General features: G+C 64.8%; 50 protein-coding genes and 2 pseudogenes (1 of these 52 running past the window's edge). 28 read left to right on the top strand and 24 right to left on the bottom strand.

All coding sequences use genetic code 11. The annotated features are described in order from the left end of the window. Positions 1-57 precede the first annotated feature (57 nt). The 6 genes from AB4Z46_RS13265 to AB4Z46_RS13240 are packed head-to-tail and all read left to right on the top strand — an operon-like array spanning position 58 to position 7,223. Entirely contained in the window at positions 58-1,050 is a 993-nt protein-coding gene (locus AB4Z46_RS13265) for an ABC transporter ATP-binding protein (protein ID WP_442283956.1), read from the top strand. Between the two features lie 5 nt (positions 1,051-1,055). Further along, on the top strand, positions 1,056-1,892 hold the full coding sequence (locus AB4Z46_RS13260) for an ATP-binding cassette domain-containing protein (protein ID WP_442283955.1): 837 nt from the start codon (positions 1,056-1,058) through the stop codon (positions 1,890-1,892). A 30-nt stretch (positions 1,893-1,922) separates the two neighbouring features. Beyond that, positions 1,923-3,416, top strand: a complete 1,494-nt coding sequence (locus AB4Z46_RS13255) for an ABC transporter substrate-binding protein (protein ID WP_442283954.1) — start codon at positions 1,923-1,925, stop codon at positions 3,414-3,416. A gap of 4 nt (positions 3,417-3,420) precedes the next feature. Further along, positions 3,421-4,821 (top strand): amidase, encoded by a 1,401-nt coding sequence (locus tag AB4Z46_RS13250; protein WP_442283953.1) that lies wholly within the window; start codon positions 3,421-3,423, stop codon positions 4,819-4,821. Positions 4,822-4,876: 55 nt separating this feature from the next. Then, entirely contained in the window at positions 4,877-6,325 is a 1,449-nt protein-coding gene (locus AB4Z46_RS13245) for an aldehyde dehydrogenase family protein (RefSeq protein ID WP_442283952.1), read from the top strand. 7 nt (positions 6,326-6,332) lie between these two features. After that, on the top strand, positions 6,333-7,223 hold the full coding sequence (locus AB4Z46_RS13240) for an NAD(P)-dependent oxidoreductase (protein ID WP_442283951.1): 891 nt from the start codon (positions 6,333-6,335) through the stop codon (positions 7,221-7,223). An 8-nt stretch (positions 7,224-7,231) separates the two neighbouring features. On the opposite strand, the gene bluB is transcribed toward AB4Z46_RS13240, so the two are convergent. Both bluB and AB4Z46_RS13230 read right to left on the bottom strand, forming a co-directional pair. After that, a complete protein-coding gene (gene bluB / locus AB4Z46_RS13235; RefSeq protein WP_442283950.1) occupies positions 7,232-7,948 on the bottom strand; it encodes a 5,6-dimethylbenzimidazole synthase in 717 nt (238 codons plus the stop codon). 148 nt (positions 7,949-8,096) lie between these two features. After that, a pseudogene (locus tag AB4Z46_RS13230) lies at positions 8,097-8,192 on the bottom strand (IS3 family transposase); the annotation flags it as partial. Positions 8,193-8,923: 731 nt separating this feature from the next. On the opposite strand from AB4Z46_RS13230, the gene AB4Z46_RS13225 reads away from it, so the two are divergent. The 5 genes from AB4Z46_RS13225 to AB4Z46_RS13205 are packed head-to-tail and all read left to right on the top strand — an operon-like array spanning position 8,924 to position 15,458. Continuing rightward, positions 8,924-10,468, top strand: coding sequence for an NCS1 family nucleobase:cation symporter-1 (locus AB4Z46_RS13225; protein WP_442283965.1), 1,545 nt, complete (start codon positions 8,924-8,926; stop codon positions 10,466-10,468). A gap of 17 nt (positions 10,469-10,485) precedes the next feature. Further along, positions 10,486-12,609 (top strand): hydantoinase/oxoprolinase family protein, encoded by a 2,124-nt coding sequence (locus AB4Z46_RS13220; RefSeq protein WP_442283949.1) that lies wholly within the window; start codon positions 10,486-10,488, stop codon positions 12,607-12,609. A 7-nt stretch (positions 12,610-12,616) separates the two neighbouring features. Continuing rightward, a complete protein-coding gene (locus AB4Z46_RS13215) occupies positions 12,617-14,455 on the top strand; it encodes a hydantoinase B/oxoprolinase family protein (RefSeq protein ID WP_442283948.1) in 1,839 nt (612 codons plus the stop codon). Continuing rightward, positions 14,452-14,730 (top strand): acetone carboxylase subunit gamma, encoded by a 279-nt coding sequence (locus AB4Z46_RS13210; protein ID WP_442283947.1) that lies wholly within the window; start codon positions 14,452-14,454, stop codon positions 14,728-14,730. Before AB4Z46_RS13215 ends, AB4Z46_RS13210 begins: the two co-directional genes overlap by 4 nt. A 41-nt stretch (positions 14,731-14,771) precedes the next feature. Beyond that, complete coding sequence (locus AB4Z46_RS13205; protein ID WP_442283946.1) at positions 14,772-15,458, top strand: isochorismatase family protein; 687 nt, start codon at positions 14,772-14,774, stop codon at positions 15,456-15,458. Positions 15,459-15,484: 26 nt separating this feature from the next. On the opposite strand, the gene andR is transcribed toward AB4Z46_RS13205, so the two are convergent. From andR to AB4Z46_RS13165, 8 genes are read right to left on the bottom strand one after another with little or no spacing between them, the layout of a single operon-like run. Further along, entirely contained in the window at positions 15,485-16,474 is a 990-nt protein-coding gene (gene andR, locus AB4Z46_RS13200) for an anthranilate 1,2-dioxygenase regulatory protein AndR (protein WP_442283945.1), read from the bottom strand. A gap of 42 nt (positions 16,475-16,516) precedes the next feature. Beyond that, positions 16,517-18,034 (bottom strand): class I adenylate-forming enzyme family protein, encoded by a 1,518-nt coding sequence (locus tag AB4Z46_RS13195; RefSeq protein WP_442283944.1) that lies wholly within the window; start codon positions 18,032-18,034, stop codon positions 16,517-16,519. An 11-nt stretch (positions 18,035-18,045) separates the two neighbouring features. Further along, on the bottom strand, positions 18,046-18,867 hold the full coding sequence (locus AB4Z46_RS13190) for an enoyl-CoA hydratase/isomerase family protein (RefSeq protein ID WP_442283943.1): 822 nt from the start codon (positions 18,865-18,867) through the stop codon (positions 18,046-18,048). Between the two features lie 26 nt (positions 18,868-18,893). Next, the gene (locus tag AB4Z46_RS13185) at positions 18,894-19,613 is read right to left on the bottom strand and encodes an ABC transporter ATP-binding protein (protein WP_442283942.1); all 720 of its coding nucleotides are present in this window, start codon (positions 19,611-19,613) and stop codon (positions 18,894-18,896) included. Then, a complete protein-coding gene (locus AB4Z46_RS13180; RefSeq protein ID WP_442283941.1) occupies positions 19,610-20,341 on the bottom strand; it encodes an ABC transporter ATP-binding protein in 732 nt (243 codons plus the stop codon). Before AB4Z46_RS13180 ends, AB4Z46_RS13185 begins: the two co-directional genes overlap by 4 nt. Next, complete coding sequence (locus AB4Z46_RS13175) at positions 20,338-21,279, bottom strand: branched-chain amino acid ABC transporter permease (RefSeq protein ID WP_442283940.1); 942 nt, start codon at positions 21,277-21,279, stop codon at positions 20,338-20,340. Before AB4Z46_RS13175 ends, AB4Z46_RS13180 begins: the two co-directional genes overlap by 4 nt. 32 nt (positions 21,280-21,311) lie before the next feature. Further along, positions 21,312-22,190 carry a branched-chain amino acid ABC transporter permease gene (locus AB4Z46_RS13170; protein WP_442283939.1) on the bottom strand — a complete coding sequence of 293 codons (879 nt, stop codon included), beginning with the start codon at positions 22,188-22,190 and terminating at the stop codon, positions 21,312-21,314. Positions 22,191-22,233: 43 nt separating this feature from the next. Beyond that, entirely contained in the window at positions 22,234-23,481 is a 1,248-nt protein-coding gene (locus AB4Z46_RS13165; protein WP_442283938.1) for an amino acid ABC transporter substrate-binding protein, read from the bottom strand. 193 nt (positions 23,482-23,674) lie between these two features. Here AB4Z46_RS13165 and AB4Z46_RS13160 point away from each other — a divergent pair, with 193 nt between their 5' ends. The 8 genes and pseudogenes from AB4Z46_RS13160 to AB4Z46_RS13125 all read left to right on the top strand — a co-directional run. Continuing rightward, a complete protein-coding gene (locus tag AB4Z46_RS13160; RefSeq protein WP_442283937.1) occupies positions 23,675-24,361 on the top strand; it encodes a helix-turn-helix domain-containing protein in 687 nt (228 codons plus the stop codon). Then, positions 24,358-24,978: a helix-turn-helix domain-containing protein gene (locus AB4Z46_RS13155; protein ID WP_442283936.1), complete on the top strand. Its 621-nt coding sequence runs from the start codon at positions 24,358-24,360 to the stop codon at positions 24,976-24,978. The genes AB4Z46_RS13160 and AB4Z46_RS13155 overlap by 4 nt, the downstream gene beginning before the upstream one ends. A gap of 12 nt (positions 24,979-24,990) precedes the next feature. After that, positions 24,991-25,854, top strand: coding sequence for an FAD binding domain-containing protein (locus AB4Z46_RS13150; protein WP_442283935.1), 864 nt, complete (start codon positions 24,991-24,993; stop codon positions 25,852-25,854). Continuing rightward, the gene (locus AB4Z46_RS13145) at positions 25,851-26,318 is read left to right on the top strand and encodes a (2Fe-2S)-binding protein (RefSeq protein WP_442283934.1); all 468 of its coding nucleotides are present in this window, start codon (positions 25,851-25,853) and stop codon (positions 26,316-26,318) included. Before AB4Z46_RS13150 ends, AB4Z46_RS13145 begins: the two co-directional genes overlap by 4 nt. Further along, entirely contained in the window at positions 26,315-28,621 is a 2,307-nt protein-coding gene (locus tag AB4Z46_RS13140) for a xanthine dehydrogenase family protein molybdopterin-binding subunit (RefSeq protein ID WP_442283933.1), read from the top strand. The genes AB4Z46_RS13145 and AB4Z46_RS13140 overlap by 4 nt, the downstream gene beginning before the upstream one ends. 70 nt (positions 28,622-28,691) lie before the next feature. Next, positions 28,692-29,240, top strand: coding sequence for an SRPBCC family protein (locus AB4Z46_RS13135; RefSeq protein ID WP_442283932.1), 549 nt, complete (start codon positions 28,692-28,694; stop codon positions 29,238-29,240). 66 nt (positions 29,241-29,306) lie between these two features. Further along, positions 29,307-30,290 (top strand): acrylyl-CoA reductase (NADPH), encoded by a 984-nt coding sequence (gene acuI / locus AB4Z46_RS13130; RefSeq protein WP_442283931.1) that lies wholly within the window; start codon positions 29,307-29,309, stop codon positions 30,288-30,290. Between the two features lie 127 nt (positions 30,291-30,417). Further along, a pseudogene (locus AB4Z46_RS13125) lies at positions 30,418-30,727 on the top strand (VOC family protein); the annotation flags it as partial. Positions 30,728-30,753: 26 nt separating this feature from the next. Here the strand turns inward: AB4Z46_RS13125 and AB4Z46_RS13120 are convergent. Beyond that, entirely contained in the window at positions 30,754-31,527 is a 774-nt protein-coding gene (locus AB4Z46_RS13120) for an AraC family transcriptional regulator (protein WP_442283930.1), read from the bottom strand. A gap of 174 nt (positions 31,528-31,701) precedes the next feature. Here AB4Z46_RS13120 and AB4Z46_RS13115 point away from each other — a divergent pair, with 174 nt between their 5' ends. Beyond that, positions 31,702-33,114 carry an MFS transporter gene (locus tag AB4Z46_RS13115; protein WP_442283929.1) on the top strand — a complete coding sequence of 471 codons (1,413 nt, stop codon included), beginning with the start codon at positions 31,702-31,704 and terminating at the stop codon, positions 33,112-33,114. A gap of 20 nt (positions 33,115-33,134) precedes the next feature. Here the strand turns inward: AB4Z46_RS13115 and AB4Z46_RS13110 are convergent, their stop codons facing one another. The 3 genes from AB4Z46_RS13110 to AB4Z46_RS13100 all read right to left on the bottom strand — a co-directional run bounded on the left by AB4Z46_RS13110 (position 33,135) and on the right by AB4Z46_RS13100 (position 36,705). Next, positions 33,135-34,343, bottom strand: coding sequence for a benzoate/H(+) symporter BenE family transporter (locus AB4Z46_RS13110; protein ID WP_442283928.1), 1,209 nt, complete (start codon positions 34,341-34,343; stop codon positions 33,135-33,137). Between the two features lie 123 nt (positions 34,344-34,466). Next, positions 34,467-35,972 carry a MocR-like pyridoxine biosynthesis transcription factor PdxR gene (gene pdxR, locus AB4Z46_RS13105; RefSeq protein WP_442283927.1) on the bottom strand — a complete coding sequence of 502 codons (1,506 nt, stop codon included), beginning with the start codon at positions 35,970-35,972 and terminating at the stop codon, positions 34,467-34,469. A 70-nt stretch (positions 35,973-36,042) separates the two neighbouring features. Next, complete coding sequence (locus AB4Z46_RS13100) at positions 36,043-36,705, bottom strand: GNAT family N-acetyltransferase (RefSeq protein WP_442283926.1); 663 nt, start codon at positions 36,703-36,705, stop codon at positions 36,043-36,045. A 186-nt stretch (positions 36,706-36,891) separates the two neighbouring features. On the opposite strand from AB4Z46_RS13100, the gene AB4Z46_RS13095 reads away from it, so the two are divergent. The 4 genes from AB4Z46_RS13095 to AB4Z46_RS13080 all read left to right on the top strand — a co-directional run bounded on the left by AB4Z46_RS13095 (position 36,892) and on the right by AB4Z46_RS13080 (position 40,917). Continuing rightward, entirely contained in the window at positions 36,892-37,377 is a 486-nt protein-coding gene (locus tag AB4Z46_RS13095) for a cupin domain-containing protein (protein ID WP_442283925.1), read from the top strand. 121 nt (positions 37,378-37,498) lie between these two features. Further along, positions 37,499-38,872 carry an MFS transporter gene (locus AB4Z46_RS13090; protein WP_442283924.1) on the top strand — a complete coding sequence of 458 codons (1,374 nt, stop codon included), beginning with the start codon at positions 37,499-37,501 and terminating at the stop codon, positions 38,870-38,872. A gap of 204 nt (positions 38,873-39,076) precedes the next feature. After that, entirely contained in the window at positions 39,077-39,952 is an 876-nt protein-coding gene (locus AB4Z46_RS13085) for a dihydrodipicolinate synthase family protein (RefSeq protein WP_442283923.1), read from the top strand. Beyond that, positions 39,949-40,917 carry a Bug family tripartite tricarboxylate transporter substrate binding protein gene (locus tag AB4Z46_RS13080; RefSeq protein ID WP_442283922.1) on the top strand — a complete coding sequence of 323 codons (969 nt, stop codon included), beginning with the start codon at positions 39,949-39,951 and terminating at the stop codon, positions 40,915-40,917. The genes AB4Z46_RS13085 and AB4Z46_RS13080 overlap by 4 nt, the downstream gene beginning before the upstream one ends. Here AB4Z46_RS13080 and AB4Z46_RS13075 read toward each other — a convergent pair. From AB4Z46_RS13075 to AB4Z46_RS13065, 3 genes are all read right to left on the bottom strand, one after another. Then, positions 40,914-41,861: a LysR family transcriptional regulator gene (locus AB4Z46_RS13075; RefSeq protein WP_442283921.1), complete on the bottom strand. Its 948-nt coding sequence runs from the start codon at positions 41,859-41,861 to the stop codon at positions 40,914-40,916. The two genes, AB4Z46_RS13080 and AB4Z46_RS13075, sit on opposite strands and share 4 nt — an antisense overlap. An 18-nt stretch (positions 41,862-41,879) precedes the next feature. After that, on the bottom strand, positions 41,880-42,533 hold the full coding sequence (locus AB4Z46_RS13070; RefSeq protein WP_442283920.1) for a GntR family transcriptional regulator: 654 nt from the start codon (positions 42,531-42,533) through the stop codon (positions 41,880-41,882). Positions 42,534-42,879: 346 nt separating this feature from the next. Further along, positions 42,880-43,014, bottom strand: a complete 135-nt coding sequence (locus AB4Z46_RS13065) for a hypothetical protein (protein WP_442283919.1) — start codon at positions 43,012-43,014, stop codon at positions 42,880-42,882. A 318-nt stretch (positions 43,015-43,332) separates the two neighbouring features. Between AB4Z46_RS13065 and AB4Z46_RS13060 the strand changes: the two genes are divergently transcribed. Further along, a complete protein-coding gene (locus AB4Z46_RS13060; protein ID WP_442283966.1) occupies positions 43,333-43,662 on the top strand; it encodes a hypothetical protein in 330 nt (109 codons plus the stop codon). A 609-nt stretch (positions 43,663-44,271) separates the two neighbouring features. Here AB4Z46_RS13060 and AB4Z46_RS13055 read toward each other — a convergent pair. Next, the gene (locus tag AB4Z46_RS13055) at positions 44,272-45,534 is read right to left on the bottom strand and encodes a M14 family zinc carboxypeptidase (RefSeq protein WP_442283918.1); all 1,263 of its coding nucleotides are present in this window, start codon (positions 45,532-45,534) and stop codon (positions 44,272-44,274) included. Between the two features lie 199 nt (positions 45,535-45,733). Continuing rightward, positions 45,734-45,982: a LysR substrate-binding domain-containing protein gene (locus tag AB4Z46_RS13050; protein ID WP_442283917.1), complete on the bottom strand. Its 249-nt coding sequence runs from the start codon at positions 45,980-45,982 to the stop codon at positions 45,734-45,736. Between AB4Z46_RS13050 and AB4Z46_RS13045 the strand changes: the two genes are divergently transcribed. After that, positions 45,872-46,303 (top strand): aromatic-ring hydroxylase C-terminal domain-containing protein, encoded by a 432-nt coding sequence (locus AB4Z46_RS13045; RefSeq protein ID WP_442283916.1) that lies wholly within the window; start codon positions 45,872-45,874, stop codon positions 46,301-46,303. The two genes, AB4Z46_RS13050 and AB4Z46_RS13045, sit on opposite strands and share 111 nt — an antisense overlap. A gap of 93 nt (positions 46,304-46,396) precedes the next feature. Here the strand turns inward: AB4Z46_RS13045 and AB4Z46_RS13040 are convergent, their stop codons facing one another. Genes AB4Z46_RS13040 through AB4Z46_RS13030 form a run of 3 tightly spaced genes read right to left on the bottom strand, consistent with a single transcriptional unit; the run spans position 46,397 to position 49,982 of the window. Then, complete coding sequence (locus AB4Z46_RS13040; RefSeq protein WP_442283915.1) at positions 46,397-47,164, bottom strand: SDR family NAD(P)-dependent oxidoreductase; 768 nt, start codon at positions 47,162-47,164, stop codon at positions 46,397-46,399. After that, positions 47,161-48,438 carry an MFS transporter gene (locus AB4Z46_RS13035; RefSeq protein ID WP_442283914.1) on the bottom strand — a complete coding sequence of 426 codons (1,278 nt, stop codon included), beginning with the start codon at positions 48,436-48,438 and terminating at the stop codon, positions 47,161-47,163. The genes AB4Z46_RS13040 and AB4Z46_RS13035 overlap by 4 nt, the downstream gene beginning before the upstream one ends. Beyond that, on the bottom strand, positions 48,435-49,982 hold the full coding sequence (locus tag AB4Z46_RS13030) for a GMC oxidoreductase (protein WP_442283913.1): 1,548 nt from the start codon (positions 49,980-49,982) through the stop codon (positions 48,435-48,437). Before AB4Z46_RS13030 ends, AB4Z46_RS13035 begins: the two co-directional genes overlap by 4 nt. A 209-nt stretch (positions 49,983-50,191) precedes the next feature. Between AB4Z46_RS13030 and AB4Z46_RS13025 the strand changes: the two genes are divergently transcribed. Together AB4Z46_RS13025 and AB4Z46_RS13020 are read left to right on the top strand one after the other, a co-directional pair. Beyond that, the gene (locus AB4Z46_RS13025; protein WP_442283912.1) at positions 50,192-51,988 is read left to right on the top strand and encodes a glycoside hydrolase family 15 protein; all 1,797 of its coding nucleotides are present in this window, start codon (positions 50,192-50,194) and stop codon (positions 51,986-51,988) included. Next, complete coding sequence (locus AB4Z46_RS13020) at positions 51,985-52,917, top strand: aldose 1-epimerase family protein (protein WP_442283911.1); 933 nt, start codon at positions 51,985-51,987, stop codon at positions 52,915-52,917. Before AB4Z46_RS13025 ends, AB4Z46_RS13020 begins: the two co-directional genes overlap by 4 nt. A 4-nt stretch (positions 52,918-52,921) precedes the next feature. Here AB4Z46_RS13020 and AB4Z46_RS13015 read toward each other — a convergent pair whose 3' ends face one another. Continuing rightward, the gene (locus tag AB4Z46_RS13015; RefSeq protein ID WP_442283910.1) at positions 52,922-53,809 is read right to left on the bottom strand and encodes a LysR family transcriptional regulator; all 888 of its coding nucleotides are present in this window, start codon (positions 53,807-53,809) and stop codon (positions 52,922-52,924) included. An 18-nt stretch (positions 53,810-53,827) separates the two neighbouring features. Continuing rightward, positions 53,828-54,037, bottom strand: partial view of an Lrp/AsnC family transcriptional regulator gene (locus AB4Z46_RS13010; protein ID WP_442283909.1) — the 3' end only. 291 nt of this gene lie beyond the right edge of the window; only the last 210 of its 501 coding nucleotides appear in the window; the start codon falls outside the window, past its right edge; the stop codon is at positions 53,828-53,830.

The raw sequence follows: 54,037 nt of genomic DNA, 5'->3' as shown, positions 1-54,037 counted from the left end.
CGACGGACTGCGCGACCTGCTCGATCCGCGCCTCGCACGCGCCCGCTGAAGCCCGCCATGCCACTTCTCGAAGTCAACGATCTCCGTGTGCAGCTGCAGACCCAGCGCGGCCCGGCCGAGGCCGTGCGCGGCATCTCCTTTTCGCTCGAGCGCGGCGAGACGCTGGGCATCGTCGGCGAGTCGGGCTGCGGCAAGTCGATCACTGTCATGTCGCTCATGGGCCTGCTGCCCCGCAATGCCAAGGTGACAGGCAGCATCCGGCTCGACGGCCAGGAGCTCGTCGGGCTGCCGGAGAAGACGCTCTGCGGCATCCGCGGCAACCGCATCGGCATGATCTTCCAGGAGCCGATGACGGCGCTGAACCCGCTGCACACGATCGCGCGCCAGGTCGGCGAGCCGCTGCGGCTGCATCGCGGCCTGTCCAAGGCCGAGGCGCGCAAGGAGGCGCTGGGCCTGCTCGAACGGGTCGGCATTCCGGACGCGGCCTCGCGGCTCGACGCCTATCCGCACCAGTTCTCGGGCGGGCAGCGGCAGCGCATCGGCATCGCGATGGCGCTGGCCTGCGGGCCGGACCTGCTGATCGCCGACGAACCCACCACCGCGCTCGACGTGACCATCCAGAAGCAGGTGCTGGACCTGATCCAGGGCCTGGTCGCGGAAATGGGCATGGCGCTGATCCTGATCTCGCACGACCTCGGCGTGATCGCCAACAGCGTGCGGCGCATGCTCGTGATGTACGGCGGCAGCATGGTCGAGAGCGGCCCGACCGCCGCGGTCTTCGCCGAGCGCGCCCATCCCTACACCCGCGGCCTGTTCGCGGCGCGGCCCGCGATCGGCGCGCCGCGCGGCGAGCGGCTGGCCACCATCCGCGGCAGCGTGCCCGAACTGGTGGACCTGCCGCCGGGCTGCCCCTTCGCCGGCCGCTGCGGCTTCACCGTGGACGCCTGCCAGACCCACCCGCCGCCGCTGACCGTGCAGCCCAGCGGCCATGCGGTGCGCTGCCTTCGGCTCGACGAGGTGGCGGCGCACGGCGCTGCGGCCTGCGCGTGACTGCCATGAACTCCACACTTCCAACCACGGCCCGATCCGGTTCGGCAGACGGCGCAGCGCTGCTGCAGGTGACCGACCTCGTGCGCCACTACGCGCTGCCGCGCGAGACGCTCTTTGCGCCGCCGCCGCTGGTCAAGGCGCTCAACGGCGTCAGCTTCAGCGTCCAGGCCGGGCGCAGCCTCGGCATCGTCGGCGAATCGGGCTCGGGCAAGTCGACCATCGCGCGGCTGGTGATGGCGCTCGATGCGCCTACCTCCGGCAGCGTGCGGCTCGAGGGCCGCGACCTCAATGCCCTGTCGAAGGCCGAACTGCGCACCGCGCGGCGCGATTTCCAGATGGTGTTCCAGGACCCCTACGGCTCGCTCGATCCGCGCCAGACCGTGGCGCGCATCGTCGCCGAGCCGCTCGACGCCTTGGCCGAAGCGTCGTCGCGCAAGGAACAGCGCGAGCGCGCGGCCGAGTCGCTCGCGGCCGTCGGCCTGCGCAGCACCGACCTGGACAAGTACCCGCACGAGTTCTCGGGCGGCCAGCGCCAGCGCATCGCGATCGCGCGGGCGTTGATCACGCGCCCCAAGCTGATCGTGGCCGACGAGCCGGTCAGCGCCCTCGACGTCTCGGTGCAGGCCCAGGTGCTGAACCTCATGCAGGATCTGCAGCAGCAGTTCGGCATCAGCTACCTGCTGATCAGCCACGACCTCGCGGTGGTCAACCACCTGTGCGACGACGTCGCGGTCGTCTTCAAGGGCCAGATCGTGGAGCAGGGCAGGCCCGGCGATCTGTTCCGCGAAGCGCAGCACCCCTACACCCGCACGCTGCTGTCGGCCGTCTTGCAGACGCCCTAGCAATTTCCCCCATTTTCAGGAGACACACGAATGTTGAAGCGACGCACCCTCATCGGCACCGCCATGGCCGCGGCGATACCGGGCGCCTTCCTGCCGCTCGCGCAGGCGCAGACGGGCAAGAACATGCTGACCATCGGCATGCCGCTGGAACCGCCGGGCCTGGACCCGACCACGGCCGCTGCCTCGGCGATCGCCGAGATCGTGCACTACAACATCTTCGAGACGCTCACGAAGATCAACGCCGACGGCTCGGTCACGCCGATGCTGGCCGAGAGCTGGACGGTCTCGCCCGACCTCAAGACCCACACCTTCAAGCTGCAGAAGGGCGTGAAGTTCGAGAACGGCGAGCCCTTCAACGCCGCCACGGTCAAGTTCGCCTTCGAGCGCGCCGCCGGCGAGAAGAGCACCAACAAGGACAAGCGCTTCTTCAGCGAGATCAGCGTCAAGACGCCCGATGCCGACACGGTCGTCATCAGCACCACGCAACCCAACCCCGACCTGCTGTTCATGCTGGGCCAGGCCACCGCCTGCATCGTCGAGCCGAAGAGCGCCGACACCAATGCCACCAAGCCGGTGGGCACCGGCCCGTACCGTCTCGACAGCTGGCAGCGCGGCTCGGCGTGCACGCTGGTCAAGTCGCCGGCCTACCGCAATCCGCAACTGGCCAAGGTCAACAAGTTCACCTTCAAGTTCATGTCCGATTCGGCCGCCCAGACGGCGGCGCTGATGGCCGGCGACATCGACATCTTCCCGCGCGCCGGCACCCGCTCCGTGCCGCAGTTCAAGAGCAGCCCGCGCTTCCAGGTGATCGAGGTGGGCACGCGCAGCAAGGTGATCCTCGCGATCAACAACAAGCGCAAGCCGCTCGACGACGTCCGCGTGCGACGCGCGATCCTGGCCGCGGTGGACCGCAACGCGGTGATCCAGGGCGCGGCCGACGGTTTCGGCAAGCCCATCGGCAGCCACTACCCGATCGGCGCGCCGGGCTATGTCGACACCACCCCGGTCAATCCCTTCGACGTCGCCAAGGCGAAGCAGCTGCTGGCCGAGGCCGGCGTGAAGACGCCGCTCGAACTGCGCATGACGCTGCCGCCGCCTTCCTATGCGCGGCAGGGCGGCGAGGTGATCGCGGCCCAGCTCGCGGCCATCGGCATCAACGTCAAGATCCAGAACGTCGAGTGGGCCCAGTGGCTCAGCGGCACCTTCGGCGGCGGCCATGACTTCGACCTCAGCATCGTGGCGCACGTCGAGCCCTTCGACCTCGTGAAGTACACCGAGCCCGACTACTACTGGGGCTACGACTCGAAGAAATTCCGCGACCTGTATGCCTCGATCCAGAACGAGGCCAACGAGGGCAAGCGCAACGCGCTGCTGGGCGAGGCGCAGAAGATGCTGGCGGCGGACGCCGTCAACGGCTTCCTGTTCCAGGCCGTGTTCCCCACGGTGGCGCGCAAGGAAGTCAAGGGCCTGTGGCCCAGCATGCCGATCGTGGCGAACGACCTGGCGGCCATCTCCTGGAGCTGATGCGATGACCCAGCCCCTGTACGCGCTGAGCGTGGCCGAGCTTGGCGCGGCCTACCGCAGCCGGGAACTCTCGCCGGTCGAGGTGACGCGCGCGGTCAACGCGCGCATCGAGGCGCTCGAGCCCAAGTTGCACGCCACCTGGCTCTTCCGCCCCGAACTCGCGCTCGAACAGGCGCGCGCCTCGGAAGCGCGCTGGCGTGCCGGCACGCCGCGCGGCGCGCTCGACGGCGTGCCCGTGACGATCAAGGACAACCTCGCGACCGCGGGCGACCCGATGCCGCTGGGCACCGCGGCCTACGACCTGGTGCCGATGACGCAGGATTCGCCCCCCGCGGCGCGGCTCAAGGAAGACGGCACCGTGCTCGTCGCCAAGACCACGATGCCCGACCTGGGCATGTTGTCGTCAGGCCTCTCGACCTTCCACGCGATCTCGCGCAATCCCTGGGACCTGTCGCGCACGCCCGGCGGCTCCAGCGCGGGCGCCGGTGCGGCCGCGGCCGCGGGCTACGGGCCGCTGCACGTCGGCACCGACATCGGCGGCTCGCTGCGCCTGCCGGCCAGCTGGTGCGGCATCTACACGCTCAAGCCCAGCGCCGGCCGCATTCCGCTGAGCACGCCCTACATGGGCCGCTGCGCCGGGCCGATGACGCGCACGGTGGCCGACTCGGCGCTGATGATGCAGTCGGTCGCGCAGCCCGACGACCGCGACTATTCGGAACTGCCGCCGGCAGCCATCGACTGGATGGCCTTCGAGGTCGACCCCTCGTTCCTCGCCGGCAAGCGCGTGGCCCTGCAGATGGACGCAGGCTGCGGCCTGCCGCTCGACCCGCAGATCGCGGAAGCCGTGCGGCGCGCCGCGAAGCGCATCGAGGCGGCCGGTGCGCAGGTGGAAGAGATCAAGCCCTTCATGACGCCGAAGATGCTGCAGGGCATGGACCACTTCTGGCGCATGCGCTCGCTGATCGACATCCGCGCCTTGCCGGCCGAGAAGCGCGCGAAGATCCTGCCGTACATCGACGCCTGGGCCGAGAGCGCCAGCGGATTTTCGGGCGAGCATGTCTTCGATGCCTACAGCCAGTTCATCGCCACGCGCGCGGCCACGATCGCCGCCACCAAGGCCTATGACTTCGTGATCTCGCCGGTGTCGCCGAACATGCCCGCGCCCGCCGAACACGCCTCGCCGACCAACGACCCGCTGCTGTCGCTGGAGCACATCGGCTTCACGGTGCCCTACAACATGTCGGAGCAGCCCGCGGCCTCGATCAACTGCGGCTACTCGGCCGAAGGCCTGCCGATCGGCCTGCAGATCGCGGGCCGCCGCTTCGACGACCTGGGCGTGCTGCAGTTCAGCCGCGCCTTCGAGCAGATCCGCGAAGCGCAGAAGCCCTGGCCCGAACCGAACTGAACTGAACTGAAATGAACGGCGCCTTGCCGGCGCCCACCGGAACGAGACACACCCCATGAACGCAACCCACTACATCGACGGTCGCCATGCGGCAGGCGAAAGCGCCGAAACCATCGACGTGATCGATCCCAGCGATGGCCAGCGCTTCGGCAGCATTGCACGCGGCACCGCGGCCGACGTGGACGCGGCCGTCCGTTCGGCGCGCCGCGCGATGGGCGAGAACTTCGACGGTCCCTGGGGCGGCACGACGGCGCTCGAGCGTGGCAGGCTGCTGGCGAAGCTGGGCGCCGCGGTGCTGCAGCACCACGAGGAACTGGCGCAACTCGAAGCGCGCGACACCGGCAAGGCGCTGCGCGTGGCGCGCAACGACGCCACGGCGCTCGCGCGCTACATGGAGTACTACGCCGGCGCCTGCGACAAGCTCCACGGCGACACGCTGCCCTACGAGCGCGGCTACACCGTGCTGACCGTGCGCATCCCGCACGGCGTCACCGGCCACATCATTCCGTGGAACTACCCGATGCAGATCGCGGGCCGCAGCGTGGGCGCCTCGCTCGCGGCCGGCAACGCCTGCGTGGTCAAGCCGGCCGAAGACGCCAGCCTCTCGCTGCTGCGGCTGGCGGAGATTGCCAGCGAGGTGGGTTTTCCCGCCGGCGCGCTGAACGTGGTCACCGGCTACGGCCGGGAGGCCGGCGCCGCGCTGTGCGCGCACCGGGGCATCGACCACATCTCGTTCACGGGCTCGACCGCCACCGGCCGCAGCGTCGGCCTCGCCGCCGCCGAGCGCCATTGCCCCGTGACGCTCGAGCTCGGCGGCAAGTCGCCGCAGATCGTGTTCGCGGATGCCGACCTGGACGCGGCGGTGCCGGTGCTGGTCAACGCCATCATCCAGAACGCCGGCCAGACCTGTTCGGCCGGCAGCCGCGTGCTGGTCGAGCGCGCGGTCTATGCGGACGTGGTGCAGCGGCTGGCCGAGCGGTTCACGGCCGTGCGCTCGGGCCCGCCCGCGGACGACCTCGACATGGGTCCGCTGATCAACGAGAAGCAGTACCTCCAGGTGCGCGACATGGTCGCGACGGCCGAGGCCCAGGGCCTCAAGGTGGCCGCCCGCGGCACGGTGGTGGCGCACGCCTCGGCCAGCGGCTACTACCAGGAGGCGGTGCTGTTCCGCGACGTTCCGGCGGACAGCGAGCTCGCGCAGCGCGAGGTGTTCGGCCCCGTGCTGGCCGTGACGCCCTTCGCCGACGAGGCCGAGGCGGTGCGGCTGGCCAACGGCACCGACTTCGGCCTGGTGGCGGGGGTCTGGACCCGCGACGGCGCCCGCCAGCTGCGCATGGCGCACAAGCTGCACTGCGGCCAGGTCTTCATCAACAATTACGGTGCGGCGGGCGGCGTGGAGCTGCCCTTCGGCGGCGTGAAGGCCAGCGGCTTCGGCCGCGAGAAGGGCTTCGAGGCCCTGCTAGGCTTCACGACCCTGAAGACAATCGCCATCAAACATGGATGAAGCACCTATGAACTCGAACGAACAAGCGCAGCCCCGGCGCGTCGGCCTGGTCGGCGTGGGCCTGATGGGCAGCGGCATCGCCCAGAACATCGTCAAGCACGGCCACCAGCTCACCATCCTCGACCATCCCGGCAATCAGCCCGTGGACGCGCTGCTCGCGGCCGGCGCCCGTGCGGTGTCGGACGTGACGGCGCTGGCGGCGCAGGTCGACGTGCTGATCCTCTGCGTCACCGGTACACCGCAGGTCGAGGCGGTGATGCTGGGCGACCAGGGCGCGCTCGCTGGACTGCGACCCGGCACGGTGGTGATCGACTGCTCGACCGCGGTGCCCGCATCCACCGCCAAGGTCGCGCAGGCGGTGCAGGCGAAGGGCGGCAAGTTCCTCGATGCGCCGATGACCCGGACCGCGAAGGAAGCCGCCGAAGGCCGGCTCAACCTGCTGGTCGGCGGCGACGCCGAGGTACTGGCTTCCTGCCTGCCGCTGCTGCGCTGCTTCGCGGAGAACATCACGCACGTGGGCGACATCGGCGCCGGCCACGCGATGAAGCTGCTGCACAACTTCGTGTCGCTCGGCACCGTCGCGCTGCTGTGCGAGGCGGCCGCCTGCGCGCAGCACGCCGGCGTCGCGCCCGAGGTCTTCGTCGAGGTGCTGGCCAAGGGCGGCGGCAACGGCGTGGCGCTGGAGCGGGTCAAGCCGAAGCTGCTGACCGGCGACACCGCCTCGCTGAAATTCTCGATGGCCAACGCGAAGAAGGACCTCGGCTACTACAACGACATGGCCGAGCAGTCGTCGTCCAGCCACGGCATCGCGCAGGCGGTGGAAAAGCTGCTGGGGCAGGGGATCGAGGCCTTTGGGCCGGACCGAATGGTTCTCGACCTCGTCGAAGCCCTGCGTTAGGGCATCGGCTATCCGGCGGCACTATCCTCGGGCAGTCGCCATTGGTCAACGAAGGCCAGGTCCTCCAGAGGCTTGCCGAGGCGCCATCCTTCCTTTTCAAGCATCGGTCTGTCGTAAAAAACAGGTACCGGACCGATGCACAGGAGCGCTATCGGCTGCGCCTCCGGAGGAAGCCGAAGCAGGGCGCCAACGCGAGCAGGGTCGAACATCGAAACCCAGCCCAGACCGAGGTTCTCGGCGCGCGCTGCCAGCCACAGGTTCTGAATCGCACATGCGACGGAACACAGGGCCATGTCGCGCGGCATGGTTCGGCGCCCGAAGATGGTTCCGTCATCCGGCGCTAGCACTGCGACCATCAGCTCTGCGCACTCGCGTACCCCCTCCACCTTCAGGCGTAAAAACTCGTCGGAGCGCTCGCCCAATGCATTCGCCGTTGCAATACGCTCTTCGTCCACCAAGGCGGCGATTGCACGTCGTTGTGCGGGATCGTTGATGCGCAGCATCCTCCACGGCTGCATCAAGCCGACCGATGGTGCGTAGTGCGCGGCTTGTAGCAGGCGTCGCATCACATCGTCCGATACGCGTTGGTCCGGCACAAAATGCCGCATGTCACGGCGACTGGCGATGATGCTGTGAAGCGTGTCACGTTCGTCGGCAGTAAAAAAGGCCGGGGCGGTTTCGTAGCTGGCGGCCTTTTCGTCACTCGATCGATTTTCGGAATGCATGGGCGAGAGCATACGCGGAGGCAATTTCCGTCCGCCCCAGCGTGCTCGCAGTGCCGCGCGGAGACTGAGAGGGCGACTGAGGTGCCCCTCGATTTTCGCCTTCCAACGTGCCGCTCCCATGCCGCCTTCGGTTGCTGATGGTCAGCTCGCTGAACCAGTTCTGAAGGAACTGAGTCGGCGAGCAATAGCTCAGCGAGGAGTGGCGGCGCCTCCTGTTGTAGAAGATCGCGATGTACTCGAACAGTCGGCTTCGGCGTCGAGCCGCGTCTCTTAGCGGGTGCCGTGCAGCGATCAAGCAGGTTGTCAGCCAACGACAGGGCCGAGCAGTCGTCGTCCGGCCACGGCATCGCGCAGGCGGTGGAAAAGCTGCTGGGGTAGGGGATCGACGCCTTTGGGCCGGACCGGATGGTGCTGGATCTGGTGGAAGCGCTGCGCTAGGGCCGCAGCGTCGAGATCCTGGTTCGGCGCCCGCGGACGGATCGCGGGTGGCAGCGGACGTCCGTGCTCCACAGCACCGAGCCGTCCCGCGCGTGCCCTCTGGCGGCGAAGAGTGGTCCACGTTTGTCGCGAAGTTGTGACGTCTTGCCTTCGATCTTCCAGAATGGCAGTCAACGGCCCTAGCAGGTGGTCTTTGCGAGTGACCAATGAGGTCGCTCTAGGTCGAAGCTCGGTGCGGTGCAAAGGCCCCTCCGTTGCATCGGAGGCGTTTGCTTTGGATCGGATCGTTGCGGGGAACACGCCCTTTCGCCTCACCCGCAAGACGCCGGGAATGAGGAAACGGCCAGAACCGGATAGAGCACCTGTTGCCTTGCCACCTTCGGCTAGATCAAGACAGGGTCCGCCTTCATAGTCAGGCACAAGGCACCAGCACACCCGGGAGCGTCCAGCGCAAGCCCGGGAGGTACCGCGATGGATGAGATCAGCCCCCTGACTTCGTCCGGCTTCTCTGATCTATCGGACGAGGAATGCACATTCATGAAGAGCCATGACGCAAGCAGTTCGGGCGAGCTTTGGAATGATGACCTGGCCCCCACCAGCGACGCCCAGCGGACGTGGCGCTGGTATCACTTTGCTGCACTCTGGCTGGGCATGGTCATTTGCATTCCGGCGTACACGCTGGCGGCCAGCCTGATCGACAGCGGAATGTCCTGGCGGCAAGCTGTGGGAACGGTATTCCTCGGCAACCTGATCGTGCTGGTCCCGATGCTGCTGATCGGCCATGCCGGTGCCAAGTACGGAATACCGTATGCAGTGCTGGCGCGCGCTTCGTTCGGAACGCACGGCGCCAAGCTGCCGGCACTGCTGCGAGCGCTGGTCGCGTGCGGGTGGTATGGCATCCAGACCTGGGTGGGCGGAACGTTGATTCACACCCTGGTCGGCGTGCTGCTCGGTCATCCGCTGGAAGGCGCCAGCATCGCATGGCTGGGCATCAACCTCGGCCAGTTGGTCTGTTTCCTGCTGTTCTGGGCGGTTCAGCTGTACTTCGTGGTGCACGGGATCGAGTCCATTCGCAAGCTTGAGACCTACACCGCGCCGATCAAGATCGTCATCTGTTTCGCGCTGCTGGCCTGGGCCTATCAAAAGGCGGGCGGCTTCGGGCCCATCCTCGAACAGCCCTCGCAGTTTGTCGAAGGCGGCCGCAAGGCCGGCCAGTTCAGCGCGGTGTTCTGGCCCTCGCTGACCGCCATGGTCGGCTGCTGGGCGACGCTGGCGCTCAATATTCCCGACTTCACGCGGTTCGCGAGGTCGCAACGCGACCAGGTCATCGGCCAGGTGGTGGGGCTGCCTTTGCCCATGGGCCTGTTGGCGGGGCTCGCCGTGTTCGTGACCTCGGCCACCGTGGTGATCTACGGAAAGGCCCTTTGGGATCCCGTCGACCTGGCCAGCCGGATGACGGGCGCTACGGTTCTGGTCGCCTTGCTCGTCCTCCTGGTCGATACCGTCAGCGTGAACCTGGCGGCCAACCTGGTCGGGCCGGCGTACGACTTCTCGGCCCTGGCCCCGAGGCGGGTGAGCTACCGGACGGGTGGCTACATCACAGCGGGTATCGCGCTGGTGATGATGCCGTGGAAGATCCTGGTGTCGACGCAAGGCTACATCTTCACTTGGCTGATCGGCTACTCCGCTCTGCTCGGGCCCGTGGCCGGCATCCTGATCGTCGACTACTACCTGCTGCGGGGCACCAGGCTGGAGGTTGACGAACTCTATCGAGACGGCGGCAGGTACAGCTACCGAAGGGGCTGGAATCCGGTCGCGGTGGTGGCTCTGATTCTGGGCGTGCTGCCCAATGTTCCCGGGTTCCTGAACGCTGCCTTTCCACAGTCCTTTCCCGGTGTGAGCGAGCTGTTCAGGCAGATCTATACCTACGCCTGGTTTGTCGGGCTGGCCATCGCGGCTGTCGTCTATGGCATCGCCATGCCGCGCACGGCTCCTTCATCCATGCGGGAGGATGATCTCTCGCAGGGAGAAGTGGCTAGCGGCGCATTCGGAGAATTCATGTACGTTCCCACCAAAAAATGATCCAGAGGACACAAGCAATGACCGAGCAGAAGAAAACCTATCTCGTCGCAACCGACGTGGGCGGCACGTGCACCGACACGATTGTCGTGGGACCCGCCGGAGAAATATGGATCGGCAAGGCCTTGTCAACGCCGCCGAACTTTGCCGATGGCGTGCTGAATTCGATCGAGTCCGCGACCGTCCCGATGGGCCTCAGCCTGGTCGAACTGCTGCAGCGCACCAAGCTCTTCATCCATGGATCGACCGTGGCCGACAACACGGTGTTCACGCGAGAGGGTTCGAAAACCGGCTTGCTGGCGACCGAAGGGTTCGAGGACACGGTGCTCGTCACGCGTGGCGCCTACGGTCGCTGGTCCGGCCTGACCGAAGAAGGCATCAAGCATCCGGTCAAGACCGAGCGAGCGCCAGCGCTGGTAAGCCACGAGTGCATCCGCGGCGTGTCCGAGCGCGTCGACAGCGCCGGCGAGATCGTCGTTCCGCTCGACGAGGAGGCCGCGGAAAAGGCGATTCGGTACCTGCTCGACGAACAGAAGGTGGACGCGATTGCCGTCTCTCTCCTCTGGTCGGTCTACAACACCCGGCATGAGGACGACATCGCCGAGCTCATCAAGCGAATCGCGCCGCACGTGTATGTCACGAAGTCTTCGGACATTGCGCCGGTCGTCGGCGAATACGAGCGCACATCGACAGCGGTCATCAACGCCTATGCAGGCCGGATCGTGCACGACTATCTCGTCTCGCTGGAGAAGCTCCTGGCCAGCAAGGGCTATGCCGGCGCCACCATGGTGATGCAGGGCTACGGCGGACTGCTCCCGGCATCCGAAGCGGCCAGCCGTGCCGTGGGCATGATCGAATGCGGGCCGGCAGCCGGCGTGATCGGTGCGAAGTTCCTCGGCGACCTGATGGGCGATCGCAACATCATCGCGGCGGACATGGGGGGCACGACGTTCAAGGTCGGCGTCATCCAGGATGGTCAGCTGGAGTACTCGCGCGAGCCCATGGTCGACCGCTTCCACTACGCGGCACCCAAGATCGAGGTGGTCTCCATCGGGGCCGGTGGCGGATCGATCATCTCGGTCGATCCCGTCACCAAGGTTCCGACCGTGGGGCCACGCAGCGCGGGTGCGCGGCCTGGCCCGATCTGCTACGGACTTGGCGGTACCGAGCCGACCATCACCGACGTGATGCTGCTGCTGGGCTTCATGGATCCTGGCCATTTCCTGCGTGGCGAGATGACGCTCGACCTCGAAACCACGCAGCGCCGTTTCAAGGAACTGGTCGCGGACCCTCTCGGTGTTTCACTGGAGGAAGCCGCCATCGGAATCTACAAGATCGCGAGTGCACAGATCACCGACCTCGTGCGCCAGATCACGGTGGAGCGCGGCCTCGATCCGCGCGATTTCGTCCTGCACGCCTTCGGCGGTACGTGCGGCATGCTCGCGGCCGCCTTCGGACAGGAACTCGGCGCCAAACACCTCGTGATTCCCTATACGGCGTCTGTGAACTGCGCATTCGGCTTGGTCGCTGCCGACGTCGTGCACGAGTACCTCGTGACCAAGTCGCTGCCGGTGGACGTCGCGCCGGCGGAGATCGACGCGCTGTACGCGCCCTTGATCGAGAAAGGCATCGCGCAGCTCCGGGCGGAGGGCTTCAGCGAGGACCGGATCCGCCTGGAGCGCTCGGTCGACCTTCGCTATCGCAGGCAGGTGCACGAAATCACGACCCCCATGAAGGCCGGCTCGGATGCGTTGCGGACCGAGGACCTCGGCCAGCTCGTGGACGACTTCGAGGCGCTGTACGAGCGCAAGTACGGCAAGGGCTCCGCGTATCGCGAGGCCGGCATCGAGATGACGATGTTCCGGTTGACCGCGCGCGGGCTGCTGGACAGCCCGACCCTGCCGGACCTGCCCGAGGTGGATGCGGATGCATCGGCGGCCCGGATCGGCGTGCGCAACATGTACGCAGACGAGAAGACCGGCATGTCCCAAGGGACCATCTACGACTTCACGCGACTCAAGCCCGGCAACACCCTGCAAGGCCCCGCGGTCATTCACACGCCGATCACGACCATCGTCGTGCAGTCGGGACAATCCGCACGGATGGACCGTCTGCAGAACATCATCGTCACCTTCGAACAGTGAGGCCCTCATGAATCCCATGACCTTTTCGATCATTCGTCACCGGTTGTTCCGCATCGTCGACGAAGCCGTCATTACCCTGAAGAACGTTTCAGGAAGCGCGATCACCAACGAGGGCCACGACCTGATGGTCTCTCTGTACCGTGCGGACGGGACCCTGCTGATGGGCGGCGTCGGCTTCCTGCATCACCTGACGAGTGCGGCCGAAGCCTGCAAATCGATCATCCGGCGCTTCGAGGGACGCATCAACGAAGGCGACATCTTTCTCCTGAACGATCCGTACACCGCCGCGCTGCACACGTCGGACATCTATCTGGTCTCGCCGATCCACGCCGATGGCAAGCTCGTGGCCTGGAGCGCCTGCTTCGTGCACGTGTACGACATCGGCGCGATGAACCCCGGGGGCTTCAGCCCCGAGTCGCCCGACATCTTCACGGAAGGATTCTCGTCTCCGGGCATCAAGATCGTCGACCGCGGGCAAATGGCCACGGACGTCATCGACACGCTGCTCAACATGGTGCGCTCGCCCGAGATGGTGATGCTCGACCTGCGCTCGATGGTGGCCTGCAACAACGTGGCGAAGGATCGGATGCTGGCGCTGATTGCCAAGTACGGCGAGAGCACGGTCGACCAAGCTTGCGCCGAACTGATCAGGCAGTCGGAAGAGAGCTTTCGCAAGCGCCTGAAGGAGCTGCCCGACGGCACCTGGAGAAGTCGCCAGTACATGGACGTCAATGGCGAGACGGCAACGGTTCACCTGACGATGACCAAGAAGGACGACAGCCTCACGTTCGACTTCACGGGCTCTTCTCCCCAAAGCAGATACGCATTGAACTGCACGAAGTGGGCATCGCTCGGGGGGCTGTTCGCACCGCTGTTTCCGCTGCTTTGCTACGACATCACATGGAACGAGGGGGTCATCAAGCCCGTCACGATGATCGCCCCCGAGGGCTCGATCGTGAACTGCCGGCGACCTGCACCGGTGTCGGTCGCGACAGTGGGGGCGATCCAGTCGGTCAACAACGCCGCCTGCGCAACGGTCGGAAAGATGCTCGCCGCGAGCGAGCGGTACCGGGAGGAATCGACCGCCGTCTGGCATGCCAATCACTTCGCGCTGTTCAAGTTCGGCAAGAACCAGCACGGCACCGAGTCCATCGGCATCCTGACTGAAACCTTCGCAGGTTCAGGGGGGGCGCGCAGCTTCGCCGACGGCGTAGACATCGGCGGCGAAGTGCCCAATCCGATTTCCCGCATGGCCAATGTCGAGACCGTCGAGGCGATGTTCCCGGTTCGGTACCTGTTCAGGCGCCGAATGAAGGACAGCGGGGGCGCCGGCAAATGGCGCGGAGGCACCGGCGGCGAACTCGCCCTGGTCCCGCACAAGGCGCCTGACGGCGGAATTCACTACGTGCTGTCCGGCAAGGGGGCAAAGCACCCGATGAGCGATGGCCTGGCCGGGGGCCTGCCAGGCGCGCCGAACGCGTACATCTGGGCCGTGATGGATCCTGATCCGGCAGGCCAGGCGCAGCGTCCGCTTCACGCACAGCACCTCGCCGATATTCCAGGCGATCACAAGCGGATTTCCTGGGGCGTCTTTCCCTTGCTGAACAAGGATGCGCTGTACGTTCGCTGGAACGGCGGTGGCGGCTATGGGGATCCGCTGGACCGCGACCCCGGCCGCGTCGAAAGCGACGTCCGCAGCAACGTGGTCAGCGTCTCGGCGGCGAAGAGTCTCTATGGGGTCGTGCTCGACCCCTTGACGCTCGATGTCGACACCCAAGCCACCTCCGCACTGCGCGCGCAGGTGCGTCAGGTCCGGATCCACGAAGCTCGTCAGGTGAAAGCATGAACCGCAGTTCCTATTCCCCCACCATCTCCATTGCGCCGAACGGCGATCTCCAGTGCGTTCGATGCGATCACGTTCTGGCGTCCGCCGGAACATCGTGGAAACAGAGTGTCAACCGTGTCGACCAGCCGATGCACTCGCTGTGCGAGATCTACGACACGGGATCGGATGAAGTGATCATTCGGCGCTTCTACTGTCCCTCCTGCGGCACGGCGCTTGAAAGCGAGACGGTGCTGGTCGACGAAGCCACGATCGATGATGAAGTCCACGCGCGCTGACGCCGCCCTCACAACCAAGAAGAACGACCCGGAGAAAATTGATGCATCCAGTAGGTATCCGACCTGAAATTGCCGAGCGCGTGATCAAGAGACGGCAAAGGCTTCATCTCTTCGACGAGCTCGAGGCCAGGAAGTCCGCGCTCGTGGTGATCGACATGCAGGGCACATTCTGCGAGCCCGGCGCTCCCGCCGAGGTGCCCGCCTCGCGTGGCATCTGCGGCAACATCAACCGCATGGCGGCAGCCATGCGCAAGGCCGGCGGCCGGGTTGTCTGGTGCACCCACGCCAACCTGAACACGAACAGCGGGAGCGACTGGAAGATCTTCTTCGACAACATCGTCGCCGGCGACATCAGGAAGGAGACCATCAAGAGCCTGGAGGCCAGTGCGCCGGGCCAGAGGATCTGGCACGAGATGCAGGTCGAGCCCGAAGACATCCAGCTGTTCAAGAACCGCTACAGCGCCCTGATTCCGGGTTCTTCCCAACTGGAGCGGATCTTGCGCAGTCTTGAAATCGACACCTTGCTGATCGCAGGCACCAAGACCAACGTCTGCTGCGAATCCACGGCGCGTGACGCGATGATGCTCGACTTCAAGTGCGTGATGCTCTCCGACTGCACCGCCTCGCTGTCGGACGAGGAGCACAGCAGCGCCCTGGAAAACATCATCCAGCAGTTCGGCGACGTCTACACCTGCGAAGAGGCCATCGCGCGACTGGTCCGAGCCTGAGGGCCGACGCCGCGATGCCGCGGCGCTCAGGCTCTAGCGGTCAAGCCCCGGGCCCGCTTGCTGGTCTGGGAGGGCGTTTCTCCAAAACGCTCCCAATAGGCACGGGCGAACCGGCCCAGGTGGGCGAAGCCGCACTCGAAGGCCAGCGGGGTGATGCCGACGTCGACATTGCCGTCGAGCAATTGAGCTCGGGCCATCTCCAGACGGACTTCCTTCAAGTACTGCACGGGGCTGCAGCTCTTGAACCGCTTGAATCCAGCGAGCAGCGTGCGAACCGGAACATCCGCGGCCGTCGCGATGTCGTCGAGTCGGATGGGGTTGTGGTAGTTGGAATGGATGAATGCTTCAGCGCGTTTGACCGACCTTGGCGAGATGCCCTGCGCGCGGACGGTGGGCGCCTTGTTCCAGGATTGGCCGTCCATCAGCAGATGAATGAGCAGGCGCTCCAGCTCGACCCCGACCTTCGGATTGCGCTGCGCGCACTCGACAAGCGGAATCGAGCCGCCCAGTGCCTGCAGCTGCCACAGCCACGGCTGGAGTTCGGCCCGCGTCAGTTCCAGCCGTGGGTCGAACACGAGGTCGTCCATGCCGGTGTGGGCACGCACCGCCTCCTGCCCGATCCGCAGTACGAACTGCTCGCTGCCGGAGGTGAACGTGGCGGCGAACGGTCGACCAGGAGCGCAGATCATCCCCTCGTCGCGAGAGACGCGAAGTGCGGCGTCGCCCGCGTTGGCGTCCGCCTGCCCCTCGCGGCAGAACATCACCAGGTGATAGCCATCGATGCTGGGGACCTCGACCCGCATGGCATCGCCATAGCTGATCGTGCCCATGCCGATGCTGCAGAAGCTGACGAAATCCATGTGCGATTGGGCGTTCCGCCCGGCGCCCACCGGCTGCAGCAGATGGGGCTGCATGACACGCGAGATGCAGTCACGCGTGTTCGCCACGTCGAACGATTCGAAGAGGCGGAACCGCCGCAAACCTTCAAGTGCTGCCATCGGTGTATCGACGTCCACGATTGCATCCCCCCAATGATGTGTTTGCCTGTTGGAGCTCGACTAGGGCGCGATCGCTTGAATCTCTGCTTTCATCAGCTTGCCGGTGACGGTCCTGCGCAGGGGTTCCGGGCTGATGGTGAGCGAAGTCGGCATCTTGTAGCTGGCGATCTTTCCCTGGCAATGCTCTCTTGCCTCGCCCAGGCTCAGGGCACAGCCCGGGCGCAAGACCACCACGGCGCGCACGGCCTCGCCCCACTTCGGATCGGGCGCGCCGACGATGGCGACCTCGGCGATGGCCGGATGCGTGCCCAGCACCTGCTCGACCTCGGCTGGGTAGACGTTCTCGCCGCCGCAGATGATCATGTGCTTCTTGCGATCCACCACATAGAGATAGCCGTCCGCATCCCGGCGCGCCAGATCACCGGTCATCAGCCATTCGCCGTCGAAGACGGCATCGGTCGCGGCCTTGTTGTTCCAGTACCCCTCGAAGACGTGGGGCGCGCGCACCTGGACCTCCCCGATCTCGCCTGTTGCTGGTTCATTCCCGTCTGCATCCACGAGGCGCATATCCGTGTGAATGAAAGGCTTGCCGATGGATCCCGGCTTGGACAGGACATGGGCGGCATCCATGGTCGCCGCGGCGCCGGCGGTTTCGGTGCAGCCGTAGCTCTCGAGCAGAGGAATCCCTAGTTCGGAGAATTCGCGTGCCAGGTGCAACGGCATCGGCGCGCCGCCGCTGAGAATCCAGCGCACGCTGGCGAGATCGGACGACCTCTCGCGTGCCGCAGCGAGCAGCAGTTCCAGCATGGTGGGCACGGCAAAGAAATGGTTGACCTTGTGCACCCGAATCAAATCCAGCGCCTGTTCGGCGTTCCACCCAGGCATCGAGATCGCCGTTGCCCCGCAGTGCACGAACAGCGTGACGAAAGACAGCCCCCCCACATGAAACATCGGCGCCGCGATGAGGGTCACGTCTCGTTGGCGGAAGTCGAGGGTGTGACAGATGGTGGACGCGACCCCGCACATCTGCGCGTGGGTCAGGACGGCACCCTTGGGGCGCCCCGTCGTGCCGGAGGTGTAGCAGATCGCAAGTGGCAGTTCAGGTGACACAGGCGGAGCGGACAGGACACCCGACGCTTCAGCGACCAGGGCCTCGAATCGACCAATGCCTGACAGCTGGCCTGCATCACCGACCACGCGCATGTGTTCCACCGGGGACTGTTCGACCGCCGACCGGACCACCGGGAGGAAGTCGACGTCGAAGATCAGCGCACGCGCACCGGAGTCGGCCAGGATGTAGGCGACTTCAGGCGCGGCGAGCCGCCAATTGATGCAGCACAGGATAGCGCCGAGTTTCGCCGCCGCGTAGTAGAGCGCGCAATACTCCGCGCCGTTGCGCAGCATGACGGCGACGCGATCGCCACGGCCGATCGACAACGTGGCCAATGCGCTTGCGACGCGGTCGGCATAGGCGTCGAGTTCGGAAAAGCTCAGCGTGCGCCCCGCCGCGACGAACGCCGTCAGCTCCGGATGGAGCTTCGCTCTGCGCGTCAGAAGATTCCCGATATTGATCGACACGGCCGGCCTCCTCAGGGCTTTTCCCGAAACGGACCGTCGCGCGCCTCGAGGAACGCACGCATGCCTTGCTGGACAAGGATCTCCTGCAGCTGCTTCTGCTCGGGAAAATTGGCTCCAATCACAAGTGTGTCGGCAAGGCCGTGCTGCCGAACCACGGCGCTGAGGCCCATCGTGTCGTACGCCGCGCGCAGGCTGCGCTTGGTCATTTCCAGGGAGAAGGCCGGCACCTTGGCGAGCCTCTGCGCGTACTGCCAGGCCTCTTCTTCGAATCCCGCGGCCGGCATGATGCGGTTGACCAGGCCGACGCGGAGCAGTTCCTGCGCATCGATCGTGTCTCCGAAATAGCTGAGCTCGTGCACGACGCGGCTGTGGGTCATGAACGGCATCGCGAAGAACGGCGACAGGGCGCCATGCCGGACCTCGGGTTCGCCCAGCTTGGCGTTGTCCGCGGCGAGCGCCAGGTCGCACGCCAGTGCGATGGCCGAGCCTGCGCCCAATGCGTAGCCATTGATGGCGGCGATGACCGGCGTGCGCAGGTGCCAGATCTTGAAGAAGAGATCCAGATTCGAGCGAACGAGTGCCTCGAGATCGGCCAGCGAACACTCGCTGATGCCCTGCATGTCCCATCCGGTGCAGAAGGCCTTGGTGCCCGCGCCCGTCAGCATGACCACCTTCACGTCGCGACGGCTCTCCGCATCCGCCAGGGCCGAGACGAGTTCGCGGTCGGTGTGCGTCATGCGCAGCGAGTTCATCTTGTCCGGTCGATTGATGGTGATCCGCACCACCGCGCCGCGCTGCTCGACCAGCAAGTCCTGATAGGTCTGGGTATCCACGTGAAATCCTTTGTGAGTGCTCGTTGCTAAAGACCGAGAAATGCCTTGCGTACGAACGGGTCCGCGATCAGTTCCTGTCCCGTGCCCGAGAGCACGACGCGGCCCTTCTCGATGACGAACCCGAGACTTGCGATCTGCAAGGTCTGCCGTACGTTCTGTTCGACCAGGAGGATCGTCATGCCGTCCTCGTTGAGGCGGCGCACCATGGTGAACAGGTCTTCGACCAGCTTGGGACTCAGCCCGAGCGATGGCTCGTCCAGGATCAGCAGACGCGGCTCGGACATCAGGCCGCGTGCGATCGCCAGCATCTGCTGCTCGCCGCCGGACATGCCGCCGCCGAGCTGGCTGCGACGTTGCGCGAGGCGCGGAAACAGCGCGTAGACCTTGTCCAGATTGCGTGTGAAGTTGGGAGCCGCCCGGCGATTGAGCGCACCCATCCGCAGGTTCTCTTCCACCGTCATCTGCGGGAAGACCAGGCGTCCTTCCGGCACCAGCGTGATGCCACGCTCCACCGCGACACGGCAGTCGAGTCCGCCGATGCTCGCGCCATCGAACTCGATCCGCCCTTGCCGGGGCTTCAAGGCGCCCGCGATCGTCAGCACGGTCGTCGTCTTGCCGGCGCCATTGGCGCCCACCAGTGCGACAACCTGGCCCTGCGGGACGGTGAAGCTCAGGTCGCGCACGGCCACGGCCTCGCCATGCGCGACCTGCAGCCCCTTGACGGAAAGTAGGTCTGGATGGCTCATCGCGCAATCTCCTCATGTCCCAGGTAGGCCTCGATCACTCTCGGATCGCTCACGACTTCAGCCGGCGTTCCCTCCGCGATGACTTCGCCGGCCTCGACCACGACGACTCGCTTCGACACCTTCATGACGGAGACCATGTCATGCTCCACGAGCAGGACCGTCGTCCCTCTGGCCACCAGGGCCCGGAAGCTTTCGAGGATCTCCTCGCTTTCCGTGGGAACCAGCCCTGCCAGAGGTTCGTCCGCCAGCAGCAGGGTCGGGCGCGCGGCCACCGCTCGCGCCAGTTCGAGCTTGCGCAAGTGGCCGACGCTCAGGCCTGCAGCCTGAGAATCCGCGAGCCGCTGGAGCCCGGTGAGGCGCAGCGCGTCGTCGACAGTTTCGTCGACGTCGCGGTGTCCATTGCGCCCGAAAAGGGCGCCGACCTTGACGTTGTCCCGCACGCTCAATCCGCGAAACGGCCGGGCGATCTGGAATGCGCGCGCGATCCCCAGGGTAGCGATCCGCTGCGTGGCCAGGCCGTCGATGCGCTCGCCGCGGAACTCGATGCGCCCCGACGACAAGGGGACGTAGCCGGTCAGGAGATTGAAGACTGTCGATTTGCCGGCCCCGTTCGGGCCGATCAGGCTCGTGATGGCACCTTCCTCGACATCGAAGCTGACCTTGTTGACAGCCACGAGGCTCCCGAATTTCCGGCTGATGGCTTGCACCGAAAGGAGCGGTTTCGTCATTGGGTGGCCTCCTGGACGCGAGCGAGACGGGCGTTGCGTCGCCGCTCGATGAAGCCGATCAACCCATCGGGCGCGTACAGCACGATCAGCACAATGATCAGACCCGTGAAGGCCAGATGGAACTCGAGCATGTTCGAGAGCAGCAGCTTGGTGATGACCATCATGGCGATCGCACCGAACAAGGGCCCGAGCAGCGATCCCAGACCGCCGACCAGGCAGATCACGATCATCTCCAGGCTGAGCGCGCCGCGAAAGACCGAATCGGTCGTGATGTAGCCGAGGTTCCAGGCGAACACCGCGCCAAGAAGGCCCGTGAGCGCCGCACTCACGACGAAAGCCTGAACCTTGTAGCGTGTCGTCGGAACGCCGAGCATCTGTGCGGCGTCTTCATCCTCGCGAATGGCGAACAGTCCGTACCCCATCCGGCTCCTCGCGATGGCGGCCGCCGTGACGTAGGCGAGGACGAGGCCGGCGAGCGACAGCCAGAAGAAGAACACCTCGATGCGGACCGACATCGGCGCGATGTTGGGCAGGCCGAGGCCGATGGCCCCCTGAAACGCCGGCACCGCGCTGGCCATCTCTCCACACACCAGCGCCACGGCGAGCATCGCGATCGTGAAGTAGTGCCCGCGAAGCCGCAGGATGGGCCATGCGATGACAGCGGCGACGACCGCGCTGGCCAGCGTCGCAGCGAGCAGGCCGACCCCGAGCTGCGCCGCCCAGTGCGCAGGCCGCCAGATCTGGCTGGCGAGTGCCGCGGCGAAGGCGCCGATGCCGATGAAGGCGGTGTGACCGAAGCTGAAGTAGGCCGCGAATCCGCCCAGGATGTACCAGCACACCGCGAATCCAGCCGTCAATGCGATCGACATGGCCACGCGGACGTAGAACGGAGGCATCACCATGGGCAGGTACGCCAACAGGGCAATCAGCAAGATCAAGACAGCCGCCTGCTGCCCTCTGGAAAGTGATTTCATCGGCTCACCTTGAATGCGCTGCCAAGAATGCCGTTCGGACGAACCAGCAGCATCAGCAACAGAAGGAGGAACATGACGATGTTGGTGTAGACAGCGCCTACATACGTCTGCGTGAACGTCGCGGCAATGCCGAGCAGCAGCCCACCCAGCAGGGCGCCCGCCGGACTGCCGACGCCGCCGAGCGTGACAACCACGAACGCATAGACCGTCCACATGGTTTCGTCGGCCGGCGTGAACGGCAGCATCACCCCGATCAGCACGCCGGATGCGGCGGCGACCGCGCTGCCCACGCCGAAGGTGATGGCGTATATCTTGCGTACATCCACGCCGCACAGCCGGGCTGCCAGTTCCGATTGCGCGGTGGCGCGGATGATCTGTCCCATCCGGGCGCGACTCAGGAACCAGGTAAAGAGCGCAATCAGCGAAATGGCCGTCAAGAACGCGATGAGGCGAACGGCATCCAGAGACAGCGGGCCGAGGGACACGTTCAGGAACGAGTACGAGGGGCTGATGTTCCGCACCGTCGAAGAGAACAGCGTGGTCAGGACGTTGATCGCGATCAATGAGAACCCGAAGGTCACCAGCAATGCCGCCACCGGCGATCCGCGTTCGACAGCACGCTGGATGACGAAGCGCTGATAGGTCGACCCCAGCATGAAGGCCGCGAGCATCACAAAGGGCAGCGACACAAGGGGATCGATCCCCAGCTGCGTCCATGCGAACAAGGCCGCATAGCTCCCGCCGATCACGAACACCCCATGCGCCAGATTGATGACATTCATGACGCCGAAGATCAGCGAGAAGCCGAGTGCCGAGATCGAGAGGATGCCGCCGTAGAGGATTCCACTGGTCAGCGTGTTGACGAACGTGCTCATCGAATCTTTCCAGGATTTGAAGACATGGCGAGAGCCGGTCCGCTCATCGCTTCGACCACGGCTGCATCGGCCAGATCGCCGGCGCCTCCTTGAGGCTGGCCGGGTGAATCACCTTGACTTCGCTGCCTTGCACCTGTGTCACGACGGCCCCCATCAGGACAGGATCGCCGTCGCCTTCCGGCGTGAACTTGATGTGCCCATAGAGCGATTCGAGATCGAGCGTGGCCAGGGCGTCGCGCACGGCGATCGGGTCGTCGACACGCCCGGCCTTTTGCAATGCCGCTGCATAGGCCACCATGCATGCGGCGCCGGTACCTTGGTGATAGGTCATGGGAAGCTTGTTGTTCGCCCGGTAGAACTCGACGTATTTCTCGGTTGACCCGAAGATCGGATCCTTGAACTTGAACGTGGGCGACCAGGTGGAAATGCATGTGATGCCTTCGCCGTACTTGCCGAGCGCTTCGCGAAAGCTGGCGGACTGCGGGCCCAAGGAGGTGAAGAGCAGCTTCACGTCCGCCCGCGCCTGCGCCAGTTGGCGTGCGATGAGCAGCGATTCCTGGTCGCCGGTCAGGCAAACCACAATATCCGGCGACTTGCTTCGAACCGCCTCGACAAGCGCGGAGACATCCTGCAGTTGGGCGGGAAGTTCCAAGGTGTCGAGGACCTGAAAGCCCTTTGCCTTGAGTCGCTGGATGACGCCGAGGCCCTGCGGCTTGGAGAACGGATTGTTGGTGTAGGCCACGATGAAGGTTCGAGGCTTCGGCGTCAGAAGCTCGAAGGCATCGACCGCCGGGAAGGCCGAGCGCGAGGCGCGCGGGAAGATCCCGAAGACGAACTTGTAGCCCTGATCGAAGATCGCGTCGGCGCCCCCGCCTGCCTGCACCATGGGCCGCCGCGCGCGCTCGGTGATGGCCGTCATCGGCAGCACGATGGGGCTGGAATAGGAGCCGAGGAAGTACTGGATCCCGTCGTCGACCTGTCGCTGCAGCAGGCTGGTGGCCCGCTGCGGATCGGAGGCGTCGTCGACCATCTTGACCTCGATGCGATAGCGGCGGTTGCCAACCTGCAAGCCGCCGGCCACTTCGTTGACGTACTTGGCGACCGTCTGGTAGGCGCTATGGACGTTCTGCCCGATCTCCGCCCAGCGGCCGCTGAACGGGATGGTGCCGCCCAGGGTGATGGCCGGCATCGGCTGCGCGCGGGCGCTTCGGCTGAAAGACGCGATGGCGGCCGCTCCTGCAACGCCGCCAAGCAGTTCAAGGGATCTGCGTCGATTGACTTTCTTCTCCATGGTGCATGCCTCTTCTTACGCGAGTTGATGTTCGATCTCGAGCGGATCCAACGTGAAATCAGCTTACTTCAGGTCTCAACTAAATCGCAAGAGAAAAGTTTCAAATAGAAGCTCACGCTATTCCCATTGACATAAGAAACTTCGACGACTACTGTGGGGACCGAGATTTCAACGAGACTGCAAAAGGAGCAAAGTGGCAAGCAGGAACGAGGCGAAGTACAGAGGAGAAACGACGCAATCCTCCGTTGATCCGGAGGAGCAGGGCGACCCGTTTCTGACCGCGGGAGAGAGTGGTTTCGGACGCGACCACCTGCGTGCGGTCGGCCATCGCATCAGGCAACTTCGTGAAACACGGAACTGGTCTTTGAAAGATCTGGCGGCCAAGAGCGGTGTCAGCGTCGCGGCCATCCAGAAGATCGAATCCGGCATGGCCAACACCAGCTTGCTGACGGTGTTCTCACTGTGCGAGGCACTCGAGGAGCCGATGGATCGGCTTGTTCAGACCTCGCTGCGCGAGGCACGGATCACGAAGTCCGTGCATGTGGCGATTCCTCGCAAGCCTGCCAACGGCATCGATCTGACCGGCGAGCTGGCGGAAGCGCGTCTGCGTGCGCGCGTGGTCGTGCTCGGCCCGGAAGAAAGCAGAACATTTTCTGCCCGCCCCGACAGCAGCCCGATGTTTGCCTATGTCATGGAAGGCAAGGTGAAACTGGTCTTCGCCGACGGCGAGACCGTGGCCATGGACACCGGCGATGTGATGCACCTCAGCCTGCCCGAGCACATGACGTGGATCAATTCGGCCAAGAAGGGCGCGCAGGTGCTGTGCATTACCGACACGCGCAAGTACCCCCAGCTTGCGGGGAAGGGAGAGTTCGATTGAACGCCAAAGTGAAGCCCGCCCGCAAGTCGCTTCCGAAGGACAAGGCCCCGAGTATCGATATCGTCAAGGTCGGCGAGCGCATCAAGGAATTGCGCACGGCCAAGGGCTTGACGATCGACCGCCTGGCGACCCTTTCGGGCGTGCCCGGCAGCAGCATCAGCAAGATCGAGAACGGACAGCTGCGTCCGAGCCTCGTGCATGCGATCAACCTCGCCTCGGCCCTCCAGGAGAACCTGGCGTTTCTCGTCGGCCGCTACCGCGACAAGCCGAAGCCGCGCGCGCTGGTCAGAGCCGCCGAGCGCGACATGATCGACTATCCGGAGATGGGTCTCGCCCTGCAAGACTTGAGCGGGCAGTTCGTGCCGGGGATTCTTGAAGCGCGACTCGGTGTGCTGTCGCAAGGTGCGCTTTCCGGCAACGATCCGATGACGCACCGGGGCGAAGAGCTCTGCTATGTGATCGACGGAGCGATCCGCTATCGGATCGACAACGAAACCATCGACCTGCTCCCGCGCGAGTTTCTCCAGTTCAAGAGCGATGTTCCTCATTCGTGGGAGAACACGCACGAGGGGGAAACACGTGTGCTCTGGCTCTTCTCGGATGGTCTTTCCTTTTAGGAGTGTGCGCACATGAGTCTTGAAGCGAGCGCAGGGGTCGATATCCCCTTGTATCGGCCCACCCATCTGGCGGACGCCATCGCGCTGCTGCAAGAGCACGAGGACGCGCGGCCGCTGGGTGGCGGGCAGACGCTGGTTTCCATGCTGTCACTGGGCTACGCGCAGCCGAGCGCCATCGTCGCGCTGGGAAATCTCCCCGAGTTGCGAGGTATCAGCCGATCGGACGATGGGAGCGTGCGCATCGGCGCCATGACGACGCATGCCGAACTGGCTGCGTGCCGCAGCTTTGCTGGCGGGCAAGCGCTCCTCACAAGCGCGGCATCGCAGATTGCCGATCCGGCGATTCGGAACTTCGGGACGATCGGCGGTGCGTGCGCACATGGCGATTCGGTCGCCGATTGGCCGCCGGCGCTCGTTGCGGCCGACGCGAGGATGCTGGTCCATGGGCCCGATGGCGCGCGCGAGATCAAGGCCTGCGATTTCTTCGTGAATCTGCTCACGACGGCGCTGAAGCCCGCGGAACTGCTGATCGCCATCGTGATTCCAGCGATAGAAGGTCATGGCCGCTATCGCAAGCTGGCGCGGGTCGAGGGTGACTTCGCCACGGTGTCGGTCGCTGCCACGGCGGCCTCCGCCGGAGGGGCCTGCACATCGGTGGCGATCGCCATCGGCGCATGTGGACCACGCCCCGTGCGTCTCGCGCAAGCGGAGGCCTTGCTGATCGGTCGCCCCTTCAACGAAGGGCTTGCCATCGAGGTCGGTCAGCTTCTCGCCGACGCGATCGACCCGATCAGCGACGTGCGCGGGAGCGCGGCGTATCGAAAGCGCGTGTTGCCGCGCCTCGTGGCGCAATCCATTCAGGAGCTATTGGCATGACGAAGGAAGTTCTTCTCAGCGTGAACGGCGAGCCCAGACCGGCACGCGCCTCTGCTGCCACAACGCTGTTGCATGTACTGCGTGAGCAGCTCCACCTCACTGGCGCGAAATGCGGCTGCGGATACGGCGTCTGCGGCGCCTGTACGGTGTTGATCGATGGCAAGCCGGCGCGGAGTTGCCTGACACTGGCCGCCATGTGCGAAGGGCAGTCGATCACGACCATCGAGGGCGTTTCGGTCAACGGTGAGCTCGACCTGATCCAGAAGTCGATGCTCGAATGTGGCGCGGTTCAGTGCGGGTTCTGCACGCCCGGCATCGTGATCACGGCGAAGGCGCTGCTCCAGGAAAACCCGAAGCCGACACGCGAGGAAATCCGCGGCGCGCTGGCTGGCAACATCTGCCGTTGCTCGGGCTACGTCGCCATCGTCGACGCCATCTCCGCTGCCTCGGAGGCATCTCGATGAGCGAGTACGCAACCATTGGCAAGCCCATCCCACGCATCGAAGGCGGCGAGAAGGTCACCGGGGGATCGATCTACGTCGACGATATCTCGCGTCCGGGGATGTTGCATGGCGCCTACCTGCTGTCGCCCTACCCGCATGCGCGCATCGTCAAGATCGACACCACCGTCGCACTGGGCTTGCCGGGCGTCCGCTGTGTGCTGACCGGCGCCGACTTTCCCAGGCTGTACGGGGCGTTCGTCAAGGACGAGGATGTGCTCGCGAGGCACCACGTGCGCTACGTGGGCGAGCCGGTCGCAGCTGTCGCGGCCGTCGACCTGGCCACGGCGCGCAGGGCGATCGAGCTGATCGAGGTGGAGTACGAGGAACTCCCCGCGCTGCTGACTCCGGAAGAGTCGTTGTCTGAAGGTGCGCCCGCCATTCATGAGGAGTTCCCCAGCTATTGGCGGAGATTCAAGGGACCCTTGCCGGTGAACGTGTGTGCCCAGACGACGCTGGCCGAAGGCGACATCGAGCTTGGCTTCGCGCGCGCCGAGGTGGTCGTCGAGGCCACATACGAAACTCCTGCGCAGGTGCATTGCTATATGGAGCCGTGCGGCGCGGTGGCGGAGATTGACGATGCCGGCAGGATCGTGATCTGGTCGCCGTGCCAGGCAGTCCACCGCGTGCAGGCGACAACAGCCGAGATCCTTGGCGTATCGATGTCCAAGGTCCGCGTGATCCTGACCCGTGTCGGAGGGGCTTTCGGCGGCAAGACCGATACGACCGTGCAGCCCGTGGCGGCGATGATGGCCTTGCGCACGCGCAAGCCCGTCAAGCTCGTGCTGTCGCGCACCGATGACTTCATGATGATGCGCACGCGCCATCCTGCCAAGATCTGGATGCGTACCGGCGCCTTGCGCGACGGCACATTGGTCGCGCGGCAAGCCCGGCTGGTCCTCGACGGCGGCGCGTATGCCGAAGACAGCTCGGCCGTGCTCGGCTTCGCCATGATGATGGCGCGAGGGCCCTACCGGATCGCGAATGTGCAGGTGGAAGGCCAGGTGGCCTACACGAACAGGCTGCGCGCCGCGGGCTTTCGCGGCTACGGCAATCCCCAGATCACGTTCGCGGGCGAGTCGCAGATCGACGAGCTGGCGAGCAAGCTCGGCATGGATGCGCTCGATCTTCGTTTGCGCAATGCCATGGTGACGGGCGATGCAGGCTTCGGCGGCCAGACGGCCGAAGCCTGCGGCCTGATCGAATGCCTCGAACGGGTGCGTGCCGCCAGCGCATGGGACCAGCGTCAGACCCTTGTCCCGACAAGGCCGGGCCGTCGACGGGGCATCGGCATCGCGAGTGTGATGCACACCTGCGCCATCCTTTCAACCAGTGCCATCGTGCGCGTCCTCGAAGACGGAACGATCACACTGAGCGTTGGCGCCGTCGATCTTGGCCAGGGATCCGATACCGCGTTGGCACAGATGTGCGCGGAAGCGCTGCAAGTGCCGTTGGAGCGCGTGAACTTCGCGCCGCCGGACACCGATGGATCGCCCTACAACTGGGCGACCGGCGGTTCCCGCGTGACCTACATGGTCGGTCGCGCGGTGGCCCAGGCCGCCTACGACGCGCGCGACAAGATGTTCGAGCATGCCGGCGCGATGCTCGAATGCAGCGCCTGCGACCTGGAGCTTCGGCCGGAAGGCCGCATCGGCGTGCTCGGCGTCCCGGGGGCGGAGGTGTCATTCCAGGCCGTCAGCCAACATGCGCATTGGCAGGTCGGTGGCCCGATTCACGGTACGTCGACGGTCATGTTCGAAGGTACCAGCTTCGATCCGAAGCGGACAACGGTTTCGGGCAACAGCCTGGGCAACGTCGGAGTCTTCGTGTTCGGCGCTCAGGCAGCCGAGGTGGAGGTGGACGAGGTGACGGGCGAGACACGCGTTCTGAATTTCTGGGCGGCGCACGATGTCGGGCGGGCGATCAATACAGGCGGTGTTCGGGGGCAGATCACGGGCGGCGTGGCCCAAGGCATCGGATACGCGCTGTACGAGGACCTCGTCTTCGACGATGGGCGCCCCGCCAATCCGACCCTCATGGACTACAAGGTTCCCGGTGCGCACGAGCTTCCCGATATCGAAGCCATCATCGTCGAGAACCCCGAACCGAGTCATCCGTTCGGCGTCAGGGGCGTCGGCGAGCCACCCATCGTCGGTGTCGCTCCCGCCATCGCGAATGCGATTGCAAATGCCTGTGGCGCACGCCTCCGGCGCCTGCCCATGACGCCCGAGAGCGTCCTCGATGCAATGGACGGTCAAGGCGCCTGAGGCTTCCCGCGGGCCGTCTGCGGATCGGCCCACTTCACCGATACGACATGAAAATCCGGAGTTAAAAATCATGGACATGACCGGTTCCCAGATCCTGCCTGTTGCGCAGCAGGTCGCATGGGACGCGTTGAATGACGCCGACATGCTGAAGACGTCGATCCCCGGATGCGACGAACTTGTCCGCACGAGCGACACGGAGTTCTCGGCCGTGGTGAATGCGGCCTTGGGTCCTGTGAAGGCTCGCTTCAAGGCGAAGCTGACGCTGTCCGATGTCGACGCACCCAATGCCTACACCATCCGTTTCGACGGGCAGGGTGGCGTGGCCGGTTTTGGAAAGGGCGAAGCCAAGGTGACGCTCTCGCCTGAAGGGTTGCTCACCCGGCTCGACTATTCCGCGAAGGCCAGCGTCGGCGGCAAGCTCGCGCAGATCGGCTCGCGGCTGGTCGACTCGGCCGCCAAGAAGCTGGCCGAAGAATTCTTCGCGAAGTTCACCGCCGAATTGGCGGCCCGAAATCCAGGGGCTGATGGGGCGTCAAGCGCGGAGTTGGAGGAAACGCCTGCCCCGCAAGGGGTCGAACCCGACAAGTCATCGTCATGGTGGCGTCGACTCGTCGCTTGACCGATGCCCCATCCTTACCCTCTGTCGATAGCCTGACTATTTTCTTGAGAGAAAGCCTGACTTCATATGTTCAAAGCCATCGTGATTGACAAAGACGCCAACGGCTACAGTGCCGCGGTGAAAGACGTAGACGACAGCACGCTGCCGGCGGGCGAGGTGACCGTCCGCGTCGAATACTCCACCATCAATTTCAAGGATGGGCTGGCCATCACCGGCCGCTCTCCTGTAGTGCGCAAGTTCCCTCTTCACGCCGGAATCGATTTCGCGGGCGTGGTCGAAGCCAGCGACGATCCGAGATACAAGCCCGGCGATCGCGTCGTGCTCAACGGCTGGGGGGTGGGAGAGACCCACTCGGGCGGCTTGGCGCAGAGGGCGCGAGTCAGGGCCGATTGGCTCGTTCCCTTGCCTGAGAAGCTCACTACGCGGCAAGCCATGGCCATCGGAACTGCGGGATACACGGCGATGCTGTGCGTTCTTGCGCTCCAGCGCCACGGTGTCAAGCCGGACTCTGGCGACGTGCTCGTCACGGGGGCCAACGGCGGCGTCGGAAGCGTCGCCATCACGCTGCTCGCGGGGCTCGGATACCGCGTCGTGGCGTCGACGGGGCGCATGGCCGAGGCGGCGTTTCTGACCGGGCTCGGTGCCGCGGAACTGATTCATCGCGATGAACTGTCCGTCCCCGGCAAGCCGCTTGGCAAGGAGCGGTGGGCCGGCGTGGTGGATTCCGTGGGAAGTCACACCTTGGCCAACGCGTGCGCCGGCACGCGTTACGGTGGGGCCGTGGCCGCCTGCGGCCTGGCGCAGGGCATGGAGTTTCCCGCGTCGGTGGCCCCCTTCATTCTTCGCGGCATCACGCTCTATGGCATCGACAGCGTGATGGCACCCCAGGCTACGCGGCTGCGGGCGTGGGAATGCCTGGCCCAGCATCTCGACCTGCGCAAACTTGAGTCCATCACACGCGAAATCCCGTTGGCCGCTGCGCTCCAGGCCGGACAAGACATCCTCGAAGGGCGCGTGCGCGGGCGCGTGATCGTCGATGTGAACGCTTGAGAAACCGCTATCTCGGTCAAGGCGAACCGTGACGGCCGCGCCGCAAATATTCGTCGCGGCAAATCCGTCTCCGCGCGCCAGCGACCGGCCATGTCCGAACCAGCTTCGAGACAGGTCGTCGCCACCCCCGGACAGCGCGGTGGGCGCTGTCCTCCGTGCACCTGCCGACTATCCCGCGGGCAAGCGGGGCGATGTCTTGACGGTCGAGTTCACGGTGATGGGCATCCCTTGTCTCGGCCTGAACGGGGGGCCGGCGTTCAAGCACAACGAGGCTTTCTCGTTACAGGTTGCGACCGACAGCCAGGCCGAAACGGACCGCTTGTGGAACGCGATTGTCGAAAATGACGGCCAGGAAAGCGAATGCGGCTCGTGCAAGGACAAGCGGGGACTCTCGTGGCAGATCACGCCACGCGCCCTGACGGCCGCGATCCAGGTCGCCTCGCCAAGCAAGTTCAGAGCAGGACTAGGGCGACTCACCGTCGCGGGCCGACAGGAACTTGCTCGGGGGCACTCCCACCAAGCGAATCATCATCGCAGCGAAGGCGCTCGCGCTCGAGTAGCCGAGTTCCGTTGCGATGTGAGACATTGGTTTTCGTTGTGCGGCGAGCGTCAGTGCGCGAGCCAACAGAACCTGCTGCCGCCAACTCGCAAAGCTTGTCCCTATTTCCTTGCGGAACAGCCGCGCAATGGTGCTGACACTTGCACCTGCCTCCCTTGCCAGGGAATCAAGTGACTGGTCTCGAGCCGGGGCCTCCAGGAACGATTCGCAAAATGCGCGCAGCCGTCTGTCGACCGGCAGCAGGATCCCGAGCGGCGAGGTCTTCGAACGGCGCATCTCGCCGAGCGCGAGCACGCACATGCTTCGATAGCGGTGCACGTCAGTGGTGTCGGAATCTTCGGCTCCCAACTGAAGCACCAGTTCCAGGAGCAGCGGTCGCACTTCGATGACCCGGCATCTGCTCCATGCCCGATCCACGGTCGATCGAGAGATGGACGGACCCGTGATACCTCGCGGCTGGTAGACATAGACGGAGTGCAGATCAGCGTCCTCCAGGACCGACGCCGCGTGCTCGACGTGGGCGGGAATCCAGACCGCACGCCGGGGCGGCAGCACGTACGCGGCCTCGGAGGTCATGACGCGGGCGACGCCAGCACTTGAGAAAACCATCTGTGCCCAGTGATGCTGGTGCGAAAGCACTTTCGTGTGAGCGCGCAAGAGCCGCGACTTGACGCGCACGGGCTGCTGCTTCGTCGGTGTGAAGGGGTGCGGATCGAGCGGAGGAACGCTCCGGCCGGATGATCGCGTGCGTGCCATAAATTCAATAGAAATTGATTTCTTATCGTAATTCAATCATTGCGGCAGTGGCTAGAGTGCTTGGCACGAGAGTCAAAAGACGGGGAGAGGAACGAAATGAGCTTTCGGCACGACACCAGCTCAGTTGAAAGTGAGCGCCAGGTTGGTTCATCGCTGACCAGAGAACATCGCCGGCTGATCCTTGTCCTCATCGTGGGCGTATTCCTGCCCTTGCTCGACGCCACTGCGGTGAACATCGCGGTTCGAGAAATGAGCATCGATCTTGCCGCACCCTTGTCATTGATTCAGTGGGTATCCATCGCGTACACGCTCGCAGCCGCGGCAGTGATTCCACTGTCGGCATGGAGTGTCCATCGCATCGGCCCCAAGAAAATGTGGATCGCGGGCCTTCTGGCCTTCCTGGCCGGCTCTTCCTTGGCAGCCGCCGCATGGAGCGCCGAATCGCTCATCGCCTTCCGCGTCATGCAGGGCATCGGGGCCGGGCTGTTGATGCCGATCATGCAAACCCTGCTCATCAGATCGGTCGGGCAACGCAACGCCAGAGCGGCATTGGCCGCCATGGCGGTGCCGTCGGTCATCGCACCTATTCTTGGTCCATTGGTGGGCGGATTGGCGCTTCACTATGGTGGCTGGCGCTATATCTTCGGAATCAACATCCCACTGTGCCTGCTCGGAATCCATCTTGCTCTGCGTCATCTCAAATCGGATGAGGGAACTGCTGCGCTTTCTTTCGATGGCATTGGGTTCCTGCTTTTGTGCCCCGGCGTCGTGCTGACCGTCTATGGCCTGTCCACGCTGGGGGACAGCATCGGCGGGAACTCGACGAGAGGCGTTGCCCTGAGCGCCGTGGGGATCGGATTGGGTACGGCGTTCGTTCTCTTTGCCAAGAAGTGGACCGCTCGTCCGTTGATCGATGTTGGTCTCTTCAGGGTGCGGTCCTTCAGGTCATCAGCGCTGTTGCTGCTGCTGTCGAGCGTGGCTTTCTACGGTGGCTTGCTGCTTCTGCCTCTCTACTTTCTTCAGAGATGCCGTCTTGGCACCATCGAAACCAGCGCGCTGCTGGCCATGCAGGGCGTCGGCGCGCTGGTCTCTCGCCACTACCTGGAGCCACTTTCCCGGCGGTTGGGGACGGCCGGGTTGGCACTCGCCTCGATCCTGTTGACGATCCTTGGAACGATTCCGTTCATGGGGCCATTCGGCCCCGAGCACTGGCTCGTGCTCGCGGTCTCCACGTTCGTGCGAGGTGCGGGCCTTGGCTTGCTGACGATTCTTGCCTTGTCCACGGCCTATCGCGATGTCGATGGCCCGCGCATTCCGGATGCAAGCGCCTTGACGCGAATACTGACCAACCTGGGAGCGTCCGTAGGGGCGGCCAGCGTACTGGCCGTGCTTCAGTTCGGCACAGGTGGAGCACCCCATTCGGAGCAGACAGGGTTCATCCTTGCCTTCGGCTATCTGGTCTTGATTTCGCTGGTGTGCGCGTTGCCTGCTGGGAAACTGGGGCGCTAGCGTGGTGTGCTCGAAGCAGTTCATCGGGCCGTGGCCGTTCCGTTCACGGTCTTGCATCCCCCGTGGATCAGCAGATGGACGACCAATCCCGCCACGAGGCCCCAGAACGCGCCACCCACTCCCAGCAGGGTCACATTGGCCGAGGTTGCCAGGAAAGTGATTGAGGCCGTCTCGCGCGTCCGGGCATCGGCCATGGCGTTGGCCAGGCTGCCTCCGATGGCGCCGAGCAGCGCCAGCCCCGCCAGCGTGGCGACAAAGGTGCGCGGCAGCACCATGAACAAGCTGGCCAGGGTGACGCCGAAGACGCCGACCGTGACGTACAGAAAGCCGCACACCAGGCCCGCGATGTAGCGCTTCGACGGGTCTTCATGCGCGCCCTTGCCGGTGCAGATCGCGGCAGTGATGGCCGCGACGTTGAAGGCGTGTGCGCCGAAGGGCGCCATGATGAGCGAGCCCAGGCCGGTGAGCGTGACGATCGGGTTGGCGCTGGTCTGGAACCCGTCGTTGCGCAGCACCAGCATGCCCGGCATGTACTGCCCGGTCAGCGTGATGACGAAAAGCGGCAGTGCCACCCCCAGCAGTGAACCCACCGAGAAGCGGGGCATCTCGAAGACAGGCGCGGCCAGGCTCAGGTGAATGCCCTTCATGTCGATCCTGTCCTGCGCAATGAGCAGGGCCATGCCGACGACGAGGATGCCGATCACGGCAAACCGCGAGGTGAAGCGGCGCAGCACGGCGTATGTCAGCACCAGCACGACCACCAGCACCGGGTCGGCGCTGGTGCCACCGAACGCATTGATGCCGAATTGCAGCAGGATGCCCGCGAGCAGGCCGGCCGCGATTCCACCGGGGATCAGCCGTACCAGGCGCTCGAAGGCGCCGGACAGGCCCAGCACGATGAAGCCGATGGCGGAAACGACATAGGCGCCGATCACCTCGCCATACGGCGTGAACGGCATCACCGTTGCAAGGAACGCAACCCCGGGGGTGGACCACGCCGTGATGATCGGCTCGCGGTAGCGGTAGCTCAGCCAGGTGCCGGTCAGGCCGACGCCGATGCTCACGGACCAGACCCAGGAAGCCGTTTGCGCCGGACTGAGCCGAGCAAGCTGTGCCGCCTGGAAAACCAGGACGAAGGTGCCACCGTAGTTGACGATGACGGAAATCAGTGCCGCAACGCTGGGCGCGATGAAGTCGGCGGGTTGCAGTCGTGGGGTGGCTCGGCTCACGCGGGGCGTTCCTTCTCTTCTCGATGGGATGGCATGGAAGAGGGTGAGCTTAAGTTTCAGTCGGACTGCCCGTTCAGTCCAATTCTCTTGGTTCGACCAGACCATATCCCCGAAATCGAACGTTCATGCGACCGCCTTGGCCAGGCGCTGGATGGCGGTCTCGATCTCTTGCGGCGTGAGCGCCGCGAACCCCAGCAACCATCCGCCCCTGCTTGGCGGCCTGGCATACAGGCGGCTGAGTCCGGGCAACTCGATGCCGACCCGTGCGGCCTGCCTGATCGTGTCCAACTCCGACCGGCCTTCGGCCAGCAGGCAGGGCATCTGCAGTCCACCCGGAGGCAGGTGGGCCGTCACGGTGCCCGAAAGATGCCGCTGCACGGCGTGCGCCATCGTCTCGCGACGCGTCGCATAGATCCTGCGCATCGACCGGATGTGGGCGCCGAAGTGGCCCGCATCCATGAAGCGAGCCAGCGTCAGCTGGGCGATCTGCGGGGTGTGGCCGTCGAGGATGCTGCGCGCATGGCTCATGGGCTTGACCAGCTCGTGCGGCAGCACCATGTAGCCCATCCGCAATCCGGGATACAGCGACTTGCTGAACGTCCCCAGGTAGATGGTCCGCTGGAAGGTGTCCAGCCCCTGCACGCAGGCCGTGGGCAAGCCTTCGTAGTGGAACTGGCTGTCGTAGTCGTCCTCGATGATCCAGCCCTGGCGCTCTGCCGCCCAGGCCGTCAGTTCGAGCCGCCGTTCCAGGGCCAGCGTGGCACCCGTGGGGTATTGGTGCGAGGGCGTGACGTAGATGGTTTTGGCGCCGCTCTTGTCCGCGCGCAGCCGGTCGATGCGCACGCCTTTTTCGTCCACGGCAACCGGCACGATCTGGAGCTGGGCCATCTCGAAGGCCTTGCGCGCACCGAAGTAGCCCGGGTCTTCCATCAGGATCGGCTGGCCGGCATCGACCAGAAGCTGGGCGCACATGAAGAGTGCCTGCCGGGTGCTGGTCAGCACCAGCACCTGGTCTGCCGTCACCTTGGCCCCGCGCTCCAGATTCAGGTAGTCCGCAATGGCCTGCCTCAAGGGCTCGGCGCCTTGCGGGTCGCCGTGCAGCAGCACGCTGGACCGATGGTCCTTCGAGGCCTGGCGCTGCAGTCGCTCCCAGATGGCCATGGGGAAGGTGCGCGTTTCAGGAAGCCCTGTGGCGAAGGCTTTGACGACCTGTTGGTCGGAAACGCCGCCACCGGCAAGGAGGTCGGCGCCTCTCGAACTGAGCGCCACCGGAGCGCGGGCCCGCGGACGCAACGGTGCTATGGGCGCCGCCGACAGGTTGCTTTTTCTTCTGCGCGTTCCCAGCAGGCTCGGTCCTATCTTGTCGGAGACAAAGCTGCCCGAGCCTTTGCGCCGGTGGATGTAGCCGTCGAGTTGCAGCTGGGCGTAGGCCATTTCCACGGTGTCGCGCGACAGGCCCAACGACTGCGAGAGCGTGCGCGTGGCGGGCAGGCGATAGCCCGGCGCAAGAACACCATCCAGGATCAGCTGGCGCAGTGCGCGCTGCACGCGGACACGCAACTCCAGCGATGCCAGCTTGGGGTCGGCGATATGGATCTTGAGTGTGTCCAGCGCGAGGTTGCTTGCCATGTGGTCTGTCAATGGCCCGAAGCCATGAATTTCGAGCAGTCCATTTTGCGCGACAGCGCCAGCCAGTTTTCTACAAAGTCATCCGGTATTCGATGAACCCCGAGTTCTGTGCAACCCAGTCGTACAGCTTCTGCGCGCGCTTGTTGGTTTCATGCGTGTGCCAATAAAGCCGCGCGCATTGACGCTGTTGAGCGAGAGCCTGCACCGATTCGATCAGCAGTTTTCCGGTCCCTCCGCCTCGAATGTCGGGCGAAACATACAGGTCTTCGAGGTAGCAGAAATCAGCCGTCGACCATGTCGAGCGATGCACGACCGAATTCACGAAGCCGATCAACCGATCGTCCTGCGTGGCGACGGCAGAAAACACAGGCTCGTCGGGGTCCAGGAATCGCTGGAAGGTGGTGCGTGTGACTTCCGCAGGCAACTTCACTTCGTAGAAGACCTGATAGTCCAGCCAGAGCTGCCGCCATTGTTCGTAGTCGTTTTCTTCGATGGCCCGTGCGAGTGTCGGCTCTTGATTGCTGTTCATTGGATCTTGAGTCTCTGAAGATTGAAGAGAGTGGGTGTTTCGTCCTTCCCGGATTCGCAAAATGGTAGGTGCACAGGTCGGTTCGAAACCGACCAATTCATGCCGCGAGGACAGTCCAATTTCAAAGGATTTCTCGGCAAGGTGGACGAGGGGCGGTGCCTCGCCGCGCGCCTGACCGTCGCCGCCACCCGATGCCTCGGTCATCCCGTTCCCCGCCACGCCTTCCCCGCACCGCTCGTTGGATCTCGCGCCGTGCCGCCTGCCCGGCCCAAGGGTTAACCCCAATGGCGACTTGTCATCTCGACAAATAGGATTCCGCCTCAAATTAACGGGATCCCATTGAGTTATCAAGGGATCCCATGTGGAAATTTGATTCACAAGGAAGAACCAATGACCCAGATCGATCCCGTCACCAAGAAAAAAGTCATCAACGAGGAAGGCCGAGACGGTCCGCTGACTGAAGACCATCAGAGCATGCGGACATGCCATGAAGACGAACTGAATTGGACCAACCTCCGATACGAGGGCCAATTCGCAAAGATGATGTTTCATCCCACCGCCGAGGACCCGACGATTCCCAATGCCGGGATCGTGAAATACGAAAAGGGATCAAGCCACCCGCTGCACAACCATTACTTTGCACAGGTCTGGTACATCCTCAAGGGGAGCTTTCTTATCGACGGCAATGTGTATGAGAAAGGGGCGATGATTTTTCACCCCGATCCGCATTTTGAATATGCCCTGAAAACCCTGGAAGACGGGGAAATCCTCTACGTTCAATACGTCGGACCGCACACTCGTAAGGGCGCAATCTACGACGGACGTTTCAATGTCGACAAGAGAAAGAAACTCGAAGACGAAACCACTGCTTCCTGATTTTCAGTCGACATAGATTTTCAAGTGCCCATTCACATCAAAGTGTGGGCGCATTCCCTTACTCTGTTGCCACGTCCTGATTTTTCTTTTTGACGAGGCCAAAAAACAGCTTGGAGACGAAATGAAAGAATCGCATTTCGAGTCAGATCCTGCGCGCTCGCGGAAGCAGCACATCACTGCGGGCCTGTCGAGCATGATCGGCACCACGATCGAGTGGTACGACTTTTTTATCTACGGCATTGCCGCGGCGCTGATCTTCAACAAGATCTTCTTTCCCGCGATCGACCCGATCACCGGCACACTGGCCGCTTTTGGCACCTATGCCGTCGGCTTCATCGCGAGGCCACTCGGCGGCGTGGTCTTCGGCCACTTTGGCGATCGGGTCGGCCGGAAGTCGATGCTCATGATCAGTCTGATGCTCATGGGCATTCCCACAGTCTTGATCGGGCTGACACCCAGCTACGAAGTCATCGGTTATTGGGGGGCCGTCGCACTGGTGTTCTTCCGATTTTTGCAAGGATTGGCCGTGGGCGGCGAATGGGGCGGCGCCGTGCTGATGGCAGTGGAACATGCGCCGAAAAACAAAAAAGGCTTCTTTGGAAGCCTGCCTCAGGTGGGGGTGGCACCAGGCCTGATCCTCTCGTCGCTGGCCATGGGCGCCGTCACGCACCTGCCGGAGGCGGACATGCTTGCCTGGGGCTGGCGAATTCCATTCCTGGCGAGCATTTTTCTGCTGCTGGTCGGTTGGTACATCCGGGCGAAAGTCGGTGAATCCCCGGAATTCACCGCGGCAAAAAAACAGCCCGAATCGAAAGCCTCGGTTCCGTTGAAGTCCGTCTTGGCGAATCACAAGAGGCCTGTACTGGCGGCACTTGTCGCCTGCATCGCGGAGAAGACCTGGTTCTATACCATCGCAACGTTCTCTCTGACGTATGCCGTCGGCACCTTGAATCTTTCAAGAGAAGTGATTCTGAACGGTGTCATGTGGGGAGCGGCCGCCTCGCTTGTGACAATTCCACTGTTCGGGCTGCTCGGGGATTTCATCAGCAAGCGGGCCATCTTCATCGTCGGAGCCATTGGAATTTCGCTGTTCAGTGGAGAATTCTTTTCTCTGCTGAACGAAAAAACACCGTACCACGTCAATCTCGCCATGATTGTCGGATTCGGGCTGGTTTATGCCGCGATGTATGCTCAGGAGTCCAGCCTTTTTTCCAGCATGTTCCCGGCATCTGTTCGCTATACGGGCATATCGCTCGCGGTGCAGATCGGAGGAGCCATCGGCGGCGGGACTGCCCCGCTCGTCGCGACCTATCTCCTTGCGAGGGGCCAGGGTCAACCGCACTTGATCGTGGCTTATCTGGGAACGCTGGGCGTCATAGCTGCCTTGTGCGGTGCGTTCATGCGTCCGCACAAGGACGACGGGCGAGCAACAGCTGCCTCGCCCGCAACCCAATCTCTTTCTTCGGGCACGTGGACCGCCTCGACATCGAACTAGCGACACTTCCTTCCGAAGCACGCCCGCCGGGGCTTCCCCAGGGGCCACCGGCCAGCTTCTCGCTTGTGCGATCCACCGCCCGCCATGGCGCAGCCCGCGGATGCGGGCGAAAGATATCAGGCGCACACAAACATTGAATTGGACCGCCTGCATCGCGATTCCTAGACTGCCTTTCACACTGACAAAGGCTCTTTCTCCATGCACATGAACGGCATCATCGGCTACCTGCTCACACCCTGCGATGCGCACGGCCAGGTCGACCACTCCCTGCTGACGCAGCACGCCGAACGGCTTGTCGCTGCCGGTGTTCACGGCGTGGCGCCGCTGGGCAGCGTGGGCTGCCTACCCTATCTGACGGACGACGAATGCGATGCCGTCATCCGGACGACGGTTGCGGCCACCGCCGGACGCGCTCCGGTGCTGGCGGGGGTTTCCGGTCTCAGCACCGCGCAGACGGTGCGTCGCGCCCGCTGCGCGGAGCAGGCGGGGGCCACGGCGGTCCAGGTGCTGCCCAGCACCTATTGGCGGTTGACGGAGGACGAACTCTTCGCCTACTACCGGCAGGTGGCCGAGGCCGTGTCCATTCCGGTGATGGCCTACAACAACCCGTTCACCACCGGCGTGGACATGTCGGTGGCGTTCCTGCGCCGGCTGACGACACTGCCCAACATCACGCTGATCAAGGAAGCCAGCCCCGACGAAACCAAGATCGCCCGACTGCGCGACGCCTGTCCCGACCACGTCGGGATCTACGTCGGCTTGAACCGCATGGCGCAACAGGGATTCCGCGACGGTGCGGCCGGCTGGTGCACTGCCGCGCCGAATGTCTGCGCTTCCTTCATGCTCAACCTGTACCGTTGCGCGGCGGCCGGCGACGACGCGGGCGCGGCCGAATGGTTCGACCGTCAACGCGACCTGCTGAACTTCCTGATGGACCACGGCCTGCCCCGCACCGTGGCGGCGGGCATGACGTTGCGCGGTGTGCCGAGCGGTCACCTGCGTGCACCCCTTTCCCCTCTGACCCCGGCACTGAGCGAGGCACTGCGGGGCATCCTCACCACCATGGAGATCATTCGATGAACAGCATCATCATTCGGCGCTGCGCGACAGTCGGCCTTCTGACCATTCTTGCGGCGACAGTCGCCCGGGCAGACAACTACCCCTCGCAGCCCATTCGCCTCGTGGTTCCGTTCGGCGCGGGCGGCGTCACCGATGCCACGGCGCGCGTGTTCGCCGAAGGGCTCACCCGCAAGCTCGGCCAGCCGGTGGTAGTGGAGAACCGCACAGGCGCCGGCGGCGGCATCGCGGCCGGTGTGGTCGCCAAGGCGCGACCCGACGGCTACACGCTGCTGGTCATCACCAACGGCATGTATGCCGTCAACCCGCTGATCTATCCGCAGCTGTCCTACGACCCCAAAAAGGACTTCACCTACGTGGCCATGCTGGCCAACACGCCCACCATCCTGGCCGTGAGGGCGGACAGTCCCTACACCTCACTGCCCGCGCTGGTCAAGGCAGCCGCGGCCGGCGAAGACAAGCTGAGCTTTTCCACTGCCGGCGAAGGCTCGGACAACTACCAGGTCCTGCAATTGCTGCAGCAGGCGACCGGCGTCCGGATGTTGCACGTGCCGTACAAGAGCGGTACCGAATCGCTGACTGCGGTGATCAGCCGCACGGCGGACGCCACGGCGATCTCCGCCGCAACCTCGACCAGCTTCATCGAGTCGGGGCAGATCCGGCCGTTCGCCGTCACCTCGACTCGGCGACTCGCCAACCAGCCGCAGATTCCCACCGTGAAAGAAGCGCTGGGCAAGGATGTGGAGGGCGGCTCGCTCTCCGGCATTGCCGCACCTGCCGGTACGCCGGACGCGATCATTGAGCGCTTGAACGCGGCGATCGCAGCAGTGGCCGCCAGTCCTCTGGCCAAGGACAAGGTCTACGCCCGTGGCAGCGAACCGGTCGACAGTTCCCAGGCCGCTTTCAAGCAGCGTGTGCGCGACGACCAGATCAAGTGGGCGGCGTTGCTGAAGCCGGGCGCGCGCTAGTCCGGCCGCGCCACCGCGCTGCTGTTGGGCCCGTGCTCTTCGCCCGGCGTTTCGGCCAGCACTTCCCGCGCCGTGTCGACGAACCATCTCACGGCAGGGTTCACGCCCTGGGTCTGGATAGCCAGAGCCATGGCGTAGGTCAACGGCTGCCCGGAGGAGTCCGTCAGTCTCACGTAGGCGACATGGTCCATCGCGATCCGGCACAACGCCTCCGGCACGATGGCCACGCCCAGTCCCGCCGCAATCAGTGGCAGCGTGATCAGTGCATGCGAGGACTCCTGCAGCGCCTTCGGGTAGAAGCCCTCACGCTGGCACAGCGCCATGATCTCGCCCGCAAAGCCGGGGCTGTCCGAGTGCGCCAGTGCCACCAGCGTTTCGTCGCCCAGTTCGGCCAGCGTCACCGTGCGTCGGGTCGCGACGGGATGGCTTGTCGGCACGGCCAGCAACAGGGATTGCCTGGGCATCGGCATCCATTCGATGCCCGGCACCCGCGAGGCTGGAGGCACGAGGAACGCCGCATCGAGTTCGCCGCGCTGAAGCTCGCCGAGGATGCTCACGGAACTGCCACTACTCAAGCGCAGGCGAACGGACGGGAACTGCGCGGCGAACCGAAACAGCAACTGCGGCAGGAGAGCCAATGCCGCGCTCGGTACCGAGCACACGCGCAAGGAGCCGATGCGGCCCTGCGCGGCGTCCCGGGTGACCTGCAGGGCCGCTTGTGCGCCGTCCAGCAGGTGGCGGGCTTCGCCGAGGAAGACGCCGCCGGCCATGGTCAGCCGCACGCCGAGGCGATCGCGCTCGAACAGCTGGACGCCAAGGTCGGCCTCCAGCCGCTTGATGGCAATGCTCAAGGGCGGCTGCGTCATGTTCAGCCGCTCGGCCGCCTTCCGGTAGTTCAGCTCGGTGGCCAGCACGACGAACTGCCGCAGCTGTCTGAAATCCATGGAGTCTGCGCCCGACGCTCAGCGCGCCGACATCCAGTCGAGCACCAGGTGCATCGTTCGCGAGACATGCTCGACCATCGCTTCACGTGCGGCAGCTCCGTTGCGCGCAGCCAGCGCCTGGATGATGTCCTCGTGCTGCTGGATGTTTTCCTCCATTAAACGGGGTGGCATCTTCGAGGCGAAGCTCAATGCACTTGAAGTGGTGCCGCCCTGCAGTTCGGTGATCAGTTCGCGCAGCCGGTCGTTGTGGCTCGCCACCGTGATCAGGTCATGGAAATCCCGGTTGTGTTGCAGCCATTCCACGCCTTCCGCGCCTCGCACCCGTGACCTCAGCGTGCGCGCGTAGTCGGTCTGGTGTTGCGCCAGCAAGGCAAGGTCCGCATCTTCCACCCAGTCGACTGCCAGCTTGGCCGCCAAGCCTTCCAGTTCGGCACGAATCTGGAACGCCTCGCGCACCGCTTTCGCGGACGGCACGGTCACGATGGCGCGACCGGTGCTCGTCAGCTCGATCGCACGGCGGGCCTCCAGGAAGCGCAAGGCTTCGCGGATCGGCGTGCGACTGGTCTTGAACTCGTCAGCCAGCTCGTACTGGCTCAGGGGATCTCCCGCCAGATAGCGACCCGACTGGATGCGCCGCAGGATTTCATCTGCAATTTCCGTGGAAGATCTCATGGCTTGCTTGGGGTCGGCATGTGTGCTCGTTGTTCAGATCGGGCAGTGCCCTCGGGCATGTTGGCCGTGGCGCGATCACGGGCAAAACTACCAGACGCCCTTCACATCCACGACCACTGCGCGGCACTACGCGGCCACGTCGCAGCCGGGGCTTCACTCTGAAACGTCGCGATTCGGATCCCGTTTCATGATTATGGCATCCACAAATTGAAAGAAGTGCTCATTGTGCAAGGCAACACCGACACGGACATGCCTCACGAAATGACTCGAAGGCTTGCTCGCGACTTGGGTTCGGAATTGAACAAGGCCACCCGAAGGTGGCCTTGTTGCTTGATCGGGGAGGGGACTATTCCCATTCGTCGAGCTTATCGCTCGCAGCGATGCAGAGGTCGGCAGCGAACAGGCATGCGATTCCCAAACCCATCACGAGCAGGTTGAGAAGGTACAGCCCGTTGCTGCGCAAGTTGTCCAGGAAAGTCACGGTGATCCTCGATGTGGTGCACTTGTGTTTGCAAATGTATCCCCATCGATGCATGCCCCAAGGCCTCTGAAGGTCTTTGGGGAACACTCACCTCTTGGGTCAGCTCCTTGATGAAGGAGAGCAGGGCCTTGACTTGCAACTCGGCTGCTTCCTTGTTCTCATGGCAGAGACCAAGTCGTAGTCGCATCCTGGGGTCGTAAGCTCAGGCTCGCGTTGGCCCAGAGGAACCGGCCCTGGTTCAGCCGACGCGCACACAGGCATATGCCGATGCCATCGTGGACGCCAAGCGAGATCAGGATGAGGCGCCGCCGATCCATCGTGTCGGTCAGCACGCCGGCGGGCAAGGCCAGGAGGAACATCGGCTTGATCGCATGGACGGAACTGTTCAAGGGCCGCCGCGCGATCAAGCGCACCATGCGGCCCATGCTCGGATTCAAGTCCTTGGTTTCATTTTCACTGACATCGAGGGCAGTGCCCGGGCGGCTCGCCGAGCAGGCGCACCGCTATTGGCGCAGGAGCCAGACGAGGGCTGCGCCGCCTGCCAGCCCCGCCAGCAGCGTCATCGTCATGTCGGGACTTTGTCCTTCGATCGGCGCGTGCTTCGGCGATGAGATCCTGCGCTCCGCTCCCGCCGAGAACGGGCTGTAGATGGCCGCCCCATCGCTCTCCCTGGCTGCCTTGATCGCCTGCTGATCCGAAGCTGCGGAAAGAGATGCCTCATGGGCACACGCAGGGCCCAGCGCCGTCAAGGCGAGGAGTGCCGCCGAAGCCCATCGAAGGATCGACATCGTTCTGCGCGAACGGCCTGTTGCCGAGGTGGCTGCGTCGCGGCTCGCGTGGGCTGCCGCGGCTGCAAGGCAGCCAGGCGTTGGTCTCCTCATGTCGCACTCCTTCTTGTGGGTCTTGTGGGGCCAGGCGCATGCGAGGAAGGCGAACGGCAAAGGCGATCTGTCCAGGCAACGGTACCGACCGCCGTCGAGGTTGCCGCGCGGCAAGGGCCTGCACTTCGAGCACGCGGTGCCTGCCGGCCAGCTCCACCATGAGCTCGTGAAGCTCGGGCCGAAGCTGACGTCCGTCCGTGTCAGGTGCTCGAGACCGCCGAGATCGTCTGGATCGCGACGGACGAGGGCGATTTCCCCAAGGGGCCTCGGCCCGACTGGAGGGAGCTTCATGCCGCGCACGGGCAATAGAGCTGGTGACCGAACGGAAACGGATAGCGCGCGCCAAGGGCCTGGCAGCGCGCCGCAAGTGCCGCCGTCAGTTGCCCAGGTGGTCGGGATCGTCCTCTTGGGCTTCGCCGCCGTTGCCGGTGCTCGGCGGCACGCCGTTGGCGGGCACTACCAGCACGTCGGCCTGGTTGGGGTCGAAGCTGCCCAGGGTCGGGTCCTTGGCCAGTTCTTCGAGGATGGCCGACGCGGCGTGGTAGCCGATCTTCTGGATGTAGCCGCCCGACTTGGTGCCGATGCCGCCTCGCAGTTCGAGAAGCACCGAGCCGGAGCCCAGCAGGCCATAGGCGTTGCGCGAGATGCCGGGCTCGGTCCCGCCGGGGTAGCGGCTCAGATTGGCGTAGGGGTACTGCGCCAGCTTCTGCGCGATCAGCACCACCACGCGCTTGGCCATCGTCTGGCCGGCGGTGAAGCGTGCCAGCGCATTCGGGTCCACCGCCTGCAGCCACTGCGCGGTCTGCAGCGCGGTGGGGTAGAGGGTGGAGGCGGTCACCATCTTGCCGTCATGCACGCGGGTGCCCTGATGGTGCATGTCCAGCGCCACCACCGGCTTGTATCGGTCGTTGATCCAGCGGATGTTCTTGGCTTCCGGCACCGGGTTGCCCTTCGAGAGGTCGTAGGTGGGCGCGGTGCTGTCGATGTCCTGTGTCTCGCAGGTGGAAACACCGGCGGCCGTCGAAATGTTCGGGTAGTTGGGATTGTCCAGCGGGCACTCGGGCCGGAAGGCGTGGTAGCGGTTGATGTCATAGCCGCGGCCGCGCTGGTAGTAGGCGGGCAGCGGGTTGACGGTGAAGCGCGGGTCGTGGTTCTGGCGCCAGGGCACGGTGTTGCCGGAGGCGTCGGTCAGCGGCGTGCCATTGGGCTTCTCGCCGTCGAAGCCGTCGACGTTGACGCGCGGCACCACGATCACGGTGAGCGAGTTGCGGATGACCTGCGATTCCTTCGAGTTGTTGGCCAGCGTGCGCACCAGGTTGGCGGCCGAGTCGCTGGTTTCCATCTCGTCGCCATGCTGCTGGGCGATGATCATCGCCGCCGTCGGGCCGTTGCCGACCACCACGTAGGGAACCTTGCGGCCGGTGTTGCTGGTCCAGGGCGCGTAGTGCAGGGTGGCGGCGCCTTTGGAGGTGTGGACCGAGCTTTCCAGCGCCTTGACCAACTGGTCGTAGGTGCGCAACGAGGCAAGACTCTCGTTCTCGCCGTTCGGTCCGTTGGGAATGGTGGAAGGTTGGGCCCAAGCCAGGCTGGCGACAAGGGATGCGGCAGCGCTGACGGCCGCGACAGGGAAACGGGGCATCGTTGACTCCTTCTTGGTTTTTTTGAACCCGGCATGGACACCGGCGCGTGCATGCTAGGTCGGGCCCGGGCGGGCAGCAAACAATGCCCCCAGCCCAGGAAATGGTCGAAATTCACATTTCTTGGTCGACGGGGCGCGTGTGGTAAACGCGCGTACGCGGTGGGGCGGCCGGCTTCTCGCAGCGCGACGGCCCATCCGTTCAGGCTCCGCCCAGCTCCGATCGAATGACGACGGCGAGAGCTTCCGCCGCCGGTGACAGCGACCGACCGCGCTTGGTGACCAGGGAGATGTCTCTGGAGATCACCGGTTCGTGGAGACTTCTCACCACGAGGTCCTTGTGCCGCGAGGCGCGCGCGTACGCTGTCGGCATGATCGAGGCGCCGGCGCCAGCCTGAGTCATCCACAAGGCCGTCGAGAAGAACGTGACTTCGTTCGCGACGTCGAGCATGACACCTGCTTGCGCCGCCGCGCGCCTCACTTCTGGTTGTCCGACGGCAGATCGCTCTATGACGCGTTCGGCGCGGGGTGTACGCTCATGCGCTTCGACGCCACTGTCGACATCGAAGCCTTGCGGGCTGCTGCAGCTTCACGCCAGGTTCCGCTCCGGGTCCTGGACCTTGGAGGGGAGAAGGTGCCGGAGGCGTACAAACACAAGCTGGTGCTATGCCGCGACGACCAGCATGTGGCCTGGCGATCGAACGTCGTGCCTCGAGACGCCACTGCACTGGTGGACAGGCTGCGCGGCGTCAAGGCTGACCAGACGCCTTGATTGAAGGCTGGCTGATCGGGCGTGCGGCGGCCACGCGCGAAAAGCTCGCAGGCACCGGGGGAGGCCTGGGAATCCCTCGGGAGCAGAGCCCCCTCACAGTCCAGGACTGCTTTGCATGATGCCGCCGTCAGCGAAGATCGTGGTGGCCGTCAGGTAGCTCGCGCCATCGCTCGCGAGGAACGCCACGACGCTCGCGATTTCCTCCGGGCGGGCCATGCGGCCCAGCGGAATGGCCGAGTTGAGCTTCTTCAGCAGCACCGGATCGTTCATGGTGGACAGGTTGATCGGCGTGGCCACCGCGCCAGGACCGACGCCGACGACGAGGATGTTGTGCGGCGCCAACTCGACGCCCGCCGTGCGCGTGAGCATGCGGATTCCGCCCTTCGACAGGCAGTAGGCGGCATTGCCCGGCATCGGCCAGTCCTCATGCACGGAGCTGACGTTGATGATGCGCCCGCCGCCGCCTTGCTTGATCATCTGCTGCGCGGCGACCTGGGTGCCGAAGAACGCACTCTTGAGATTGATGGCGAGCACCTTGTCGTAATCCGCCTCGGACGTGTCGAGCACGGATGTGCGTGTCTCGATCCCGGCGTTGTTGACCATGACGTCGACGCGGCCGAAGCCCTCGACGGCGGCGGTGATCAGCCTTTGCAGGTCGGCGACTCGACTCACGTCGGCCTGTACCCCGATCGCCTGGTCTCCCAACGCGCTGACTTGTTGCTCCAGCGCCTCGGCCGCTTCGGGATGCGCGACGTAGTCGATGACGATGTTGGCCCCCTGCCTGGCGAGCTCCAGCACGATGGCAAGACCGATGCCGCTGTTGCCGCCGGTGACGATGGCGACTTTGCCTTTCAGGTTCATGATCGTCTCCTTGAGTGGTGAGGGTTGACATCCGGGTCGCGCTTCAGGATCCGCGCGCTTGGCGCTTCCGTGACGGGTCGGGCTGGACGGCGGGCGATGAGCACGGCGAACACGGCGAGCGCCAGCGCGACGCCGGAGGTCGCGCCATAGATCGTGCCCAGACTCAAGCTCAGCCGGGACTCGAGAGGGCCGACGCCGAAGGCCGCGATGCCGTAGCCGATCTGGTAGAACGCGATCAATCCGCCCGCCACCGATGCGGCGAGGGTCTTGAGTTCGGCCTGACCGAAGCTGATCACCAGCGGCAGCAACGCCGAACAGCCGAAGCCTGCCAAGGCAAAGGCGGGTATGCCGAAGAGCGGCTGGGTCGGCCGCAGGAAGGCGATGACGACAAAGCCGGCGGCCACGAGCAGCGGCAGAACCTGGAAGACGGCGCGCTCGGGAAGCCAGTTCTCGATGACGGCAAAGAGGATGCGCCCCGCCGTCACCATCCCCCAGAAAACGGTGAGGGCGAGCGACGCCTGCGTCGTGCTTGCGCCCAGTTCCTTCGTCATGTAGAGCGAAGCCCAGTTGCCGTTCATCGTTTCGCAGACGCCGTACAAGAGTGCGAATCCGGCGAACACCCAGAACCGAAAGGGAAGTCTGGTCCGCCCGCTCATGGCCCCGGCGCCGTCATCCCCCGCACCCGGACGGAGCGGCAATCGCGCACTGAACAAGAGCAACCCGAGAATGAGCGCGCCGACCAACACCGGGAGTCCCCACCAGATGCCCAGACCGACGAACACCGCGACAAGGATCGGCGCCAGCGCGGTCCCCGATCCAAGCAGGGCGTTCAGCGCCAATACCGCCTTGCTTGCTTTTTGTGGAAAGAACCCGGCGGCGAACGTGTTGAGCGTCGGCACAGTGAAGCCGAAACCGACGCCGAGGCAGCCGGTGGCGATGAGCAGGACCACGTAGGCGACCGCGTGCTCGCTCATCACGAACCGGCTCGACACGAGCAGCGCCATGGACACCAGGTTCGCTGCGAGTCCGATCAAGTAGATGCGCTTGGCGCCGAGGCGTCGAGCCAAGCCGGCGCCCAGCAGGGCCGAGCCGATGGCGGTGATCGCCTGGGGCACGAACATGCCGCCGTATTCCGTGCTCGACAGGCCGTAGTCGTTCGCCCCCGTGAAGACGATGCTCGCGGCCGGAAAGGCGACCAACGCCACGCCTTGAATCAGGCCAGCGCCATACACGGCGGCGATTTCCTTGCGCCGAGCGATCGGGTGGTTGGTCATCGAACGCGTTGCAGCAGATGCTCGCCGACGCGCAACGCATTCGCGATGGCGGTCAACGACGGATTCACCGCCCCGATGCTCGGGAAAAAGCTCGTGTCGACGACGTACAGGTTGTCGAGTTCGTGCGCCTTGCAGTGGATGTCAAGTACGGAGGCTCTCGGGTCGGCGCCGAAGCGGCAGGTGCCGGCCTGGTGGGCGACGCCGGCGATGGGAATGTGCTTTCCCATGTAGAGAGTGTTCGGGATGAGGTGCGGATGCATGTCCATGTGCGCGAGCATGGCCTGCAATTTCCTTCGCAGGCGATTGATCGGCTCCACGTTCGTGAACTCGTAGTGGAGTTGGATCTCTCCGCTGGAATTCACGGTGACACGATTCTGAGGAAGCGGCAAGTCTTCGCTCGTGAGCCAGAAATCCACCGCGTGCCTCGCCATCTGATCCAACGTGAAGCCGGGCGCGAACTCCGGCGCATCCTCCTTGAACATCGGTCCCTGGGATTTGCCGAGCATCTGGATGTTGCCGAGCGGAAATTCGTAGTCCGGCGCGCCAAGATAGAAATCGTTGATCGTGAGCGTCTTCTGGAACTGGGTCGGGTTCTCGCGCCGGGAAAGGGCGACCAGCGCGACGGCGTTGTGAAACATGTAATGGCGACCCACCATGTCCGAACCATTGGCCAGGCCGTGCGGGTGTTTTTCGCTCGCCGACATCAGAAGCAGCCGCGCGGAATTGGCTGCGCCGCAGGACACGATGACGATGCTGCCGGTGTACGTCTCGCGCCGGCCGTTGCGCTGCACGACCACGTTGGTGACCGTGCGTCCGCCGGCGTCGGTTTCGAGCCGCTGGACATGGGCGTTTCTCTCCAGCGTCACATTTGGATACTGCAACGCAGGCTCGACGGCGATGACTTCGGCGTCCGCCTTGGCGTGGACGAGGCAGGGATAGCCGTCGCAGGAATTGCAGCGTATGCACCGGCTGTGGGGACGGTCCGCCTCGTCGAGCATGATGCCCGTCGGCGCGTACGCCGGCCGATAACCCGCGCGCTTCAAGCCTTCGGCGATCTCCTCGACGCGCGGCTCGTGGCTCACGGGTGGAAACGCATAGGGTGCGCTGGCCGGTGGATCGGTGGGGTCGTCGCCGCGCTGGCCGTGCACGTGGTAGAGCTTTTCTGCCTGCGTGTAGTACGGTTCGAGCTCCTCGTACCGGATCGGCCAATCGGGCGTCGAGCCGTCGGCTGTGCGATGCGCAGTGAAATCCCGCTCGCGCAACCGGAACATCGCAGCGCCGAACATCTTGGTCGCGCCGCCGACGAAGTAGTGGACACCCGGCTGGAACGGCTTGCCGTCCGAGTCGTACCACACGTCCTTCGACACGTAACGGTTCTTCACGAAGACTTCGGTCGGATCCCAATTCTGCTTTTCGCGCGGCAGATAGTCGCCGCGTTCGAGGATGAGGATGCGCTTGCCGGAAGGCGCCAGCTTGAGGGCGAGCGTGCCGCCACCGGCCCCGCTGCCGATGATGATGAAATCGTAGTGATCGTCGCTTCGCATGAGGTGTCTCGGTCGTCGTGCCGGTCCTGGACGAGGACTTGCCCTGGACGGGCGAGGATTCAGATTAGGTGCTGGAAGCGCGCCCGTCAATTTTTCCGCCCCCGAAATGCGCCACGAGGTCTCCGTGCAGCGGTCTAGAATGACAAGGCAATGCCGTGGCAGCTTCAAGCTGACTCTGCCGCGGCGACGTCTGCTCTACCGGAGGTCGAATGGCCCTTCGCATCGAGGACTACGGACTGATCGGCGACATGCACACTGCTGCACTGGTCGGCATCGATGGTTCGATTGACTGGCTCTGCCTGCCGCGCTTCGACTCTTCCGCGTGTTTCGCGAATCTGCTCGGCACGGAGGAAAACGGTCGATGGCGCATCGCCCCGGCCGGAGACGTCACAGCCACGACGCGACGGTATCGGCCCTCGACGCTCGTCCTCGAAACCGAATTCGAGACGGCCGACGGCCTGGTTCGGGTCACCGACTGCATGGCCCTGCGCGCATCGCATCCGCGGATCGTCCGTGTCGTGGAGGGCTTGCGCGGCACCGTACCGATGTCCGTTCGGCTCACCCCCCGGTTCGACTACGGCAAGACCGCGCCGTGGATCAGCGCCAAGGATCAGGCGGTGAGCGCCGGTTCGGGACCCGAAGCGGTGGAGTTGCGCGCCGACGTGCCGATCACGACACGGGAGCGTCGGATGGAAGCCGAGTTCTCGGTGCGCGCCGGCGAGCGCGCCTGCTTCGTTCTCACGTGGCACCTCTCCTGGGAAGACGCGCCGCCGCCGATCGATGCCGTCGACGCCGTGGCCCAGACCGACGCCTGGTGGCGCGCCTGGTCGGGTCGCTCGACCTACCAGGGTGCGTGGAAGGACGAGGTCGAACGCTCCCTCATCACGCTCAAGGCCCTGACCCACGCTTCCACTGGCGGGCTGGTGGCCGCCGCCACCACGTCCCTCCCCGAGTTCCTCGGCGGCGTGCGGAACTGGGACTACCGGTTCTGCTGGATCCGGGACGCGGCGCTCGCGCTCGACGCGCTCATGGCTGCGGGCTACGTGGAGGAGGTGACCCAATGGCGCGATTGGGTGATCCGCGCCGTCGCAGGCGACCCCGAAGATCTGCAGATCATGTACGGGATCGGAGGGGAGCGCCGCCTCGACGAGTACGAACTCGGCTGGCTGCCGGGCTACGAAAGGTCCGCCCCTGTGCGGGTCGGGAACGCTGCCTCCGGGCAGTTGCAGCTTGACGTGTATGGCGAGTTGGCCGACGCGATCTACCGTGCACGGCGGCTCGGCATGACGCCGGTCGCCGATGCGCTGAATCCCATGCAAGGTTTCGTCCAGTGGCTCGAACATCATTGGCGCGAGCCTGACGACGGCATTTGGGAGGTTCGAGGACCTCGGCGTCAATTCGTTCACTCGAAGGTGATGGCCTGGGTCGCCGCCGACCGCGTCGTGAAGATGATGGAAGAGTCGGGCCATGAGGGAGTGCCGGAGGCGTTGCTTCGGATGCGGGACGACATCCACGAGGAGGTGTGCGGCGAGGGCTACGACGCCGAGCGGAACACGTTCACCCAGTACTACGGATCGACGCAGCTCGATGCGGCCCTGCTGCTGATCCCGCAGGTCGGATTCCTGCCGGCGACCGACCCGCGCGTGGCGGGCACGGTGGAAGCCATCCAACGGGAACTCATGCGCGACGGGTTCGTGATGCGGTACATCCCGGACAAGGACGCGGCCGACGGATTGCCGCCGGGGGAGGGCGCCTTCCTCGCGTGCAGCTTCTGGCTGGTCAACGACCTGGCCATGCTCGGGAGACTCGAGGAGGCCCAGGCGCTTTTCGACCGCTTGCTCTCTCTTCGAAACGATCTCGGACTCTTCTCCGAGGAGTACGACCATGAGCACCAGCGGCTGATCGGCAACTTTCCCCAGGCGTTCACTCACCTGACGCTCATCGCCAGCGCCGTGGCCCTCACGGAGGCTGCAGGTGCGCGCGGATCAACCGCCCTGGACCGATGAATTCGATCCGTGCGGATTCACCGCCGTCGGGCGTGCAACACGAGATCCGTCACGGCTCGCACCGGGCTGTCGTGACCGAAGTGGGCGCGACCCTGCGCCACTACTCGGTGGACGACGTGGACGTCATCGATGGGATCGGGGTGGACGAGTGGTCGCCTGACGGCCGCGGGCAGGTGCTGGCTCCCTGGCCGAACCGCCTCGACGGCGGGAAATACCGGTTCGAGGGTCGGGACGGCCAGGCGGCGCTCGACGAGCCCGAACTGCAGAACGCGATCCACGGGCTGGTGCGATGGCTCCCATGGCGAACTGCATCGAAGTCGGCCGATGCCGTCGAGTTGACCTGCGCGCTTCATCCACAGCCGGGGTATCCGTGGCGGCTCGACCTGCAGGTCGAGTATCGGCTCGACCGCACAGGCCTGACGGTTTCCTTCCGGGTCCGGAACGCCTCCAGCGTCCCCGCGCCCTTCGGAATCGGTTTCCATCCCTACCTGACAGTCGGCACCGCCATCGACGACGCCGTCCTGCAGATTCCGGCGACCCTGTGTCTGGTGGCGGACGACCGCGGTCTGCCGATCGGGATCCAACCGGTCGCCGGGTCGGACATGGACTTCACCGAAGGGAGGCCAGTCGGTGCAATGCGGCTCGATACCGGCTACACGGACCTCGTGCGAGGGTCCGACGGCCTCGCGCGCGCATTCGTGGCGAGTCCCGACGGCGGGCGCCGTGTCAGCCTTTGGGCCGATTCCTTGTTCCGGTACCTCATGGTCTACACGGGCGACAAGGTGGAAACCGTGTCGCGTCGACGACGCGCCGTCGCGATCGAGCCAATGACCTGCCCGCCGAACGCGCTTCTTTCAGGGACCGATCTCCTGAGGATGGAGCCCGGGCAGGTCGTCGAGGGCCGCTGGGGGTTGATTCCAAGTCGGTGAACGCCTAGACGAGGCTCCGCGCCAGCAGGTGGTCCACCAGCCGCCGCTGCGGAAACGTCAGCGCCTCCTGCCGGGTGCACAGGTACATGCGCCGCGAGGCCCAGGCGTCCGACAGGTTCAGGAAGCGCAGGCCCATTTCCTTGCGGTAGGTCGCCGCGGCGCCTTCGGGCAGGATGCCGACGCCCATGCCGGCCTCGATCATCCGGCAGACCACCTCGAAGCTCTTGACCCGCACGCGCAGGCGCAGCACCTTGCGCGCGAGCAGCGCGGCGTCCTCGATGGTGCGGGTGATGGCCGAGTCGCTTTCGAGCCCCACGAAATCGAAGTCGAGCAGTTCCGCGAAGGACACCTCGCGGCTGCGGTACGGGTGCTTGCGATGCACGATGGCCACCAGCCGGTCGGTGCGGTAGGGGATGAAGTTGAGCGAGGAGTCCGCGGTCTCGCCGGTGATCACGCCGACGTCGGCCTGCCGGTCGCGGATCGCCTGCACGATCCAGACGCTGCGATGCTCCTCCACGTCGACCCGGATCTCCGGATAGCTGCGGCGGAAGCTGGCGACATCGTCGGGCAGGAACTGCCCCATCGCCGACGCGTTCGCCTGCAGCCTCACGCGCCCCGTGGCGCCTTGCGCGTAGTCCGACAGATCGGCCCGCATCCGGTCGACGTCGCGCAGGATCAGCCGGGCATGGACGGCCAGCGACTCGCCCGCGCCGGTCAGCGTGACGCCCTTGGAGCTGCGATGGAAGAGCACGACGCCGAACTCGCTCTCGAGCATGCCGATGCGGCGGCTGGCGGCCGACAGCACCAGGTGATGCTCCTGCGCGGCCTTCGACAGGCTGCCGCTTTCGACGGCGCTCAGGAACAGCGCCAGGGAATCCAGATCGGGTCTCATGACGGCCATTGTCGGGAATCAGCCCAGCGGCACGCTGGCCTCTTTCAGCACGCGCAGCACGAAGTGCGACTTGCTGTGGCGGATGCCGGGGATCTTGTAGAGCTTCTCGCGCAGGAGGCGCTCGTAGTCGCGGGTGTCGCGCACGGCGATGCGGATGTAGTAGTCGTAGTCGCCCGAGACCAGGTAGGCCTCCTGGATTTCCGGGATGGTGGCCAGCACGCGCCCGAA

The sequence above is a fragment of the Variovorax sp. M-6 genome (genome assembly GCF_052114385.1).
Taxonomy (GTDB): domain Bacteria; phylum Pseudomonadota; class Gammaproteobacteria; order Burkholderiales; family Burkholderiaceae_C; genus Variovorax.
Note: the sequence above shows the minus strand (reverse complement) of the source record. Positions and strands in the feature narration are given on the sequence as shown.

Excerpts from the sequence above, each read along its gene's own strand:
- AB4Z46_RS13215 (WP_442283948.1), top strand. The coding sequence starts at position 12,617 with ATGAATCCCATGACCTTTTCGATCATTCGTCACCGGTTGTTCCGCATC.
- AB4Z46_RS13250 (WP_442283953.1), top strand. The coding sequence starts at position 3,421 with ATGACCCAGCCCCTGTACGCGCTGAGCGTGGCCGAGCTTGGCGCGGCC.
- AB4Z46_RS13220 (WP_442283949.1), top strand. The coding sequence starts at position 10,486 with ATGACCGAGCAGAAGAAAACCTATCTCGTCGCAACCGACGTGGGCGGC.
- AB4Z46_RS13205 (WP_442283946.1), top strand. The coding sequence starts at position 14,772 with ATGCATCCAGTAGGTATCCGACCTGAAATTGCCGAGCGCGTGATCAAG.
- AB4Z46_RS13080 (WP_442283922.1), top strand. The coding sequence starts at position 39,949 with ATGAACAGCATCATCATTCGGCGCTGCGCGACAGTCGGCCTTCTGACC.
- AB4Z46_RS13075 (WP_442283921.1), bottom strand. The coding sequence starts at position 41,861 with ATGGATTTCAGACAGCTGCGGCAGTTCGTCGTGCTGGCCACCGAGCTG.
- AB4Z46_RS13020 (WP_442283911.1), top strand. The coding sequence starts at position 51,985 with ATGAATTCGATCCGTGCGGATTCACCGCCGTCGGGCGTGCAACACGAG.
- AB4Z46_RS13140 (WP_442283933.1), top strand. The coding sequence starts at position 26,315 with ATGAGCGAGTACGCAACCATTGGCAAGCCCATCCCACGCATCGAAGGC.
- acuI (WP_442283931.1), top strand. The coding sequence starts at position 29,307 with ATGTTCAAAGCCATCGTGATTGACAAAGACGCCAACGGCTACAGTGCC.
- bluB (WP_442283950.1), bottom strand. The coding sequence starts at position 7,948 with ATGCATTCCGAAAATCGATCGAGTGACGAAAAGGCCGCCAGCTACGAA.
- AB4Z46_RS13015 (WP_442283910.1), bottom strand. The coding sequence starts at position 53,809 with ATGAGACCCGATCTGGATTCCCTGGCGCTGTTCCTGAGCGCCGTCGAA.
- AB4Z46_RS13055 (WP_442283918.1), bottom strand. The coding sequence starts at position 45,534 with ATGCCCCGTTTCCCTGTCGCGGCCGTCAGCGCTGCCGCATCCCTTGTC.
- AB4Z46_RS13150 (WP_442283935.1), top strand. The coding sequence starts at position 24,991 with ATGAGTCTTGAAGCGAGCGCAGGGGTCGATATCCCCTTGTATCGGCCC.
- AB4Z46_RS13085 (WP_442283923.1), top strand. The coding sequence starts at position 39,077 with ATGAACGGCATCATCGGCTACCTGCTCACACCCTGCGATGCGCACGGC.
- AB4Z46_RS13225 (WP_442283965.1), top strand. The coding sequence starts at position 8,924 with ATGAAGAGCCATGACGCAAGCAGTTCGGGCGAGCTTTGGAATGATGAC.
- AB4Z46_RS13035 (WP_442283914.1), bottom strand. The coding sequence starts at position 48,438 with ATGACCAACCACCCGATCGCTCGGCGCAAGGAAATCGCCGCCGTGTAT.
- AB4Z46_RS13265 (WP_442283956.1), top strand. The coding sequence starts at position 58 with ATGCCACTTCTCGAAGTCAACGATCTCCGTGTGCAGCTGCAGACCCAG.
- AB4Z46_RS13030 (WP_442283913.1), bottom strand. The coding sequence starts at position 49,982 with ATGCGAAGCGACGATCACTACGATTTCATCATCATCGGCAGCGGGGCC.
- AB4Z46_RS13135 (WP_442283932.1), top strand. The coding sequence starts at position 28,692 with ATGGACATGACCGGTTCCCAGATCCTGCCTGTTGCGCAGCAGGTCGCA.
- AB4Z46_RS13210 (WP_442283947.1), top strand. The coding sequence starts at position 14,452 with ATGAACCGCAGTTCCTATTCCCCCACCATCTCCATTGCGCCGAACGGC.
- AB4Z46_RS13170 (WP_442283939.1), bottom strand. The coding sequence starts at position 22,190 with ATGAGCACGTTCGTCAACACGCTGACCAGTGGAATCCTCTACGGCGGC.
- AB4Z46_RS13050 (WP_442283917.1), bottom strand. The coding sequence starts at position 45,982 with ATGCTCGACGTCGCGAACGAAGTCACGTTCTTCTCGACGGCCTTGTGG.
- AB4Z46_RS13185 (WP_442283942.1), bottom strand. The coding sequence starts at position 19,613 with ATGAGCCATCCAGACCTACTTTCCGTCAAGGGGCTGCAGGTCGCGCAT.
- pdxR (WP_442283927.1), bottom strand. The coding sequence starts at position 35,972 with ATGGCAAGCAACCTCGCGCTGGACACACTCAAGATCCATATCGCCGAC.
- AB4Z46_RS13145 (WP_442283934.1), top strand. The coding sequence starts at position 25,851 with ATGACGAAGGAAGTTCTTCTCAGCGTGAACGGCGAGCCCAGACCGGCA.
- AB4Z46_RS13115 (WP_442283929.1), top strand. The coding sequence starts at position 31,702 with ATGAGCTTTCGGCACGACACCAGCTCAGTTGAAAGTGAGCGCCAGGTT.
- AB4Z46_RS13070 (WP_442283920.1), bottom strand. The coding sequence starts at position 42,533 with ATGAGATCTTCCACGGAAATTGCAGATGAAATCCTGCGGCGCATCCAG.
- AB4Z46_RS13025 (WP_442283912.1), top strand. The coding sequence starts at position 50,192 with ATGGCCCTTCGCATCGAGGACTACGGACTGATCGGCGACATGCACACT.
- AB4Z46_RS13240 (WP_442283951.1), top strand. The coding sequence starts at position 6,333 with ATGAACTCGAACGAACAAGCGCAGCCCCGGCGCGTCGGCCTGGTCGGC.
- AB4Z46_RS13255 (WP_442283954.1), top strand. The coding sequence starts at position 1,923 with ATGTTGAAGCGACGCACCCTCATCGGCACCGCCATGGCCGCGGCGATA.
- AB4Z46_RS13100 (WP_442283926.1), bottom strand. The coding sequence starts at position 36,705 with ATGACCGAGGCATCGGGTGGCGGCGACGGTCAGGCGCGCGGCGAGGCA.
- AB4Z46_RS13260 (WP_442283955.1), top strand. The coding sequence starts at position 1,056 with ATGAACTCCACACTTCCAACCACGGCCCGATCCGGTTCGGCAGACGGC.
- AB4Z46_RS13245 (WP_442283952.1), top strand. The coding sequence starts at position 4,877 with ATGAACGCAACCCACTACATCGACGGTCGCCATGCGGCAGGCGAAAGC.
- AB4Z46_RS13090 (WP_442283924.1), top strand. The coding sequence starts at position 37,499 with ATGAAAGAATCGCATTTCGAGTCAGATCCTGCGCGCTCGCGGAAGCAG.
- AB4Z46_RS13165 (WP_442283938.1), bottom strand. The coding sequence starts at position 23,481 with ATGGAGAAGAAAGTCAATCGACGCAGATCCCTTGAACTGCTTGGCGGC.
- AB4Z46_RS13040 (WP_442283915.1), bottom strand. The coding sequence starts at position 47,164 with ATGAACCTGAAAGGCAAAGTCGCCATCGTCACCGGCGGCAACAGCGGC.
- AB4Z46_RS13180 (WP_442283941.1), bottom strand. The coding sequence starts at position 20,341 with ATGACGAAACCGCTCCTTTCGGTGCAAGCCATCAGCCGGAAATTCGGG.
- AB4Z46_RS13095 (WP_442283925.1), top strand. The coding sequence starts at position 36,892 with ATGACCCAGATCGATCCCGTCACCAAGAAAAAAGTCATCAACGAGGAA.